This is a genomic window from Streptomyces sp. 378, assembly GCF_030124145.1.
Taxonomy (GTDB): Bacteria; Actinomycetota; Actinomycetes; order Streptomycetales; family Streptomycetaceae; genus Streptomyces.
Window position 1 is genome coordinate 284,543 of record NZ_JASKMS010000001.1, and the last position, 55,824, is coordinate 340,366.

55 protein-coding genes, 1 tRNA gene and 3 pseudogenes (2 of these 59 only partly in view) are annotated in these 55,824 nt (G+C 70.1%); 25 read left to right on the forward strand and 34 right to left on the reverse strand.

Annotation, left to right across the window (positions count from 1 at the left end; translation table 11 throughout):
- The 9 genes from QNO09_RS01305 to QNO09_RS01345 form a co-directional block, all read right to left on the reverse strand.
- Positions 1-217, reverse strand: partial view of a tryptophan 2,3-dioxygenase family protein gene (locus QNO09_RS01305; protein WP_283968123.1) — the beginning only. The gene continues 614 nt to the left of window position 1, outside the view; only the first 217 of its 831 coding nucleotides appear in the window; its start codon is at positions 215-217; its stop codon lies off the left edge, out of view.
- A 151-nt stretch (positions 218-368) separates the two neighbouring features.
- Positions 369-782 carry a DUF3151 domain-containing protein gene (locus QNO09_RS01310; protein ID WP_283968124.1) on the reverse strand — a complete coding sequence of 138 codons (414 nt, stop codon included), beginning with the start codon at positions 780-782 and terminating at the stop codon, positions 369-371.
- 303 nt (positions 783-1,085) lie between these two features.
- Complete coding sequence (fbaA, locus tag QNO09_RS01315) at positions 1,086-2,108, reverse strand: class II fructose-bisphosphate aldolase (RefSeq protein ID WP_283968125.1); 1,023 nt, start codon at positions 2,106-2,108, stop codon at positions 1,086-1,088.
- A gap of 148 nt (positions 2,109-2,256) precedes the next feature.
- Positions 2,257-2,805 (reverse strand): orotate phosphoribosyltransferase, encoded by a 549-nt coding sequence (gene pyrE / locus QNO09_RS01320; protein ID WP_031142415.1) that lies wholly within the window; start codon positions 2,803-2,805, stop codon positions 2,257-2,259.
- Between the two features lie 10 nt (positions 2,806-2,815).
- Positions 2,816-3,604, reverse strand: coding sequence for an aldose epimerase family protein (locus tag QNO09_RS01325; RefSeq protein WP_283968126.1), 789 nt, complete (start codon positions 3,602-3,604; stop codon positions 2,816-2,818).
- Between the two features lie 98 nt (positions 3,605-3,702).
- Positions 3,703-4,536, reverse strand: coding sequence for an SRPBCC domain-containing protein (locus tag QNO09_RS01330; protein WP_283968127.1), 834 nt, complete (start codon positions 4,534-4,536; stop codon positions 3,703-3,705).
- Positions 4,537-4,646: 110 nt separating this feature from the next.
- Positions 4,647-6,554, reverse strand: a complete 1,908-nt coding sequence (locus QNO09_RS01335; RefSeq protein WP_283968128.1) for a polyamine aminopropyltransferase — start codon at positions 6,552-6,554, stop codon at positions 4,647-4,649.
- Positions 6,555-6,563: 9 nt separating this feature from the next.
- Complete coding sequence (locus tag QNO09_RS01340; protein ID WP_502962226.1) at positions 6,564-7,217, reverse strand: DUF2617 family protein; 654 nt, start codon at positions 7,215-7,217, stop codon at positions 6,564-6,566.
- Between the two features lie 580 nt (positions 7,218-7,797).
- Positions 7,798-8,061 carry a hypothetical protein gene (locus QNO09_RS01345; RefSeq protein ID WP_283968129.1) on the reverse strand — a complete coding sequence of 88 codons (264 nt, stop codon included), beginning with the start codon at positions 8,059-8,061 and terminating at the stop codon, positions 7,798-7,800.
- Between the two features lie 127 nt (positions 8,062-8,188).
- Between QNO09_RS01345 and QNO09_RS01350 the strand changes: the two genes are divergently transcribed.
- The gene (locus tag QNO09_RS01350) at positions 8,189-9,382 is read left to right on the forward strand and encodes a pyridoxal phosphate-dependent aminotransferase (RefSeq protein WP_283968130.1); all 1,194 of its coding nucleotides are present in this window, start codon (positions 8,189-8,191) and stop codon (positions 9,380-9,382) included.
- 33 nt (positions 9,383-9,415) lie between these two features.
- On the opposite strand, the gene QNO09_RS01355 is transcribed toward QNO09_RS01350, so the two are convergent.
- From QNO09_RS01355 to QNO09_RS01375, 5 genes are all read right to left on the reverse strand, one after another.
- Positions 9,416-9,805: a PIN-like domain-containing protein gene (locus QNO09_RS01355; protein WP_283968131.1), complete on the reverse strand. Its 390-nt coding sequence runs from the start codon at positions 9,803-9,805 to the stop codon at positions 9,416-9,418.
- On the reverse strand, positions 9,795-10,451 hold the full coding sequence (locus tag QNO09_RS01360) for a DUF433 domain-containing protein (protein WP_283968132.1): 657 nt from the start codon (positions 10,449-10,451) through the stop codon (positions 9,795-9,797). The genes QNO09_RS01355 and QNO09_RS01360 overlap by 11 nt, the downstream gene beginning before the upstream one ends.
- A 97-nt stretch (positions 10,452-10,548) precedes the next feature.
- Positions 10,549-11,427, reverse strand: coding sequence for a hypothetical protein (locus QNO09_RS01365; RefSeq protein WP_283968133.1), 879 nt, complete (start codon positions 11,425-11,427; stop codon positions 10,549-10,551).
- Positions 11,428-11,688: 261 nt separating this feature from the next.
- A complete protein-coding gene (locus QNO09_RS01370; RefSeq protein ID WP_349636941.1) occupies positions 11,689-11,826 on the reverse strand; it encodes a DUF397 domain-containing protein in 138 nt (45 codons plus the stop codon).
- Positions 11,783-12,697: a helix-turn-helix domain-containing protein gene (locus QNO09_RS01375; RefSeq protein ID WP_283968135.1), complete on the reverse strand. Its 915-nt coding sequence runs from the start codon at positions 12,695-12,697 to the stop codon at positions 11,783-11,785. The genes QNO09_RS01370 and QNO09_RS01375 overlap by 44 nt, the downstream gene beginning before the upstream one ends.
- A 169-nt stretch (positions 12,698-12,866) precedes the next feature.
- Between QNO09_RS01375 and QNO09_RS01380 the strand changes: the two genes are divergently transcribed.
- Entirely contained in the window at positions 12,867-13,313 is a 447-nt protein-coding gene (locus tag QNO09_RS01380; protein ID WP_283968136.1) for an ATP-binding protein, read from the forward strand.
- Between the two features lie 82 nt (positions 13,314-13,395).
- Here the strand turns inward: QNO09_RS01380 and QNO09_RS01385 are convergent, their stop codons facing one another.
- Positions 13,396-13,926, reverse strand: coding sequence for a YbjN domain-containing protein (locus QNO09_RS01385; RefSeq protein WP_283968137.1), 531 nt, complete (start codon positions 13,924-13,926; stop codon positions 13,396-13,398).
- Positions 13,927-14,091: 165 nt separating this feature from the next.
- Here QNO09_RS01385 and QNO09_RS01390 point away from each other — a divergent pair, with 165 nt between their 5' ends.
- Positions 14,092-14,571, forward strand: coding sequence for a hypothetical protein (locus QNO09_RS01390; RefSeq protein WP_283968138.1), 480 nt, complete (start codon positions 14,092-14,094; stop codon positions 14,569-14,571).
- A 4-nt stretch (positions 14,572-14,575) separates the two neighbouring features.
- Here the strand turns inward: QNO09_RS01390 and clpB are convergent, their stop codons facing one another.
- On the reverse strand, positions 14,576-17,173 hold the full coding sequence (gene clpB / locus QNO09_RS01395) for an ATP-dependent chaperone ClpB (protein WP_283968139.1): 2,598 nt from the start codon (positions 17,171-17,173) through the stop codon (positions 14,576-14,578).
- Between the two features lie 104 nt (positions 17,174-17,277).
- Here clpB and QNO09_RS01400 point away from each other — a divergent pair, with 104 nt between their 5' ends.
- A complete protein-coding gene (locus tag QNO09_RS01400) occupies positions 17,278-17,694 on the forward strand; it encodes a pyridoxamine 5'-phosphate oxidase family protein (protein WP_030846382.1) in 417 nt (138 codons plus the stop codon).
- Between the two features lie 167 nt (positions 17,695-17,861).
- Here QNO09_RS01400 and QNO09_RS01405 read toward each other — a convergent pair whose 3' ends face one another.
- Positions 17,862-18,197: a hypothetical protein gene (locus tag QNO09_RS01405; RefSeq protein ID WP_283968140.1), complete on the reverse strand. Its 336-nt coding sequence runs from the start codon at positions 18,195-18,197 to the stop codon at positions 17,862-17,864.
- A 370-nt stretch (positions 18,198-18,567) separates the two neighbouring features.
- On the opposite strand from QNO09_RS01405, the gene QNO09_RS01410 reads away from it, so the two are divergent.
- Positions 18,568-19,527, forward strand: coding sequence for a helix-turn-helix transcriptional regulator (locus tag QNO09_RS01410; RefSeq protein ID WP_283968141.1), 960 nt, complete (start codon positions 18,568-18,570; stop codon positions 19,525-19,527).
- Between the two features lie 97 nt (positions 19,528-19,624).
- On the opposite strand, the gene QNO09_RS01415 is transcribed toward QNO09_RS01410, so the two are convergent.
- The 7 genes from QNO09_RS01415 to QNO09_RS01445 all read right to left on the reverse strand — a co-directional run bounded on the left by QNO09_RS01415 (position 19,625) and on the right by QNO09_RS01445 (position 28,167).
- Positions 19,625-20,662, reverse strand: a complete 1,038-nt coding sequence (locus tag QNO09_RS01415) for a helix-turn-helix transcriptional regulator (RefSeq protein WP_283968142.1) — start codon at positions 20,660-20,662, stop codon at positions 19,625-19,627.
- Between the two features lie 955 nt (positions 20,663-21,617).
- The gene (locus QNO09_RS01420; protein ID WP_283968143.1) at positions 21,618-22,724 is read right to left on the reverse strand and encodes a sugar ABC transporter substrate-binding protein; all 1,107 of its coding nucleotides are present in this window, start codon (positions 22,722-22,724) and stop codon (positions 21,618-21,620) included.
- Between the two features lie 266 nt (positions 22,725-22,990).
- Complete coding sequence (locus QNO09_RS01425; RefSeq protein ID WP_031142455.1) at positions 22,991-23,443, reverse strand: heat shock protein transcriptional repressor HspR; 453 nt, start codon at positions 23,441-23,443, stop codon at positions 22,991-22,993.
- Positions 23,444-23,448: 5 nt separating this feature from the next.
- Positions 23,449-24,636, reverse strand: a complete 1,188-nt coding sequence (gene dnaJ, locus QNO09_RS01430) for a molecular chaperone DnaJ (RefSeq protein ID WP_283968144.1) — start codon at positions 24,634-24,636, stop codon at positions 23,449-23,451.
- Between the two features lie 33 nt (positions 24,637-24,669).
- On the reverse strand, positions 24,670-25,335 hold the full coding sequence (gene grpE, locus QNO09_RS01435; protein ID WP_283968145.1) for a nucleotide exchange factor GrpE: 666 nt from the start codon (positions 25,333-25,335) through the stop codon (positions 24,670-24,672).
- Positions 25,332-27,188 (reverse strand): molecular chaperone DnaK, encoded by a 1,857-nt coding sequence (gene dnaK, locus QNO09_RS01440; RefSeq protein ID WP_283968146.1) that lies wholly within the window; start codon positions 27,186-27,188, stop codon positions 25,332-25,334. The genes grpE and dnaK overlap by 4 nt, the downstream gene beginning before the upstream one ends.
- A 94-nt stretch (positions 27,189-27,282) precedes the next feature.
- Positions 27,283-28,167: an MraY family glycosyltransferase gene (locus QNO09_RS01445; protein WP_349636942.1), complete on the reverse strand. Its 885-nt coding sequence runs from the start codon at positions 28,165-28,167 to the stop codon at positions 27,283-27,285.
- Positions 28,168-28,576: 409 nt separating this feature from the next.
- Between QNO09_RS01445 and QNO09_RS01450 the strand changes: the two genes are divergently transcribed.
- The 6 genes from QNO09_RS01450 (at position 28,577) to QNO09_RS01475 (ending at position 37,093) form a co-directional block, all read left to right on the forward strand.
- Positions 28,577-30,895: a (Fe-S)-binding protein gene (locus tag QNO09_RS01450; protein WP_283968147.1), complete on the forward strand. Its 2,319-nt coding sequence runs from the start codon at positions 28,577-28,579 to the stop codon at positions 30,893-30,895.
- Between the two features lie 736 nt (positions 30,896-31,631).
- Entirely contained in the window at positions 31,632-31,985 is a 354-nt protein-coding gene (locus QNO09_RS01455; RefSeq protein ID WP_283968148.1) for a cupin domain-containing protein, read from the forward strand.
- A gap of 297 nt (positions 31,986-32,282) precedes the next feature.
- Positions 32,283-32,753, forward strand: a complete 471-nt coding sequence (locus QNO09_RS01460) for a hypothetical protein (protein ID WP_283968149.1) — start codon at positions 32,283-32,285, stop codon at positions 32,751-32,753.
- Between the two features lie 307 nt (positions 32,754-33,060).
- Positions 33,061-34,464, forward strand: a complete 1,404-nt coding sequence (locus tag QNO09_RS01465; protein WP_283968150.1) for an FG-GAP repeat protein — start codon at positions 33,061-33,063, stop codon at positions 34,462-34,464.
- Entirely contained in the window at positions 34,461-35,924 is a 1,464-nt protein-coding gene (locus QNO09_RS01470; RefSeq protein WP_283968151.1) for an FG-GAP-like repeat-containing protein, read from the forward strand. The genes QNO09_RS01465 and QNO09_RS01470 overlap by 4 nt, the downstream gene beginning before the upstream one ends.
- Positions 35,925-36,079: 155 nt before the next feature.
- A complete protein-coding gene (locus QNO09_RS01475; protein WP_283968152.1) occupies positions 36,080-37,093 on the forward strand; it encodes a Yip1 family protein in 1,014 nt (337 codons plus the stop codon).
- Positions 37,094-37,153: 60 nt separating this feature from the next.
- Here the strand turns inward: QNO09_RS01475 and QNO09_RS01480 are convergent, their stop codons facing one another.
- Positions 37,154-37,651, reverse strand: a complete 498-nt coding sequence (locus tag QNO09_RS01480; RefSeq protein ID WP_283968153.1) for a phosphoribosyltransferase — start codon at positions 37,649-37,651, stop codon at positions 37,154-37,156.
- Positions 37,652-37,662: 11 nt separating this feature from the next.
- On the reverse strand, positions 37,663-38,238 hold the full coding sequence (dcd, locus tag QNO09_RS01485) for a dCTP deaminase (RefSeq protein ID WP_283968154.1): 576 nt from the start codon (positions 38,236-38,238) through the stop codon (positions 37,663-37,665).
- 519 nt (positions 38,239-38,757) lie between these two features.
- Here dcd and QNO09_RS01490 point away from each other — a divergent pair.
- A tRNA-Gly gene (locus QNO09_RS01490) sits at positions 38,758-38,831 on the forward strand.
- A gap of 274 nt (positions 38,832-39,105) precedes the next feature.
- Here QNO09_RS01490 and QNO09_RS01495 read toward each other — a convergent pair.
- The 6 genes and pseudogenes from QNO09_RS01495 to QNO09_RS01520 form a co-directional block, all read right to left on the reverse strand.
- The gene (locus QNO09_RS01495; protein ID WP_283968155.1) at positions 39,106-39,555 is read right to left on the reverse strand and encodes a hypothetical protein; all 450 of its coding nucleotides are present in this window, start codon (positions 39,553-39,555) and stop codon (positions 39,106-39,108) included.
- Between the two features lie 544 nt (positions 39,556-40,099).
- On the reverse strand, positions 40,100-40,540 hold the full coding sequence (locus QNO09_RS01500) for a DUF5615 family PIN-like protein (RefSeq protein ID WP_283968156.1): 441 nt from the start codon (positions 40,538-40,540) through the stop codon (positions 40,100-40,102).
- Positions 40,540-41,181 (reverse strand): DUF433 domain-containing protein, encoded by a 642-nt coding sequence (locus QNO09_RS01505; protein WP_283968157.1) that lies wholly within the window; start codon positions 41,179-41,181, stop codon positions 40,540-40,542. Before QNO09_RS01505 ends, QNO09_RS01500 begins: the two co-directional genes overlap by 1 nt.
- A gap of 269 nt (positions 41,182-41,450) precedes the next feature.
- Positions 41,451-42,605 (reverse strand): tyrosine-type recombinase/integrase, encoded by a 1,155-nt coding sequence (locus QNO09_RS01510; protein ID WP_283968158.1) that lies wholly within the window; start codon positions 42,603-42,605, stop codon positions 41,451-41,453.
- Positions 42,605-42,817, reverse strand: a complete 213-nt coding sequence (locus QNO09_RS01515) for a helix-turn-helix domain-containing protein (RefSeq protein WP_283968159.1) — start codon at positions 42,815-42,817, stop codon at positions 42,605-42,607. Before QNO09_RS01515 ends, QNO09_RS01510 begins: the two co-directional genes overlap by 1 nt.
- Before the next feature lie 136 nt (positions 42,818-42,953).
- Positions 42,954-43,209: pseudogene (locus QNO09_RS01520) on the reverse strand (helix-turn-helix domain-containing protein).
- A 482-nt stretch (positions 43,210-43,691) separates the two neighbouring features.
- Between QNO09_RS01520 and QNO09_RS01525 the strand changes: the two are divergent.
- The 4 genes and pseudogenes from QNO09_RS01525 (at position 43,692) to QNO09_RS01540 (ending at position 48,048) form a co-directional block, all read left to right on the forward strand.
- Positions 43,692-44,513: a helix-turn-helix domain-containing protein gene (locus QNO09_RS01525; RefSeq protein ID WP_283968160.1), complete on the forward strand. Its 822-nt coding sequence runs from the start codon at positions 43,692-43,694 to the stop codon at positions 44,511-44,513.
- 7 nt (positions 44,514-44,520) lie between these two features.
- Positions 44,521-45,208, forward strand: a pseudogene (locus QNO09_RS01530) (zinc finger domain-containing protein).
- 630 nt (positions 45,209-45,838) lie between these two features.
- Positions 45,839-46,330, forward strand: a complete 492-nt coding sequence (mobC, locus tag QNO09_RS01535; RefSeq protein WP_283968400.1) for a plasmid mobilization relaxosome protein MobC — start codon at positions 45,839-45,841, stop codon at positions 46,328-46,330.
- Positions 46,327-48,048: a relaxase/mobilization nuclease domain-containing protein gene (locus QNO09_RS01540; RefSeq protein ID WP_283968161.1), complete on the forward strand. Its 1,722-nt coding sequence runs from the start codon at positions 46,327-46,329 to the stop codon at positions 48,046-48,048. Before mobC ends, QNO09_RS01540 begins: the two co-directional genes overlap by 4 nt.
- Before the next feature lie 199 nt (positions 48,049-48,247).
- On the opposite strand, the gene QNO09_RS01545 is transcribed toward QNO09_RS01540, so the two are convergent.
- On the reverse strand, positions 48,248-48,934 hold the full coding sequence (locus QNO09_RS01545; RefSeq protein ID WP_283968401.1) for an SPDY domain-containing protein: 687 nt from the start codon (positions 48,932-48,934) through the stop codon (positions 48,248-48,250).
- A gap of 357 nt (positions 48,935-49,291) precedes the next feature.
- Between QNO09_RS01545 and QNO09_RS01550 the strand changes: the two genes are divergently transcribed.
- The 9 genes from QNO09_RS01550 to QNO09_RS01590 all read left to right on the forward strand — a co-directional run bounded on the left by QNO09_RS01550 (position 49,292) and on the right by QNO09_RS01590 (position 55,057).
- A complete protein-coding gene (locus QNO09_RS01550; protein ID WP_283968162.1) occupies positions 49,292-49,522 on the forward strand; it encodes a hypothetical protein in 231 nt (76 codons plus the stop codon).
- A complete protein-coding gene (locus QNO09_RS01555; protein ID WP_283968163.1) occupies positions 49,500-50,012 on the forward strand; it encodes a DUF6879 family protein in 513 nt (170 codons plus the stop codon). The genes QNO09_RS01550 and QNO09_RS01555 overlap by 23 nt, the downstream gene beginning before the upstream one ends.
- 24 nt (positions 50,013-50,036) lie before the next feature.
- Positions 50,037-50,882 carry a helix-turn-helix domain-containing protein gene (locus QNO09_RS01560; RefSeq protein ID WP_283968164.1) on the forward strand — a complete coding sequence of 282 codons (846 nt, stop codon included), beginning with the start codon at positions 50,037-50,039 and terminating at the stop codon, positions 50,880-50,882.
- Positions 50,883-50,978: 96 nt separating this feature from the next.
- On the forward strand, positions 50,979-51,362 hold the full coding sequence (locus tag QNO09_RS01565; protein WP_283968165.1) for a hypothetical protein: 384 nt from the start codon (positions 50,979-50,981) through the stop codon (positions 51,360-51,362).
- Complete coding sequence (locus QNO09_RS01570) at positions 51,359-51,901, forward strand: NUDIX hydrolase (RefSeq protein ID WP_283968166.1); 543 nt, start codon at positions 51,359-51,361, stop codon at positions 51,899-51,901. Before QNO09_RS01565 ends, QNO09_RS01570 begins: the two co-directional genes overlap by 4 nt.
- A 342-nt stretch (positions 51,902-52,243) precedes the next feature.
- Entirely contained in the window at positions 52,244-53,044 is an 801-nt protein-coding gene (dapF, locus tag QNO09_RS01575) for a diaminopimelate epimerase (protein WP_283968167.1), read from the forward strand.
- On the forward strand, positions 53,041-54,132 hold the full coding sequence (locus QNO09_RS01580; RefSeq protein ID WP_283968168.1) for a D-alanine--D-alanine ligase family protein: 1,092 nt from the start codon (positions 53,041-53,043) through the stop codon (positions 54,130-54,132). The genes dapF and QNO09_RS01580 overlap by 4 nt, the downstream gene beginning before the upstream one ends.
- 12 nt (positions 54,133-54,144) lie before the next feature.
- Positions 54,145-54,705 carry a C39 family peptidase gene (locus QNO09_RS01585; RefSeq protein WP_283968169.1) on the forward strand — a complete coding sequence of 187 codons (561 nt, stop codon included), beginning with the start codon at positions 54,145-54,147 and terminating at the stop codon, positions 54,703-54,705.
- Positions 54,692-55,057 (forward strand): glutamate ligase domain-containing protein, encoded by a 366-nt coding sequence (locus QNO09_RS01590; protein WP_283968170.1) that lies wholly within the window; start codon positions 54,692-54,694, stop codon positions 55,055-55,057. The genes QNO09_RS01585 and QNO09_RS01590 overlap by 14 nt, the downstream gene beginning before the upstream one ends.
- Positions 55,058-55,112: 55 nt before the next feature.
- Here the strand turns inward: QNO09_RS01590 and QNO09_RS01595 are convergent.
- Positions 55,113-55,824 (reverse strand): annotated as a pseudogene (locus QNO09_RS01595) (MFS transporter); it runs 498 nt beyond the window's last position.

A 55,824-nucleotide genomic window follows, 5' to 3' on the forward strand; every position in this document is an offset into this window, starting at 1 on the left:
CCCTGAGCGCGCGTGCCGCCGTCTCCCACTCGTGGACGATGACGGTGAACCACAGCTCCATCACCTGGGTCGTCACCAGGAAGACCATCTCTCCGGGATCATCGGAGAGGGTGTGCTGGAGGTGCGTGAGCACGTCCGCCTTGACGTAGTCCTCGTACGGCGTCGTGCCGTGGAAGTCGAGATGCGGGGTCTCGGGCTCGTGAGCCTCGTGGGACATCGCTGTCTCCTGCGTATAACTCCGGGTAGCGGTCCGCCCCTGCCGAATCCGACACGGGGGCCCCGGTCCCCAGGGGCATCTTCCGCAATGGTCCCCCGAAACCGCAAGGCCCGCCTTTCGCGGACGGGCCTCGCGTGCACGGACCGTGTTCTCAGCCCAGGACCTGCGCCGCCGTCGGCGAGGAGTCCTTCAGGAACTGGGAGCAGCGCTCGTACTCCTCCTGCTCGCCGATCGCCTGCGCGGCGCGGGCGAGGGCGTGCAGGGCGCGCAGGAAGCCGCGGTTCGGCTCGTGCTCCCACGGCACGGGGCCGTGGCCCTTCCAGCCGTTGCGGCGCAGCGCGTCCAGACCGCGGTGGTAGCCCGTGCGGGCGTACGCGTAGGACTCCACGGCGGCGCCCCGCTCGAACGCCTCGTCGGCGAGCTGCGCCCAGGCGAGCGAGGAGGTGGGGTGCGCACCGGCGACCTCGGCGGACGCGGCACCCGACGCGAGCATTTCCCGCGGCCCGGGGTCGTCGGGGAGATGGGTCGGGGGCGGGCCCCCGAGAAGGTTCTCGTGAATGGACATGGGGTCAAGTCTGCGCCATGCCGCCCACTGCGGCGCAGCGGGCGGCAGAATATGCCCTTGGCCGCGACGACCGGACCGCCGTCCGCGGCGCGACCGGACCGGACGGCTACCGAGGCCAAGGCGCATGACATCGGGCATGCAGGTTGGACGGCTACCGAGGCCAGGGCGCATGACATCGGGCATGTAGGGAGCACAGGGAAGAGCCCGGCACCTGAGCAGGTGCCGGGCTCGACGCGGGCGAACCGGCGTGGACCGGTACCGACCGGCGCGAACCGATGCAGACCGATGCAGACCGATGCGGGCTTACTTGATCTTCGTGCCGGTCGAGCGCAGGTGGCCGCAGGCCTGGGCGACGCGCGCCGACATGGAGGCCTCGGCCAGCTTGCCCCAGGTGCGCGGGTCGTAGGTCTTCTTGTTGCCGACCTCGCCGTCGACCTTCAGGACACCGTCGTAGTTGCGGAACATGTGGTCCGCGACCGGGCGGGTGAACGCGTACTGGGTGTCGGTGTCGATGTTCATCTTGACGACGCCGTTCTCCAGCGCGGTGCGGATCTCCTCCTCGGAGGAGCCGGAGCCGCCGTGGAAGACGAAGTCGAACGGGGAGCCCTTGCCGAACTTGGCGGCGACGCCCTCGTTCAGCTCCTTCAGCAGCTCGGGACGCAGGACGACGTTGCCCGGCTTGTACACGCCGTGCACGTTGCCGAAGGACGCGGCGAGCAGGTAGCGGCCCTTCTCGCCCAGGCCCAGGGCCTCGGCCGTCCGGATCGCGTCGTCGACCGTCGTGTAGAGGGAGTCGTTGATCTCGTGGGAGACGCCGTCCTCCTCGCCACCGGTCGGGGTGATCTCCACCTCGAGGATGATCTTCGCGGCGCGGGCCTGCTCCAGCAGCTCCTGAGCGATGGAGAGGTTGTCGGCGAGGGTCTCGGCCGAGCCGTCCCACATGTGCGACTGGAACAGCGGGTTCAGACCGGCCTCGACGCGCTTCTGGGACAGGGCCAGCAGCGGACGTACGTACCCGTCGAGCTTGTCCTTGGGGCAGTGGTCGGTGTGCAGCGCGATGTTCACCGGGTACTTCTCACCGACGATGTGCGCGAACTCGGCCAGGGCGACCGCGCCGGTCACCATGTCCTTGCTGTACTGACCGCCCAGGAACTCGGCGCCACCCGTGGAGATCTGGACGATGCCGTCGCTCTCCGCCTCAGCGAATCCGCGCAGGGCCGCGTGCAGGGTCTGGGTGGAGGTCACGTTGATGGCCGGGTAGGCGAACTTTCCTGCCTTCGCCCGGTCCAGCATCTCGTTGTAGACCTCGGGAGTTGCGATGGGCATGCGTCCGCTCCTTGTATCTGCGGGTTGACGTACTGCTGTGTCTAACGGCCCTGACCTAGACCTTGGGGTGCGACGTCATCGTCGGCCCCATCTTTCCAGACTTGGCCGGAAGGTCCAGGCCACCGTCCACGCCCTGGTCAGTCCCTGGTCAGTCGAGGCCCAGCTCGTCCTTCGAGAAGGCGAAGAGGTACGGCACCCCGGCCCCCTCCTGGATCTTCTCGGCGGCACCGGTCGCCCGGTCGACGATGGTCGCGACGGCGACGACCTCGGCCCCGGCCTCACGCACGGCCTCGACGGCGGTGAGCGGGGAGCCGCCCGTGGTGGAGGTGTCCTCGACGACCAGCACGCGGCGGCCCGCGATGTCCGGGCCCTCGACGCGCCGCTGCAGGCCGTGCGCCTTGGCGGCCTTGCGCACGACGAAGGCGTCCAGGCGCTTCCCGCGCGCGGCGGCCGCGTGCAGCATGGCGGCGGCGACCGGGTCGGCGCCCATGGTGAGGCCGCCGACGGCGTCGAACTCCAGCTCGCCGGTCAGGTCCAGCAGCACCTGCCCGACGAGCGGGGCGGCCTCGCCGTCGAGGGTGATGCGGCGCAGGTCGACGTAGTAGTCGGCTTCGAGGCCCGACGACAGGGTCACCTTGCCGTGCACCACGGCCTTGTCCTTGATCTGCTGCAGCAGCGCGCCACGCGTGTCCGTCATGGCGCCCAGCTTAGAGGCGGCGCCAGCTCCAGGTCGTGGCGGCCTCCAGCGGCTCCAGGGGTGTGACCAGGTGGGGTGACGTGTTGAGCCCGTTGGGCGGGCCGGTCTGCGGCTCCACGCACACGGCCGCCTCCTGCTCGTCGTAGACGACGGCCCACTCCTGGCGGCTGGTCACCCTCAGCTCCAGCTGGCCCGGCCAGGTCAGGGTCGCCTCGACGCCGCCGGGCATCCCGAAGCAGTCGTCCCAGGGGCCGGGCTCGGGGTCGATGCGGTTGCCGGTGGGCAGGTGGTCGGCGCCGCGCTCCTCCTGCCAGGCGGGGTCGAAGTCGAGGGTCACGTCCTCGCCGCCGAGGTTCCGGTTGAACCAGGGGTGCCAGCCGATCTGCGCCGGGAAGGACGACTGGTACGTCTCGACGGACATGGTCAGCGTCAGCGCGTCCTCGGTGAGGGAGACGATCTGGGTGACGAGACCCGGATGGGGCCAGGGGTCGGCGAGCTCGCAGGTGAGAACGGCCTCGTCGGCGCTGGTGCGGGCGGTGCGCCAGGCGCCGTCGCGGACGGTGCCGTGGATGGCGTGGGGCGGGGCGTTGAGGGGCATCTGGCGCACTTCGGCGCCGTCCAGGAACCGTCCGTCCCGGATCCGTCCGCACCACGGCACCATCGGGAAGCACCCGAACCGCTCACCCTGGCGGAGCAGTTCGACGCCGCCGATCCGCAGCCCTCCCACCCGGCCGCCGTTGCCCGGCTGCACGGTCACCTCCGCGTCACCCGCGGTCAGCGTGATGTCTTCGTCGCTCACGGGACGACCCTACTGCGGTGATCAAGAGGGCCTCACGCGTTGCGGGGTGCTTCGGCCATGTCCCGCTGGCACGCGGGCCCGTCCGGCTGCCGAACGGCTCAGCGGCGTCTGCGCAGGGCCCGGACGGCCACGACGGCCGACGCCAGCGCCAGTGCCGCGGCCGGGGCCGCCCAGCGCAGGGGGGCCGCGGGCGTCACGGTCTGCGGCGCCGGCACGGGGGCGTACCGGCCGCGCGGCGGCGCGTGGTCCACCTCCTCGGCGCTGCGCCCGATCATGGTCCGCCGCGCATGAGCCGCCTCGGCGATGTCCTCCTCGTCGTCCTCGCCGGCCCCGTTGCCCTGCTTGTCCTCGCCCGCGGGTCCGAGCGGGGAGGGCGGGACATCGGCGCCGAAGACGGAGGGGCGCTCGGGGGCCGGGGCCTCCTCGGTGAGACCGGCATCGGCAGGGGCCTGCGCCCCTTCCCCCGCGTCGGCCCCGGCCGGGGGCTTCGGCGCCTCGTCGTCCCCGTTCACGGCCGTGGCGGCCAGTTGCTCCGCGAAACGGTTCAGCAGCCGGGTGACGGCCCCTTCCACCGCGTCCGCGGGGAGGTCCGTGATCCGGCCGTCCGCGGAGGCGGTGCCGTCGTACACGAGGGTGCAGCCGTCCGTCGTCTCGCGCAGGGCGATCCGCAGGGCGAATCGGACCGAGCCGCTGCCGCGCGCCTCCTGCACCTCACCTTCGACCGCGTACGCGTCGTCGTCGCGCCGGAGCACCCGAACGGCACCCCGGTAGGTGACGGAGTGGCTGCCGACCCGGATCTTCAGCCGCCCCGCGACGGGCTCGGCGCCGGCGTCCTGCTGGAGCCCGGGAACAGCCCGGGCGACCCGCGCGGGGTCGTCCAGCACCTCCCTGAGCCGCTCCGCCGGAACCGGAACGAACACCTCGTGCTCCATGTCGACGGACTCTACCCAGCGAAGCCCGAAACGCACCCCCGCCTGAGGGAATCGCCCCCGATCCACCCCCGCCAGGCGTATCCTCCCGGCCCCTTGCAGGCGCGGCTTCCTCAGTACCGCGGATGCACCAGCGTCGACGCCGGCAACCCCTCGATCCGTGTGGCCCGCGCCGCCCGCTCCCCCGCCGCCAGCAGCTCCTCCGTGAGGACGCTCGGCCGCGGACCGTCCGGGTCGAGCCGCGGCCGCGGATCCGTGCGGGCGGCCAGGACGAAACCCCAGTCCCGGGGCGCCCGGGAGCGGTCGGCGGAGGTGCGGTCGGGGCCGGTGGCGAAACCGGTGTGACGGCCGCCGGTGCTGTAGGTGGCGATACCGAAACCCGCGTGGCGGCCACCGGTGCCAGAGAGGCCGATGCCGACACCCGTGTGCTGACCACCGGCGCCATCGAGGCCGATACCGACACCCGTGTGCTGACCACCGGCGCCATCGAGGCCGATACCGACACCCGCGTGGTGACCACCGGCGCCATCGAGGCCGATACCGACACCCGCCTGACGACCACCGGTGCCAGAGAGGCCAGCGCCGACACCCGCCTGACGACCACCGGCGGCGTAGGGGGCGGTGTCGAAACCGGCCGCGCGCAGCGTCGCCTCGACCGTCCAGTACACCCGGGAGTCGGCCGCGACCGGCCCGGCGTGCACCACCAGCCGCCCGCCGGGGGCCAGCACGCGCCGGGCGAGGCCGTAGAACTCCTGCGAGTACAGCTTCGTGCTCGCCGTGATGCCCGGGTCCGGCAGATCCGAGACGACGACGTCGTACGTCGCCGGGTCCGCTCCGCGCAGCCAGCCGAAGGCGTCCTCGGTCGTCACCCGCACCCGCGGGTCGCCGAACGCGTGCTGGTTGAGTGCGGACAGGCCCGGGTCGGTGCGGGCCAGCCGGACCACCTCCGCGTCCAGTTCGACGACGTCGACCGATTCCACTCCGGAGTGGCGCAGCACCTCGCGCGCGGCCAGGCCGTCGCCGCCGCCGAGGATCAGCACGCGCGCGTGCGGCCCGCTCATCGCGGGGTGGACGAGAGCCTCGTGGTAGCGCCGTTCATCGCCTGCGCTGACCCGCAACCGGCCGTCGAGGAACAGGTCGAGGGTCCTGCCGTCCGTGCCGCCGGTGAGGACGACCTCCTGCACCCCGCTCTGGAGCGCCACGCGGACGTCCCCGCCGTACATAGCCTGCCGCGCCGCCCGTTCGAAGTCGTCGACGAGGACGGCCGCCGAGGCGAGGATCGCGAGGACGAGGGCGTTGCCGAGCAGCAGCAGCCACCGGGCGCGCCGGGTCAGGTCCCGGCGGAACAGGCCGAGGACCAGCGCACCGCCGACGACCGCGTTGACCGCGCCGGTGAGCAGCGCGCCGGTCAACTGGCCGAAGAAGGGCAGCAGAAGGAAGGGAAAGGCGAGGCCGCCGACGAGGGCCCCGACGTAGTCGGCGGCGGACAGGTCGGCGACGGCGCCGCCCGCGTCCTGACGGCGGATCCGCTGGATCAGCTCCATCAGCAGCGGGACCTCGGCGCCGATGAGCAGCCCGGTGGCCAGGGAAACCGCGACGAGCAGGCAGCGCGGCCCGCTGGCCCACATCCCGCCCCAGTCACCGGTCCAGGCGAACACGGCGTACAGGGCCATCGCGCTGCACCCGCCGACGAGCGCGAGGGTGGCCTCGACGGCACCGAAACCGGCCGCGGCGAGCCGGCGCAGCCGCTTCGCGGCGAGGGAGCCGATGCCCATCGCGAAGACCATGACGGAGAGCACGACGGACGCCTGCGTGACGGAGTCGCCCATCAAGTACGCGGCGAGCGCGAGAAGTTCCAGTTCGTACACGAGTCCGCAGGCCGCGCAGACGAACACTCCCGCGAGGACCAGGAACCGTCCGGTGCCGGGCCGGACGGGCAGTCGTGCCGGGCCGTCGGGGCCGCCCGGGGCGCTCCGGGGCGCCGGGGAGCGGGGCGGGGCGGGCGCGTGCGGCTCGATCACGCTGCGACGTTACGTCACGCCTCGACCGCGGTTCGTCACCCACACGTGTGGTGCTGGTTTACAGACGCCGGACATCGGTACGAGATCTGGTTCGCCGCCCGGCGGTTCGCCCGGGCGGGCAGCGGTCGGCCTGGGGCAGTCGGCGGAGACGGTCGCGGGAACCCGCATGCCCACCTTGGTACGGGTCGCCACCAACTGCCCGTCCTGCGGGTAGGCGTGCCAGGTCCGCCAGTGCACCTGCCCTTCGTGGTGCTGGGCGAGCAGGGCCGTGAAGGCGTACGGGCTGCCGGGGAAAACGCCGACGAGGCCGTGCGGGTGGTCGGAGACGAGGGCCAGCAACTCCTGGGCGCGGCCCGCGAAGGAGCCGGGTGAGAGGACCTCGACCCGGGCCGCGAACTCGTACTCCCAGTCGTCCACCCGCTTGGCGACGCCGAGCGGCAGCGGAGTGCTGCTGCCGGCGATGCACGCCACCGTCTCCGAGCAGACGCCCCGCTCCTCCTCCAGCAGGACCTGATGGGACGCACCGAGGAGTCGCAACTGCAGTTTACTGTCCGCCAGTTCGAGGTCGAGCGCGGCCAGCGCGGGAAGCGGCTCGCGCCCCAGGGCCCAGGCGAGATCGGCCGCGCGCGTATCGGTGTAGGAGGTGTTCAGGGTCGTGAGCATGGATCGGCTCCGCAAGCACACAAAAGGAGAGGGAGATGGGTCCGCTGCGCCCCGGTAAAACCGGGGGATGTCGGCCCGGTCAGCCCAGTCGGCCGGGTGGAGAAGGTGTCCGCAGGACGTCCGAGGGGCTGCGTCGGTGACTTAGAGGGAATCATGAACGGTGGCGCCGCCACAGCGTTTTTACCCAAGTTCGTAGGCTTTCCATCCCTCAGAGGGCTCCACAGCTCAACTGTTCAACTACGGCGTGCGCCCGCGCCGGGGAGGCGTGCGCCGGTGCGCCGTGGTTCAAGCTCGGCACCGCGACGAACGCGAGCCCGGGATTCCGGCCGCCCCTCGAAGGGACCGCGCGCCGCGCGCAGTTGCCGGAGCAACCCCCGAACCGGTGGAGAGGCCGGACAAGTTGTCCTACAGGCATGGAATTATGCCGATATCCACCGAAAGTCACTCGACAGACATTCGAGCGATCACCCGTCCGGGGCGGCACCGATCCGCATCGATCCGCACACGACAACGCGGGGCCCGGGTGCGGACCCCGCGTTCGATGGATGCGGCGTGCCCGTCGCGAGAGGGCCGACGTGGGTCAGCTGCCTCCTCCGCCGCAGCCACCACCGCCGCCCCCGCAGGACGATCCGCCGCCGCAGGAGTGCCCCCCGTGGTGCCCGCCGTCGGAGGAGCCGGAGTCTCCCCCGCCGGCCCACCAGCTGTTGTGGCTGCTGCTGCTCGAACCGGTGGACGCCCACGCCCCGCGCCGCGCCGTCCCTCCGGAAGACCCCCTGCGGGCCTTGGAGACCAGCGCCCCGACCAGGACGACTCCGACCACCGCCAGGATGATGCCGACGATCATGGCGTCACCCTCCTTTCGTTCCCCCGAAGCGGCCCCCCGTGGGCGCCTCGCTCTTGCGTGAAGCGGTGATGCCCTCCCCGCTCCCGGCCCAAAGCGGAGTTGAGGAACTCCAGAGCTTCGGCGCAGGATGACCGGCATGACCTCCAGCGCGCGCCCCCTCCTGAACCGCCGGCTCGCCGAGTTCGGGACGACGATCTTCGCCGAGATGTCCGCCCTGGCCCTGAGCACCGGTGCCATCAACCTCGGTCAGGGCTTCCCCGACACCGACGGCCCCGAGGAGATCCGGGAGGCGGCCGTACGGGCCCTGCGGGACGGCCGCGGCAACCAGTACCCGCCGGGCCCCGGCGTCCCCGAGCTGCGCACCGCGATCACCGCCCACCAGCGGCGCCGCTACGGCCTGTCCTACGACCCCGACACGGAGGTCCTGGTCACCGCGGGCGCCACGGAGGCCATCGCCGCCACCCTCCTCGCCCTGGTGGAGCCGGGGGACGAGGTGATCGCCTTCGAGCCGTACTACGACTCCTACGCGGCGTGCATCGCCATGGCCGGCGGGCGCCGGGTGCCGGTCACCCTGCGGGCGCACGAGGAGGACAGCCGGTTCCGTCTCGACCTCGACGAGCTGCGCGACGCCGTCACCGACCGCACCCGACTGCTGCTGATCAACACCCCGCACAACCCGACCGGCACCGTCCTCACCCGCGAGGAACTGACCGCGATCGCCGAGCTGGCCGTTGAGCGCGACCTGCTGGTGGTGACGGACGAGGTGTACGAGCACCTGGTCTTCGACGACGCCGAGCACGTGCCGCTGGCGACGTTCCCCGGGATGCGCGAGCGCACCGTCACCATCTCGAGCAGCGGGAAGACCTTTTCGTTCACCGGCTGGAAGGTCGGCTGGGTGACGGCGGCGCCGGAGCTGGTCACGGCGGTGCGCTCGGCGAAGCAGTACCTGACGTACGTCTCGGCGGGCCCGTTCCAGTACGCGGTCGCCGAGGCGCTCTCCCTGCCCGAGTCGTACTTCGCCCACTTCCGCGCCGACATGCTGACCAAGCGGGACCTGCTGGCGACGGGCCTGACGGAGGCCGGGTTCCGGGTCTTCCGCCCCGCGGGCACCTACTTCATCACCACCGACATCCGCCCCCTCGGGGAAAGCGACGGCATCGCCTTCTGCCGCGCCCTGCCGGAGCGCGCCGGCGTCGTCGCCATCCCGAACGCCGTCTTCTACGACCACCGCGAACAGGGCGCGCCGTTCGTTCGGTTCGCCTTCTGCAAGCGGACGGGGGTGCTGGAGGAGGCGGCGAAGCGGCTCAGGGCGGCGCTCTAGGGGCACCTGGCCAGCCCGAACGGCGACGGACGGTCAGGCCGGCCAAGTGCGCTCGATGCGGTCTTGTCGTACCGCGTAGGCGGCAGGACCGCCCCTGCTCACTGCACGGTGGATCGCCTCACGGTGGGCCTCGAGCCGTTCGACCATCTCGACACTGCGCAACTGCTGGTTGTCGAGGTAGAACAGCACAGCCTCACGCCCAAGGACCGGTCGGATCTCCAGATCCCGGCTCTTGATCCGGCCGTCCTTCGAAAGCGGCACCCATGACTGGTCGAGACCGTGCGCAATCCACTCCTCATCGGCGACGTCCTGTCCGTCGTCGGGGAAGACGTCACCGATGCGGTGAACGATCCAGCCGCACGCCCTCAACCCCTCCGCGACACGACGTCCGAGATTGCGGTCGAGGAAGAACTCAGGCGGCAAGGCGCACCACTGCCCGGCACAGCTCGTCGACCTGCTCGGGCGTCATGTCGAAGTCGTACGCGATGTTCTCGACGCTCTCCCCGGCCTCCCAGAGGTCGGTGATGGCCTTGACCGCGACACGGTTCGCGGCCACGACGGGCGTCCCGTGTCCGAACCTCGGGTCGATCACGACGGGTACGGAGTCCGGGTACTGCCTCAGCCGCAGGCTGGAGGGGAAGTCGTCGTCGGGTTCCCAGTTCAGGTAGCGGAGGTAGTCGGAGACCACCTCGTGGATGGGCGCCTGACCGTCTCGGGCCCTGCGGAGATCGCCGAGGCCATGCTCGACGAAGATGTCCACGCCGTCCGTCGCGATCCGCTTCGACACGAGACCGTACGGAGTCGCGAAGGCGTCCCGTACGGCGCCGGCGGCTTCCCTGATCTCACTCATCCGGAGCCCGAGGGAGCGCAGCGAACGGAGGACGTGAGCCTCGGCGACCGCGATGAACGGCACCGAGGGCTGCCCCTTGCGCAGCGGCTCGACCTGATGGACCAAGGGCGCCCCGGCAGCCCTGCCCTTCAGCCAGAATTGGAGCGTCGACTGCGGAATCTCCAGGTAGGAGGCGGTTTCGGTGGGAGTCAGAAGTCCGTCCCTGAACCTGTCGACCATGCCCCACCTCCTCCTGCCGTATTGCCCGGTCCCGCGTTTCGCATCGTCGCACATCAAGCCTGCCACCCAGGGGCGAACGGCACACCCGCCCATCGGCTCAGCCCGCCGCACGCAGACATTCCCCGGCGAGACGGTCCCGGCAGCTCCGGCAGTGTCCGGGCCCCGGGGCACGGAAGGCACGCTCGCAGCCGTCGCAGGTCTGGAAGGGCAGTACGGCCGGGCGCTGGACGCTCGGGGGCAGCGGGGGCGGGGGCGGCACGGGCAGTGGGGTTTCCCGGAGGCGGAAGGCCAGGACGCTCGCCGGGCGGGCCCGGAAACGGTCGGGGAGCCGTACGGTCAGCAGATCGGTGATCTCGCGTGGCCCGACACCGGCCGCCAGCCACTCGGCGACGGCCGGAGCCAGGCGGGCCGCCTCCCGCACGGACAGGACCAGGCGGGGGTCGACCCGGCGCAGGGCCGTCAGTACCGCGACCGCCTCCGGGTCGGCGTCGGTGAGTGCGGGCGCGGGGCTGTCGGGCTCCTCAGGAGCGGGAGCGGGCGCCGCCGCCTCCCGTCGGGTTTCCGGGACGGTGGGCCGCTTCCGTGGCCGGGGCTTCGGCGGCTTGGGCGGGTCGTCCGGGCCTACGCCGCGCGGCACGTCGTAGAAGTACGTCCGGGTACGCACCTGCCCGGTGGGCGTGCGTTCGCGGCGGCGTTCCAGGTATCCGGCCGATTCGAGCTCCCTGAGTGCCCGTGAGATCAGGATCTCGCCCTCGCTGAAGTGTTCGCACAGGGCGGTGATGGTCACGGGGCAGCCGTCCGGCAGGGAGGCGATGTACGCCGCGACGCCGACCGTGACCGCGCTGCCGCGCCGCTGGGCGAGGGCGTTGGAGATCACCGTGAAGTCGGCGGTGAGGCGGGTGCGTACGTGGATCACGCCGGTAGTCGGAGCTCCGGCGTCGGCGCGCAGGGGCGCGTTAGACTGCGGGTCAGCCATCGGGAAGGCGTTCACTTCCTGATCGGTCAGGCCCTCGATCGGGATTGCCGTCCCGGCCGGGGGCCGTATCTGTTTGCGGTTGTCGCGGCGAACGTAACGGCCCGTTACCCGCCCCCGCAAGCCGGTCACTCGGACGGGTGACGCCCGCCTTCCGGCGCGGGGAGGGTGGGTGGGCGGGTAGTTCTTTCCCCGGTTCTTTCAGGAGGTCAGTGGCCTACCGGACCCTCGCGGACAAGGGCCCGGTGCGTCCGGAAGACCGCCTCAGGGGCGCTGGTGCCCGGCCTTCAACTCGGCTATGAAGGCGGCCCAGGCAGCGGCTTCGAAGCACAGCGCCGGACCCTGCGGGGCTTTGCTGTCACGGACCGGGACGACGGCCCGGAACTCGTCGGCCACCTCCACGCAGTTGCCGCCTTCCTGATTGCTGTAGCTGCTCCTGCGCCAGGCGGCGCCGTTCAGATCGGGACGGGACCTTCGCTCCACGGTGGTTGTCCTCCCTCACGGATCGGATCATGTCCAGGGACATGAGCGGGGGCAGAGCTGCCGCCCGCAGCCGATCGTAGGTCAGCGCAAAACTCCTGACCTCGTCCGGATCCTCGATGAGCTGGCCGTAGTGCGCGCCTTCCGTGTAGGCGACCTCCGAGCCGTCCGGCATGGTGAGCAGGGTGAGCGAGCCGCCCATGACATCGTGCTCACCCTGGTCGAACGGCAGTACCTGCAAGGTGATGTGAGCTTCCCTCGCTGTCGCGAGCAATCGCCCCAACTGCTCACGCATCACCGTCTGGCCGCCGACCGGTCGCCTGAGTACCGCCTCGTCGAGGACCACCCACAGTTCCGGTCGATCGGGCATAGCGAGGCGCTTCTGTCGGCCCATGCGAAGCGTGACTCGTTCCTTCAACTGCTCCTCGTCGTCGAGCGTTCGACCGACCCGCAGTACCGCTCGCGCATAGTCCTCGGTCTGCAGCAAGCCAGGCACCACATGAGCTGCGTACTCACGGACGGCCACCGCCCGCTCCGCGTACTCCATGAACTTCCGCGACCAGTCCGGAAACGCCTCCCGGTACACATACGGCCACAGCTCCACCAGCAGGTCCTCCGCACCGAGCGCCGTGTCCAGCGCACGCGCCAGCTCCAGCGTCGGCTTCGCTCCGGACGCGCGCTCGATCTGCGTGATCCGCGTGCTCACCACATGCGTCCGGTCGCCCAGCTCGGCCTGTGTCAGCCCCGCCGCCGTCCGGAGCCTGCGCACCCGCGCACCGAACAGCGCGGCCATCGACGCGCTGGGGTCAATTCCGTTGGCCAAGGCATCACTTCCGTTCCTTACGGCCTCACGAGTAAGGCTGTGACACCTGTCGAGCGTAGGACGATCGGCCCACCCTTGAGTACGGAACGTGACGACTCCTGTGCGTCGCGGAATGCCTCACCGCAACAGAGAGACGAAGATGACCGTGCCGACAGAATCCGCCACCCAGTCCCTCACCGAGCAGTTCCCCTCCTCCCCGCGAGGTGCGCAGGCCGCCCGGCGGCACGCCGTTCGCTGGATGGAGGTGCGGGGCTACCCGCCGGCGTCGGACGTGTCCTGCGCGGTCGCCCTCATCGTCGGCGAACTCGCGGCGAACGCGGTGCAGCACGGCCGGGTCCGCGGCCGGGACTTCGGTCTCCGGCTCGCCCTCGACCAGGCTGCGGGCGTGCTGCGTATCGAGGTCGCGGACGCCGCCTGTGCGAAGCGGCTGTCCACGGCCGCGCCCTCGTCGTACCCCGAAGGCGAGTCCGGCCGGGGGCTGCTCCTGGTGGACGCCCTGGCCGAGCGCTGGGGATCGGCGCCCCGCCGCCCGGTGGGCAAGACGGTCTGGGCGGAGCTGAGTGTTGAAACTTCAACACTCAACTGAGGGGGGCCGCGAAAAGGCAAACGGCGCGTGCAGCGCGTACCTGCCGTACGCGCCGACGCGCCGTGAGAGCCCCGCGCGGGGGCTACTCCTCGTCGCCCTCGGGCTTCTCCGCCTCGTTGATCTCCTCTTCGAGACCGAGCTGCTCGACGAGCCACTTGTCGAACTCGATCGCGGCGCGCACCCAGCTGACCGTCGAGGAGACGAAGTGCTCCAGGCTGACGCCCATGCCGATCAGCATCTGGGCCTCGCCGATCAGGCGGACCGTGCCGTCGTCGTGGGTGTGGCTGTAGACCTTGGGCCACAGCGTGCGGCGGTTCCAGTCGTCGATCGACTCCAGGATCTGCGGCTTGGCCTCGATCTCGTGAGGCCGGTCGTAGAACGTCCGCACGGAGAAGACCTGCTGGTCTCCCTCACCCCGGAACATGAAGTAGGTGCGGAACTGCTCCCACGGCGCCGCGAGGTCTCCCTCGTCGTCGACGACGTACTTGAGCTCCATCTGGTCGAGGAGCTGCTTCACGAGGTCCTGATCCGGGACGACGGGGCCGGCCGGGCCGCCGGGCTGCGGCTCGGGCTGGCCCCCGAAGTTCGGAATCGAGGACGGGTCGATGGTCACCGTGAATTTCCCTTCGTACGGATTCCGCCATCCTCCCCCATGCGGGGAGGGGGGTGGCAAGCCCCGACAGACCCTGTCAGCCGACGGCTGACACGATCCGGTCAACCGCAACCTCCGGGTACCCCGAACCGTCCTCCTGAGCAGCCGACAAAAGGGGACGCGGTCATGCGCGCAGCCGACAGAGGTCATACCCGGTGGGGCATCGTCCTGCCGTTCCTGGCACTGCCGGTGGTGGTGCTCGGCGTCCTGATCGTCGGCCTGTTCGTGTGGGCCCACTCGGACGACGACGACGGCACCCGTGCGGGAGCGGCGGCCGCGGTCCCCTGCACCGAGGCCCTGGCCTTCGGCGCCGCCGAACCCCCCGCGCACGCCCGCGTCCGGGACTGCACCGTGCAGCGGGGCATCGACACGGCGTACGCGGCGGTGCTGCGGATGCCGCGGGAGGAGGTGAGCGGCTGGTTGCGCGAGACGTACCCGGACGGCCCGAAGCCGCGCACGGGCGGCGGTCCCTGCGGGGCGCTGTGCCTCGACGTGACCCACGAGAACGGCCTGCCCGGCACGGCGGAGGCGCATGTGGTGCAGGTGCGGGTGGAGTACGAGAACGCCGAGACGGCGCTGGTGCGCTTCTCGGCGTTCACGATGTGACGTCCTACAGCGTCTTGCCCGTGGCCGGGCCCACCAGGAGCCCGTCCTCGCCGCGGTCCACCCGGACCGTGTCGCCGTCCTTGATCTCCCCGGACAGGATCTCCTTGGCGAGCCGGTCGCCGATGGCCGACTGGACGAGCCGCCGCAGCGGCCGGGCGCCGTACGCCGGGTCCAGACCCTCCTCGGCGAGCCAGGCCAGGGCCTCGGGCGTGATGTCCAGGGCGAGGCGCCGCTCGGCGAGCCGCTTGGCCAGGCGCTCCAGCTGGAGCTTCGCGATGCGCTCCAGCTCGGGCTTGGTCAGCGCGGAGAAGACGACCAGGTCGTCCAGGCGGTTGAGGAACTCCGGCTTGAAGGAGCTGCGCACCACCTCCAGGACCTGTTCCTTCTTCTCCTGCTCGCTGGTCACCGGGTCGACCAGGTACTGGCTGCCCAGGTTCGACGTCAGCACCAGGATGGTGTTGCGGAAGTCGACCGTGCGGCCCTGCCCGTCGGTCAGGCGCCCGTCGTCCAGCACCTGGAGGAGGATGTCGAAGACCTCGGGGTGCGCCTTCTCCACCTCGTCCAGCAGGACGACGGAGTACGGCCGCCTGCGCACGGCCTCCGTGAGCTGGCCGCCCTCCTCGTAGCCGACGTATCCGGGCGGGGCGCCGACCAGCCGGGCCACGCTGTGCTTCTCGCTGTACTCCGACATGTCGATGCGGACCATCGCCCGCTCGTCGTCGAAGAGGAAGTCGGCGAGGGCCTTGGCCAGCTCGGTCTTGCCGACGCCGGTCGGGCCGAGGAAGAGGAAGGATCCGGTGGGCCGGTCGGGGTCGGCGATCCCGGCGCGGCTGCGGCGTACGGCGTCGGACACCGCGCGCACGGCCTCGGTCTGGCCGATGAGCCGCTTGCCCAGCTCGTCCTCCATGCGCAGCAGCTTCTGCGTCTCGCCCTCCAGCAGCCGCCCGGCGGGGATGCCGGTCCAGGCGGCGACGACGTCGGCGATGTCGTCGGCGCCGACCTCCTCCTTGACCATGGTGTCCCTGGCCACCTCCTCCTCGGCCTCGGAGGCGGCCTCCAGTTCCTTCTCCAGGGCGGGGATCTCGCCGTAGAGGAGCTTGGAGGCGGTGTCGAAGTCGCCGTCGCGCTGGGCGCGGTCGGCCTGGCCGCGGATCTCGTCGAGGCGTTCCTTCAGTTCACCGACGCGGTTGAGGGACTGCTTCTCCTTCTCCCAGCGGGCGGTGAGGCCGCGCAGCTCCTCCTCCTTGTCGGCGAGGTCGCGGCGCAGTTTCTCCAGGCGCTCGCGGGAGGCGGCGTCGGTCTCCTTGCCGATCGCCAGCTCCTCCATCTTGAGCCGGTCGACGGCGCGCTGGAGTTCGTCGATCTCGACGGGCGAGGAGTCGATCTCCATGCGCAGCCGGGAGGCGGCCTCGTCGACGAGGTCGATGGCCTTGTCGGGCAGGAAGCGGGAGGTGATGTACCGGTCGGACAGGGTTGCCGCCGCGACCAGGGCGCTGTCGGCGATCTGCACCTTGTGGTGGGCCTCGTAGCGGCCCTTGAGCCCGCGCAGGATCGCGATGGAGTCCTCGACGGTCGGCTCGGCGACCAGCACCTGCTGGAAGCGCCGCTCCAGGGCCGGGTCCTTCTCGATCCGCTCGCGGTACTCGTCGAGCGTGGTCGCGCCCACCATGCGCAGTTCGCCGCGGGCCAGCATCGGCTTCAGCATGTTCCCGGCGTCCATGGCGGAGTCGCCGCCGGCGCCGGCCCCGACGACGGTGTGCAGCTCGTCGATGAAGGTGATGATCTGCCCGTCGGAGTCCTTGATCTCGGCGAGGACGGTCTTGAGCCGCTCCTCGAACTCGCCCCGGTACTTGGCGCCGGCGACCATGGCTCCCAGGTCGAGCGCGACGAGCCGCTTGTCCTTCAGCGACTCGGGCACGTCTCCCTTGACGATCCGCTGGGCGAGCCCCTCGACGACGGCGGTCTTGCCCACGCCGGGCTCGCCGATCAGCACGGGGTTGTTCTTGGTGCGCCGGGACAGCACCTGCACCACGCGCCGGATCTCCTGGTCCCGGCCGATGACCGGGTCGAGCTTCCCTTCGCGCGCGGCGGCGGTGAAGTCGGTTCCGAACTTCTCCAGGGCCTTGTACTGGCCCTCGGGGTCGGCTGTGGTCACGCGGCGTTGTCCTCGCGTCTTCTGGAAGGCGGCCTGGAGCTTCTTGGCGTCGGCCCCCTGCTGCGCGAGCACCTCGCCGGCCGCGCCGCCCTTCGCGGCCAGGGCGATGAGGAGGTGCTCGGTGGAGAGGTACTCGTCCCCCAGCTCCTTGGCGCGGGCCTGCGCGTCGGCGACGACGGCGAGCATCTCGCGGTTGGGCTGGGGCGGCGCGACGGTCGACCCGGTCACGCTCGGCAGCCCGGCGAGCACGCGCTCGGCTCCGGCGCGTACGGCCGCCTGGTCGGCGTCGACCGCGGCGAGCAGGTCGGTGATGTTCTCGTTGTCCTGTCCCTGGAGCAGCGCGAGCAGCAGATGGGCCGGGGTGAGGTCGGGGTGCCCCTCGGTCACGGCCCGGTTGCTGGCAGCGTTGATCGCGTCCCGGCTCCGGTTGGTCAGCTCGGCGTCCACGTTCGCGTTCTCCTCCTTGCACTGACCCGAACGGCTTGCACAAAGTTGAGTCTAGTGCACTCAAGGACGGTTCCGGGAGGGCCGGAGGGTCTAAGTTCCGGGGCATGGCGACCAAGTACTCCGTGGACCCGGGCGCTCCGGACCCGTCGTATCTCGGCTTCTGGCGGGAGCGGCACCTGTGCACCCTGACGACTCCCCGCCCGGACGGCACTCCGCATCTGGTACCCGTCGGGGTCACATACGATCCCGAGGCCCGTCTGGCTCGGGTGATCACCAACCGGGCGAGCGCGAAGGTGCGGTATGTGCGGGCCGCCGGGGAGCAGGGGGCGGCCGTGGCCGTCTGTCAGCTGGAGGGCCGCCGCTGGGCGACGCTGGAGGGCCGTGCCTTCGTGAGCGAGGAACCGGACCGGGTCGCCGAGGCGGTGCGGCGCTACGCGGAGCGCTACGGCAGGACCCCGTCGCCGAACCCGGCGCGCGTGGTGATCGAGATCCACCTGACGCGGGCCATGGGAAGAGGTTGAGCGAAGTGAACATCCACACCGGTGATCGATTGGATTCGGCCACCTCCGGACTTGGCCGATACCCGGAAATATCCCGCAAAACTGCAGCGGCGTCACCGTGTTCAGGTCACGGTGACGCCGCTGCGGGGGGAAGCACCTGAGCGATCTGTTACGACGGGGGAATCGCGTCAGGCACTGCGGGGGGTGGCAGAGATGGTCCGCGGGACAGGGGAGTCGGCCTCCACCTGCTGGTGATCCCGTTGGTCCAGGTTCACAAAGATCATTCCGTACCGTACGGCACATCGCACGGGCTGCGGCGCCCCCCGAGGCCGCCGCAGACACCGGTACGCCCGTACGTCCTCGTCGTCGTCCCGTGTGACGACCACCGGCTCGCCGAAAACAGTCACCATCAACGAGTCACCGCTGTGGGGGATGGCGGTGACCAGGTCGATGAAGTGCCAGCCCGATCGGTAGGCGGTGGCCATTTCACGACGGAAGGAGCGGTCGTCGGGTGGAGTGGTCACGGTCAGCTCCCGGATCCGGCTGCCCCGGAGCTCGGCCAGCTGCTGTTCTCCGCTCCGTGAGCACTGTTCACGGCGACGGACGGCCAGCTGCTGTTCGCCCGAACATCGTCCTTCACATCGGAGAAGCCACTCAGTACACCGAGGGCCACAACGGCGGAGAAGGCGGCGACAAGCACCGAGCGAAGCATTCTGTTACGCATAGTCGGCTTCGTCCTCACTTGAAGGTCCCCTTTTCCCCCGTCGAGTACGACGATGGCTCATTCGGGCACGTCATGGCCACACAATCGATGCATCATGTTCCTGCATGTTCAGGACCCTGGGGGGTGGAGATTTGGCATCGAATCGGACTAAGGAGACACATCCCCATGCGATGACCGAGTGGTGCGATGAGGGCGGCCGTCTGTATGCCGCCGCACTCCGCGCCGGGCGCATCGCACGCGAGGACGTGGAGCCCGCTCCGTGCCTGATGGAGTTCGCACTCCTCCACCCCGACCCGGACGACCCGAACTGGCTGCGGCCGGTGCCCCCCGCGGTCGCCCTGTCCCGGCAGCTCAACCCGCTGGAGCAGGAGATAGCCGACCGCCGGCGCGCGGCGACCGGCCTCGCCGAGACCTTTCAGCCGTTCATGGCCCTGGGTACCCAGCTGGCCGCGAACAGTGATGCCATCACTGTGCTGGAAGGCGGCGAACGAATCAACGCCGCGCTCAACATGGCCACTTTGCAGTGCCAGGCGGAGATGCTCACCGTCCAGCCCACCGACCGGATGTCAGAGCGCAGCCTCCTGCGCGGCCTGGAGCGCGACCGGCCGCTGATCGAACGCGGTGTGCGCATCCGCACGCTGTACCAGCACACCGCCCGCTACAACCCCGAACAACTGGCCTACGCCGCCCAGCTCTCCAACGGCAAGGCGGAGTACCGCACCATCGACGAACTCGTCGAGCGCCTCATCATCTGCGACGAGTCCGTCGCCTTCATCCCCGCCCGCGACGACCAGCAAGTCGCCCTGGAACTGCGCCACCCCGGCCTGGTCCGCTACCTCATCAAGCTCTTCGAGTACTTGTGGGACCGGTCGGTTCCGCTCAGCAACGGCACGCCGTACGAGACCGCCCGCGACGGCATCACGGAGATCCAGTACTCCATAGCCAAGCTCCTGGTCGAAGGACACGTCGACGAAGCCATTGCCAGGCGCCTCGGCATGAACGTGCGCACCTGCCGGGCCCACATAGCCAAGCTCGCGTCCGCTCTGGGCAGCGGCAGCCGTGCCCAACTGGGTTACCTCATCGCCCAGTCCGGCATCCTGAACCAGGACCGGGAAGGAGCCGCCGGTTGACCACGCGACCGCACCGGGAGCATGACGTCGACGACCTGTGCCCCTCGCCAACCCGCCGCGACGCCGGGCAGTCGGAGCAGGGCCCGGCTCGGGTTCCTCATCGGACGCTCGGGGATTCCTGACCAGGAAGACTGAGGGGAGTGGTGGAGTGCTGTGAACCGTCCAGTCCGGCCTGGGCGATGCGTACGCCGAGTTGCGTACGGCTCGCCGCCCCCAGTGTCTCCGACAGCCGGGCGATGTGCGCCCGGCACGTCCGCACACTGATGCCCAGCCGCTCCGCGATGACGGCGTCCTGGTGTCCCTCCGCCAGCAGCGCCGCGATGGACTGCTCGCGGTGGGAGATGCCCTCGATGCCCGTGTCGGGGAGCGGGGCGGTCAACGGGATGGCGAGGCGCCACAGCCGTTCGAAGACCGTGACGAGGTAGGCGACGATCGCGGGGTGCCGCAGCTCCAGGGCCATCGTGCGGTCGGTGTTGGCGGGGATGAAGGCGACCGTACGGTCGAAGAGGATCAGCCGGTCGATCACCTCGTCCAGCGTGCGCGCCTCCACCGCGTCGCCCATCAGCTCCAGGTACGTCAGCAGCCCCTGCCCGTGCCGGGCGACATGCGTGTACAGGTCCCGCATCCGCACGCCCCGGCCGCGCAGCGCCAGCGCCCGGTGCAGGCCCTCGGAGAGTTCCGCCTCTCGTCGGATGCCGCCGGGCTGGACCGTGAGCACCTCGGTCGTGCACGCCTGGGTCGCCTCGTCCATCGCGGCCTGGATGCGGGCGAGTCCGTCCAGGACCCGGATCGCCGAGCCCTCGCCCGCCGACGGGGTCGGCCGCACCTGGCGGCCCAGACCGGCGTACCACTCGACGGCCGCCACGGCCGAGCCCACCCGCCGCTGATTGGCGCTGACCTCGTCGTACATCCCGCGCAGCAGCCGGGTCATGACCTCCTGCGGGGAGGTCGGCACGAGCCAGTCCATGTCGTCGGGGTCCGGGTGCAGCAGGGCGAGTTCCAGCAGGCAGGGCACCGGATCCGCGTCCCGGCGCGGCACCCGGCCGCGCCGTACGGCCCGGGAGTACACGCGGTCCCCGGCCTCGCACAGCCGGTCGGCACCATGGGGATGCTCATCCGCCCCGTGCCCGGCCATCGCCCATCCCACCCCCCGGTTTCGCCGTCTTTCCGCAGCGCAACTATGCGCGGACCGGACGTGCTCCGCAACACGGCTCGACCACAACCGAACTGCTTTTCAGCCCCCTTGGTACCGGTATGCCCGGGGCGCCGCGTGGCCGGTGCCCGCACGCCGGGGGGTGGGCGCGCGGGTGGTGCTACCGGCCGCTCAGTCCTGGGCCGTCGTGGGGACCGTCGTGGGACCGTCGTGGCGTCGTAGGAGGTGCCGACAAGGTGGGCGTCCGCCTTCGCGCCGGTCAGGGGCGGACGGTCGCTCCGGAGGGTCGCTCCGGCCGGTGCGCCGGTCCGGACACCGCCGCCGGCTCGCCGGGCACGCTCCGGCGGGTCCCGGCCTCACGACCTGGCGGGTCCCGGCCTCACGACCGGCGGGTCCCGGCCTCGACCTGGCGGGTCCCGGCCTCACGACCTGGCGGGTCCCGGCCTCACGACCTGGCGGGTCCCGGCCTCACTTATCGCCCGGGTCCGGGACGGGACGGCGAGGGCTTGTCGCGCGCCGCGGCGTCGGCTCGGCGGCTGTCGTGTCGCGTCGCAGGCCCGGTACACAGCCGCGCGCCGGGGCTCCGGTTCACGACGGGGAGAGACGGTGCCCGGCCGGCCCTCGACACGGCCGACGAGCACGAGGCCGCCGAGCCGCGTGCCTCGCCCGGGCCGGGCGGCCGGTCGTGGCCGGGCGGCGTCGTCCTCGCGTGCGAGCCGGGGCTCGACCCGCATCACCCCCGCCGGGGGACAACTCCCACCCGACGGAGCGCTTCTCGCGGCCGGAGATGGACTGGGCGGCGGCCGAGCCGTCCGCGGTGAGACGGCCACCTGCGCTCGGACACCGGTGCCGCGGACGCGGCGGGCGCCCGTCGGGCACCGATCGCAGGCGAGTGGCGCGAACGACAGGGCAGTCCCGCGTCAGTCCCCGCCGGCGGCTACTTCAGGCCGATGGCCCGGCACGCCGCCTTGTACTCGGCCGTGCAGATGTCCGACAGCTTGTAGACCTCGTCCGCGACCACCGTGTCCTTGATGTTCTCCTTGGTGAGCGCGACCACGGGCACGAGCTGCGCCGGGATGCCCTTGTCCGTGGGGCTGTCGACCCTGTCGCGGGCCAGGGCGGCGAACTGGATGTCGCGGCCCTGGACCTTGGCGACGGCCATCTCCGCGGCGTTCTCCGCCTCCTGCGGGTACGACTTGTACACGCTCATGTACTGGTCGCCGCTGATGATCCGCTGCACGGCCGCCAGCTCCGCGTCCTGGCCGGTGATCGGCGGCAGCTCCGTCACGCCCGCCGCCTCCAGCGCCTTGACGATGCCGCCCGCCATGCCGTCGTTGGCGGAGTACACCGCCGCGATGTTGCCCTTGCCGATCTCCGCGATCGCCTCGGCCATGTTCGCCTGGGCGTTCTCCGGCTTCCAGTCCTTGGTGTCGAAGGACTTCGCGATCGTCACGTTGCCGTTCAGCTCGGACAGCGCCCCGGCCTTGAACTGCTTGGCGTTCGGGTCCGTCGGAGAGCCGTTCATCATGACGATCTTGTCGGAGAGGCTCGCGTCCTCGCCGATGGCCTCCAGCAGGGTGCGGCCCTGGACCTCGCCGACCAGCTCGTTGTCGAAGGAGATGTAGGCGTCGATCGGGCCCTCGGCCAGCCGGTCGTAGGCGATGACCGGAATGCCGGCCTCCTTCGCCTTCTTCACGCCGCTCGCGATGGCCTTCGAGTCGACGGCGTCCAGCAGGATCACGTCGACCCGGTCGTCGATCATCTGCTGCATCTGGCTGGCCTGCTTGTCCGCGCTCGCCTCGGCGTTGGCGTAGGTGACGCGGCCCTTGTCGTTGGTGAGCGACTCGACCTTCGTCTTGATGATGGGGTAGTCGAAGTTCTCGTACCGCGTGTTCGCCTTCTCCGGCAGCAGCAGCCCGACGGTGATGTCGTTGCCCTTCGCCGGGCTCGCGTCGTCACTGCTCCCGGTCGCGTTGAGCGCGCCGCAGCCGGCGAGCGTGACGGACATCGTGGCGGCTGCCACGGATATGGCGATACGACGCATGCGGAGCTCACTTCGCGTGTGATTCGGACGTGGGCGCAGCTTTCCGCCCATGTGACTGAAAAGCCAACGCGGACGCGACCCCCAGCGTCAAGCGGAACCACTTAACGAGATGACAACACCACGCTCCGCAGCAGTTGTGAAGACTCTGCGGAATCACCTTCAAGTGGCGTGCACCACCGGGTCACCCACAGGAGACCCGGAGAAATCGCCCCAAAGCACACGAAAGGGCCGGGAGTGAACTCCCGGCCCTTTCCCGTGCGTACGCGTCAGTCGGACTGCTGCTGCCGCTTCGGCCGCCACACCACCAGCGCGCTGGTCTGCTGCACCTCCTGGTACGGCACCAGATCACGGCGGTACGACGCGTGCACCGCCGCCTCGCGCTGGCGCATCGCCGCCGCCGCGCCGTCGAGCGCGTCCTCCAGCTCGGCGACCCGGGCCTGGAGCGCGGCGACCTGGTTCTCCAGTTCGATGATGCGCTTGATTCCGGCCAGGTTGATGCCCTCGTCCTGCGACAACTGCTGGACCGTGCGTAGCAGTTCGATGTCACGCGCCGAGTAGCGGCGGCCCCGGCCCGCGGTGCGGTCGGGGGACACCAAACCCAGCCGGTCGTACTGGCGCAGGGTCTGGGGATGCAGGCCGGACAGCTGGGCCGCCACCGAGATGACGTAGACCGGGGTTTCCTCGGTCAGTTCATACGGGTTGCGCCGACGACCGTCCATCTGACTCATGCTCCCTTCGCGGCCTGGAACAGATCCGCCCGCGGATCCTCGTCCGCGGTCACCTCGCGATACGCCTCGAGCGCGTCACGAGCCTTCCCCGTCAGGCCCTTGGGGACACTCACCTCGACGGTGACCAGGAGGTCCCCGCGGGTGCCGTCCTTGCGGACCGCGCCCTTGCCCCGGGCCCGCATGGTGCGCCCGTTGGGCGTGCCCGGAGGCAGCTTCAGGGTGACGGGCGGGCCGCCCAGGGTGGGCACCCGCACCTCGCCGCCGAGGGCCGCCTCGGCGAAGGTCACCGGGACGGTGACCGTGAGGTTGTCGTCCTTGCGGCCGAACACCGGGTGGGAGTCGACGTGCACCACCACGTACAGGTCGCCCGCCGGGCCACCGCGCTCGCCCGGCGCCCCCTTGCCGCGCAGCCGGATCCGCTGGCCGTCGCTGACGCCTGCGGGGATGCGCACCTGCATGGTCCGCGAGGACTTGGCCCGGCCGCTGCCCTTGCAGACGTCGCAGGCGTTCTCCGCGATCAGTCCGCGGCCCTTGCAGTCCGGGCAGGGGTCGGTGAGGGAGAAGCCACCGCCGCTGCCCCGGGCGACCTGCCCGGTGCCGACGCAGGTCGGGCACACACGGGGTGTGCCGTTCTTGTCGCCGGTGCCCGAACAGGCCTTGCAGGGGGACTGCGACGACATCCGCAGCGGGACCGTCGCGCCCTCGATCGCCTCGGTGAAGCTGAGCGTGACCTCGGACTCGATGTCCTGGCCGCGCCGGGGGTGCGTGCGCGTCCCCGGTCCGCCCGCGCCGCCGCGGTTGAACAGGCCCCCGAAGACGTCACCGAGGCCGCCGCCGAAGCCGCCGGCTCCCTGACCGCCGCCCTGGGCGCCGCCTCCGAAGAGGTCGCCCAGGTCGAAGTTGAAGGAGCCGCCCGCGCCGCCCGGCCCCGGGCGGAAGCCGCCGTTGCCGAAGAGGGCGCGCGCGTCGTCGTACTCCTTGCGCTTCTTGGGGTCGCCGAGGATGTCGTTGGCCTCGGAGATCTCCTTGAAGCGCTCCTCCGCCCTGACGTTGCCCTTGTTGGCGTCCGGGTGGAACTCGCGGGCGAGCTTCCGGTACGCCTTCTTGATCTCGGCCTCGGTGGCGTCCTTGGGGACGCCGAGGACCTTGTAGTAGTCCTTCTCGATGAAGTCCTTGGTGCTCATCCCCGACGCCCCTCCTTCCCTTGGTTGATGACGTCAGCCCTCGTCCGGGCCACCGCTCTCCTTGTCGTCGGCGTCGGCGGACTCGTCCGCCTTGACCGTCTGCGCCCCCGGCTGGGGCTCGGCCACCGCCACCCGCGCGGGGCGGATGGTGCGCTCGCCGATCCGGTACCCGGGCTGCAGGATCGCGACGCACGTCGTCTCGGTGACGTCCGGTGCGTAGCTGTGCATCAGGGCTTCGTGGATCGTCGGGTCGAAGGGCTCGCCCTCCTTGCCGAACTGCTGCAGGCCCATCTTCGCCGCGGTGCTCTCCAGCGACTCCGCGACGGACTTGAAGCCGCCGACCAGTTCGCCGTGTTCGCGCGCGCGGCCGATGTCGTCGAGCACGGGCAGGAGCTCGGTCAGGAGGTTCGCGATGGCGATCTCCTTGACCGCGATCCGGTCACGCTCGACCCGGCGGCGGTAGTTCTGGAACTCGGCCTGGAGGCGCTGGAGGTCCGCCGTGCGCTCGCTGAGCGCGGTGCGGGCCTGGTCCAGCTGGGCCACCAGAGCCACGTCCTGGCCCGTGTCCCCGGCCGGGGCCGCCCCCTCCTCCGGGGAGGGGGCGGCGGCCTTCGGCTCGGCGTCGTCGGAGGTGGCGCCGGAAGGGACGTCGGGCTGCTGCGACTGCTGCTCGTCGAAGCCCGGGGTCTCCTCCGTCACGCGGCACCGCCCTTCCGGTCCTCGTCGACGATCTCGGCGTCGACGACGTCGTCATCGGCGGGCTTGGCACCACCGGCGGCGCCCGCGTCACCGGCGGGACCACCGGCGGCCTGGGCCGCGCCCGCGTCGGCGTACATGGCCTGGCCGAGCTTCTGGGAGACGGCCGCGACCTTCTCCGTGGCCGTGCGGATCTCGGCGCTGTCCTCGCCCTTGAGCTTCTCCTTCAGCTCGGCGACGGCTTCCTCGACCTCGGTCTTGATGTCGCCCGGGACCTTGTCCTCGTTGTCCTTGAGGAACTTCTCGGTCTGGTAGACGAGCTGCTCGCCCTGGTTGCGGGACTCGGCGGCCTCGCGGCGCTTGTGGTCCTCCTCCGCGTACTGCTCCGCCTCCTGGCGCATGCGGTCGACCTCGTCCTTCGGCAGCGAGGAGCCGCCGGTGACGGTCATCTTCTGCTCCTTGCCCGTGCCCAGGTCCTTGGCGGTCACGTGCATGATGCCGTTGGCGTCGATGTCGAAGGAGACCTCGATCTGCGGGACGCCGCGGGGCGCCGGCGGCAGACCGGTCAGCTCGAACATCCCGAGCTTCTTGTTGTACGCCGCGATCTCGCGCTCGCCCTGGTAGACCTGGATCTGCACGGACGGCTGGTTGTCCTCGGCGGTGGTGAAGATCTCGGACCGCTTGGTCGGGATCGTCGTGTTCCGCTCGATGAGCTTGGTCATGATGCCGCCCTTGGTCTCGATGCCGAGGGACAGCGGGGTGACGTCGAGGAGCAGGACGTCCTTGACCTCGCCCTTGAGGACACCGGCCTGGAGGGCAGCGCCGATGGCGACGACCTCGTCCGGGTTGACGCCCTTGTTGGCGTCCTTGCCGCCGGTCAGCTCCTTGACGAGCTCGGCGACGGCGGGCATGCGGGTCGAGCCGCCGACGAGGACGACGTGGTCGATCTCGCTGATGGAGATGCCGGCGTCCTTGATGACGTTGTGGAACGGCGTCTTGCAGCGCTCCAGCAGGTCCGCGGTCAGCTGCTGGAACTGGGCGCGGGTGAGCTTCTCGTCGAGGTGCAGGGGGCCCTCGGCGGAGGCGGTGATGTAGGGCAGGTTGATCGAGGTCTCGGTGGACGAGGACAGCTCGATCTTCGCCTTCTCGGCGGCCTCGCGCAGACGCTGCAGGGCCATCTTGTCCTTGCCCAGGTCCACGCCGTGGCCGGACTGGAACTGCTGGACCAGGTAGTCGACGACGCGCTGGTCCCAGTCGTCACCACCGAGGTGGTTGTCACCGTTGGTGGCCTTCACCTCGACGACGCCGTCGCCGATCTCCAGCAGCGAGACGTCGAACGTGCCGCCACCGAGGTCGAAGACCAGGATGGTCTGGTCGTCCTTGTCGAGGCCGTACGCCAGGGCGGCCGCGGTCGGCTCGTTGACGATGCGCAGCACGTTCAGACCGGCGATCTCGCCGGCCTCCTTCGTGGCCTGACGCTCGGAGTCGTTGAAGTACGCCGGGACGGTGATGACCGCGTCGGTCACCTTCTCGCCCAGGTAGGCCTCGGCGTCGCGCTTGAGCTTCTGGAGCACGAAGGCGCTGATCTGCTGCGGGTTGAAGGGCTTCCCGTCCAGCTCGATCTTCCAGTCGGTGCCCATGTGACGCTTGACCGACCGAATGGTCCGGTCCACGTTGGTGACCGCCTGACGCTTGGCCACCTCTCCGACGAGCACCTCACCGTTCTTGGCGAAGGCGACGACGGACGGCGTGGTCCTGGCGCCCTCGGCGTTGGTGATGACGGTGGGCTCGCCGCCCTCCAGAACGCTGACGACGGAGTTAGTCGTGCCCAGGTCGATGCCGACCGCACGTGCCATGGTTGATTCCTCCAGCTGACTTGAGTGGAACGGACTCAAGTGTGCACGACGGCTCCCGACCGGTCAACAGAGCTGAGTCGGGCAGGCTCAACTCTTATCCGCTCCTTACACGCAATGGCGCTCTGACCTGCGCTGATACACTGTGTCGAGGTCCGTACACAGGGACACGCGCGAGGGCGAACACCATGACGAGCCCCCCTCCCACCACCCGCCACAGGGCGCCGGACCCGATCCGGCCGGCATGCGCGAGTACCCCGACGAGCATCGCCGACAACGCTCCGGTCCCCAGCAGCAGAACCGCCCCCGGCGCGGTCAGCCCGAGCCGCCGCAGCCGGTGCGCGAGATGATCGGGCCCGCCGCGGAACACCGCCCGGCCGGCCAGCCGTCGCGTCCCCAGCACGAGGACGGCATCGGCGGCGGCCACGGCGGTCAGCGCGAACAGCACCCCCGCGCTCTCCCCGACCCCGGACCCGGCCCGGGCGTACACGGCCCCCACGGCGATCACGAACCCCGCGGACATCGACCCGCAAGCACCCAGCGCCACGCGCGCGGGATGCCAGTTGTGCAGCAGGAACCCGGTCAGGGCGGCGGCCAGCACGCTCAGCAGCCCCGCGATGCCGTCCATCACCTCGACGGCCCCGCAGGCCGCCACCCCGAAGGCGGCCACGACCCCGGCCGCTCCCGCCAGCCCGTCGACGTGATCGAGCCCCCGCAACCCGAACACCACCGCCACCACCCAGGCGACGGCCAGCAGCCCGGTCCCCACCCCCGTCTCCCCGTACGGCACGACACACGCGGCCGCCACGGCCGTGCCGGCGGCCAGCACCCGCCGCCGCAGTCGCCACACGTCGTCGACGAGCCCGAGCAGGGCGACCGCACCCGCGGCGACGAGGACCCCCCGCGCCTCACCGGCGGGCGGCGCGACCCCCGACCACTCCCCGGCCCCCACGACCAGCCCCGTGACGAGCACGACGGCCACGCCCCCGGACAACGGCACGTCACGCCGGCGCCGCCGCTCGATCAGCCGCAGCCGCAGCGGGGGCCCGCAGGACGGCCGCGAGCAGGGCGGTGAGGAGGAGGGCGGTGGCGGCGGCGGTGATCCCGTAGAGCACGGATATAAGGTAGGCGGGATTATGACAATTCGGTATGAATAACACGAGGGGGGCGCGGCCGGAGCATGCCGCGACGCGCGACAGGATCCCTGCCGAAACCGGCCCGTTCCTGAGGCAACCCTCAGCGATTCAGATCACTGCCCACCCGGCTACAGTGCGGCGGAGGATGAGGGTAGTCTCAGACGGACTGCATAAGTTACCGCTTAGTAATTTCGGGTAAGCCTGAAGAACGACAGGTCACCCCGACGAAACCCCTCGCAGGCCCGAGGAGCCCCCATGCAACTCGCCGCGATCATCGTGTCGCTGGTTCTGACCGTGGTCGGCGTCGCGCTGCTCGCACGCGCGATCGGCCAGTTCGTCCGGTACTTCAAGCTGGGCCAGCCGGTCCCGGCCGGTGCGCGGACCGACAACCCCTACCAGCGCAGCGTGACCCTGGTGAAGGAATTCCTCGGGCACACGCGCATGAACCGGTGGGGCATCGTCGGTGTCGCCCACTGGTTCGTCGCCGTGGGCTTCCTGACCCTCCCGCCGACCCTCGCCCAAGCCTTCGGCCAGCTGTTCCAGGCCGACTGGGTACTGCCGGTCATCGGTGGGTTCCTGCCGTTCGAGCTGTACATCGAGTTCATCGGCGTGATGACGATCCTGGGCATCGCGGTGCTCATCGCGATCCGCCTGCTGAACCTGCCGAACCGGCCCGGCCGCAAGTCCCGCTTCGCGGGCTCCAAGGCCGGCCAGGCTTACTTCGTCGAGTCCGTCATCCTCACCATCGGCCTGGCCATCTACGTGCTGCGGGGCCTGGAGGGCGCGCTCCACGACGTCGACCACTACGAGGCCTCGTACTTCGCCTCGTACCCCCTGGTCCTCGCCTTCAAGGGCCTGTCGGTCACGGCGCTGCAGAACCTGGTCTACCTGGTCGCGATGATCAAGATCGGCACCTCGTTCATCTGGATGATCGTGGTGTCCCTCAACACCAACATGGGTGTCGCCTGGCACCGGTTCCTCGCCTTCCCGAACATCTGGTTCAAGCGCGAGGCGTCGGGCGGGACGGCTCTCGGGGCGCTGCAGCCCATGACGTCGGGCGGCAAGCCGATCGACTTCACCGACCCGGGCGACGACGACGTCTTCGGCGTCTCCCAGGTCGAGCAGTTCTCCTGGAAGGGCCTGCTGGACTTCTCCACCTGCACCGAGTGCGGCCGCTGCCAGTCGCAGTGCCCCGCCTGGAACACGGGCAAGCCCCTCTCCCCCAAGCTGCTGATCATGTCCCTGCGGGACCACGCGCACGCCAAGGCGCCGTACCTGCTGGCCGGCGGCGGCAAGACGATGGAGGGCGAGGAGAAGGCCTCCGAGGAACAGCTGAAGGACGTGCCCGCGACGGCGCTGGCCGAGGCCGAACGCCCCCTGGTCGGCACGCTGGAGGACAACGGCGTCATCGACCCGGACGTCCTGTGGTCCTGCACCACCTGCGGCGCCTGCGTCGAGCAGTGCCCGGTGGACATCGAGCACGTCGACCACATCCTCGACATGCGCCGCTACCAGGTGATGATCGAGTCCTCGTTCCCGTCCGAGGCGGGCACGATGCTCAAGAACCTGGAGAAGAAGGGCAACCCCTGGGGCCTGGCGAAGAAGCAGCGCCTGGAGTGGCTCAAGGAGGTCGACTTCGAGGTCCCGGTCGTCGGCAAGGACATCGAGGACCTGTCCGAGGTCGAGTACCTCTACTGGGTCGGCTGCGCCGGCGCCCTGGAGGACCGCGCGAAGAAGACCACGAAGGCCTTCGCGGAGCTGCTCCACATCGCGGGCGTGAAGTTCGCGATCATGGGCGGCGACGAGAAGTGCACCGGTGACTCCGCCCGCCGCCTGGGCAACGAGCCCCTGTTCCAGGAGCTCGGCATGGAGAACGTCATGGCGCTGAACATGGCGTTCGGCGAGGAGACGGACGACGAGGGCAAGGTCGTCCCCGAGTCGGCCAAGCCGAAGTCGGCCAAGAAGATCGTCGCGACCTGCCCGCACTGCCTGAACACCATCGGCAACGAGTATCCGCAGCTCGGCGGCGACTACGAGGTCATCCACCACACGCAGCTGCTCCAGCACCTCGTCGACGAGGGCAAGCTCATCCCGGTCACGCCGGTCGAGGGCATCATCACCTACCACGACCCGTGCTACCTGGGCCGTCACAACAAGATCTACACGCCCCCGCGCGAGATCATCGCCAGCGTCCCGGGCATCCGCAACGAGGAGATGCACCGCCACAAGGAGCGCGGCTTCTGCTGCGGCGCGGGCGGTGCCCGGATGTGGATGGAAGAGCGCATCGGCAAGCGCATCAACAACGAGCGCGTCGACGAGGCGCTGTCGCTCAACCCCGACATCGTGTCGACGGCCTGCCCGTTCTGCCTGGTCATGCTCACGGACTCGGTCAACGGCAAGAAGAACGACGGCAAGGCCAAGGAGTCCATCCAGGTCGTGGACGTCGCCCAGCTGCTGCTGGACTCGGTCAAGACGCCGGTCCAGGCGGAGGCCGACGACGACGGTGACGACGGCGAGCCGCCGGCCGGTACGTCGGACTCGGAGAACGCCCCGGAGCCGGAGCCGGTGAAGTAGGCGGTTCCCACCGGTCGTCCCGACGCCCCCTGCCCCGAGTCATCGGGCGGGGGGCGTCGGCGTTCCCCCGCTGTTTGCCGTACGGGTGCACGGTTGGCGCGGTCGGCAGCAGCGAGGCTGGGGTCGGCGGGTGGCACGGCTTGCCCCTCTGTGGTCCCGGTGGTCCGGTGTGCCGGGGGGTCACGCCCGTGGGCGGCGTGCCGGGGGTCACGCCCGTGGGCGGCGTGCCGGGGGTCACGCCCGTGGGCGGCGTGCCGGGGGTCACGCCCGTGGGCGGCGTGCCGGGGGTCACGCCCGTGGGCGGCGTGCCGGGGGTCACGCCCGTGGGCGGCGTGCCGGGGGTCACGCCCGTGGGCGGCGTGCCGGCGCCCCGGCCCGGAGGCCGTGGGCGCCGGGGCGGTGGGGCGGTGGGGTGGTGGGGCGGTGGGGCGGTGGGGCGGTGGGGCGGTGGGGCGGTGGGGCGGTGGGGCGGTGGGGCGGTGGACACTACGTCCGGGTACCGCACTCCGGCCGGACAGATCACGTATTGGCGCCGTACGGAGCCACGGGGATGCTCAGGAGACCGCGGCGGACAGCGGAGACCGTGGCGGGCCGACGTCGTAGGCCAGGAGACGACCGCGATCCCGCTGTCGCCGTGCCTCGCCGGCCACCCCGGGGCGGCCGTGGACCGGGACCGAGACCGGGCCTGACATGCCGGGCGCACCCGGCTGCTCAAGCACCCAGGAAAGGCAAGACCATGTCGCTTCTGAAGACCATCGACACCGACCCCTCCTTCGCTCCGACCGAGTCCGTGCCACTCCCGGAACGCCTGATCTCGGGCAACCCGGCCTGCAAGACCTGGCCCCAGGACGTCGCCTGCGGGGAGACGATCAAAACGGGCATCTGGGAAGCGACGCCCGGCGAGACCCGCTCCATCAAGGGCGACACCTTCGAGTTCTGCCACATCCTCTCCGGCATCGTCGAACTCACGCCGGAAGGTGGCGAGCCGGTGATCTACAAGGCAGGCGACAGCTTCGTCATGAAGCCCGGCTACGTCGGTGTCTGGAAGACCATCGAAACGGTGCGCAAGATCTACGTGACCGTGAACTGATGCCGACTCCGCGCGACTCCGCAGCCGCGGAGACTTCGCGCGGGACTGCCTGCGCGGTCAGCCGACTCCGGCGTGCCGCGGGGACGGCCGACGGCTCGCCGAGGACGCAGAGCAGCGCACCCCCGCACAACCCGGAACTCACCGAACTCACGTACAACCCTTACGTCCCTCCAAGGGTCTCTTGATCGCCGAACACCCGTGAACGCCCGGACAACTCCCGGCGAACACGGGCAGTTCGGTCCTTCATCGACTGTGGATGTCCGCCAGACATCCCCCGCGTGCAGCAGGAGACCCCGCATGCAGCAGCACGAGCGTCCCTCGGGGCGCCGGCACATGTCCGCCCGCCCGTCCCGGCGCCCCCGCCTGCGGCTCGCCCCGGCGACCGCCGCGAGGACCGCGCCGATCGGCACGCTGCTCTCGGCCACGGCCGACCCTGCGACGGCCGCGGACGGCACGCACACCCCGCTGGCCGACTTCAACGGCGACGGCTGCGACGGCCTCGCCGTCTCCTCCCCGCTTGAGGACCTCGGCAGCGACAAGGACGGCGGCGCCGTCGCGGTCCTGTGGGGTTCGGCCCAGGGCATCACCGTCTCGCGCACCGTCTCCCCCGGCGTCTCGGACGTCTCGGACGTCTCGGCGGTCTCGGACGTCTCGTGCGTCTCAGGTGTCTCGGGCGCCTCAGCGGTCTCGGGCGCCTCAGCGGTCTCGGGCGCCTCGGGCGCCTCGACGACGGGCTACCCGCACCTCGGCGCCGACTTCGCCGACTGAGCCCCCGGCACCGACTGAGCCCTTGGCACCGAAGGAACCGCCGGGCTCCGACCGCGGCACCCGGCACCGACCGCGCCACCAGACTCCGGCCGAGGCACCGAACTCCGACTGACCGACCGACGCCCGGCGGAGCCACCCGCGCCCACCGGACCACCGCGCCCGCCCCCAAGCCACCCGCACCACCCAGCCCCAGGCCTGCCCCAGCCACCCGCGCCCGGCGGAGCCACCCGCACCGCCCCAACCACCCCGCAACCCGCTGCGGAGCCAGGCCTCCCAGGTCCGGCCCCTTCCCACCCGGAGCCCCACCTTGCGCAAGCGCACCCTCCTGCTGGCCGCCACGCTCACCACCGGCCTGCTCACCACCACCCCCGCCACCGCCGCCCCCTCCGGCCTCGCCGGGGACTTCAACGGTGACGGATACCGGGACGTCGCGGCCAGCGCCGCGTGCGCCGACGTCGGTTCCGCCTCCTGCGCCGGTGCCGTCGTCGTGCTGTACGGCTCGGCGTCCGGTGTGTCGGCCGCCCGCAGGGCCGTCATCACCCAGAACTCCGCGGGCGTGCCCGGCACCGCCGAGTCCGGCGACCTGTTCGGCTCCGCCCTGGCCACCGGCGACCTGGACCGGGACGGCTACTCCGACCTCGTCGTGGGCGCCAGCAACGAGAGCATCGGCGACCGGGACGGCGTCGGCTCCGGCACCGTCCTGTGGGGCGGCAAGTCGGGTCTGACCGGCGGCAAGGGCCTGCCGCAGCCATCGACGCTCTCCGAGTACGGCAACTTCTCCCGGGGTATCGCGACCGGCGACTTCGACGGGGACGGCGACACCGACGTCACGCTCACCGGGCAGAGCCACACCCGCGTCTACCACGGCCCCTTCACCCGCACCGGCGGTCCGCTGAACAACCTCCGCGTCGGCGAGGTCGGCACCACGTTCGAGGTGTTCGCGGGCGACCTCACCGGCGACGGCGCGGCCGAGCGCGTGTACCCGTTCAACGTGGACGGCGACACCGGCGGCCAGATCGACTACTTCCGGTGGACCGGCACGACGTACAAGATGGCCGATCTGCCGGCCGCGGACGGCTACCCCGGTTCCATCGGCGACATCAACCGCGACGGCTACGGCGACCTCGTCCTCGGTGACTACACGGACCCGTACGCCCTCAAGCCCGGCGGTCACAAGGGGGGCCAGATCACCGTCTGGTACGGCGGCCCGAACGGCCCCGACCCGGCGCAGCGGCCGACCGTCGTCCACCAGGACACCGCGGGCGTGCCCGGCGCGGGCGAGGCCGAGGACGGTTTCGGCGGCGCGGTGAGCACCGGTGACATCAACGGCGACGGGTACGCCGACGTCGTGGTCTCCGCCCCGGGCGAGGACATCGGCTCGGCGAGGGACGCGGGCTCGGTGACCGTGCTGTACGGCTCCGCCTCCGGCCTGAAGACCACCGGCGTGAAGTCGTACACCCAGAACACCGCCGGGGTGCCCGGATCCGCCGAGACCTCGGACCGTTTCGGTTCCTCGGTCGGCCTGAGCGATGTGACCAAGGACGGCAAGGCGGACCTGGTCGTCGGCGTCTACGGCGAGAACTCCACGGGCGGCCTGTGGACCCTGCGCGGCTCCGCCTCCGGCCTGACCACGAGCGGCGCACAGGGCATCACCGCGAAGGCCGTCTCGCTCAAGGGCAGCGTCAGCCTCGGTTCGGCGGTGGCCCAGTGACGATCCGACGCCTCCCCCGTGAGGCGGGTACGCCCCGGCGCACCCGCCTCACCACCGCCGTCCTCGCCGCGGCCCTGACCCCGCTCGCCCTCACCCTGTCCGTCCCCGCCGCGCACGCCGCGACGGCCGCCGCCCCCTACGACTTCAACGGCGACGGTCGCACCGACCTCGCCATCGGCGCGCCGGGCGCCACGGTGTCGGGGCAGGCGAAGGCGGGCGCCGTGACCGTCGTCTACGGCAGCACGAGCGGCCCGAAGAGCTCCACGCGCACGCTCCTGACGCAGAACACCGCCGGCCTGCCGGGCGCCGCCGAGGCCGACGACGCCTTCGGCTCCGCGCTCGCCTCCGCCGATCTGAACACCGACGGCTACGCCGACCTGCTGATCGGCACGCCCGGCGAGGACGGCAGCGACACCAACGACGGCACCGTCACCATCGTCTGGGGCTCGGCGTCCGGTCTGTCCGGGGCCCGTTCGCTGTTCAGCTTCTTCAGCACCGACTACGACCGGTACGGACGGGCGCTGGCCGTCGGCGACTTCGACGGCGACGGGGACATCGACATCGCGGTCGGCTCCACCGGCCCGATCACCCTCTCCCTCGTGAACGGCCCGATCACCAGGACCGGTGGGTCCAACGGCGGTTCGGGCTCGGGCAACGACTGGTGGTTGTCCTCCGACGGCGTCACCCACCTCTCCTCCGGCGACGTCACCGGCGACGGCCGCCCCCGTGTGGTCCTGCACGGCCGCGCCGCGCACAACCGCGCCGCGACCACCTCCCTCGCCGACGTGCGGATCGGCAACTACGTCGACTGGCTGCAGAAGCTGCCCGCCGGGTTCGTCTCCGCCGTGGGCGACATCGACGGTGACGGCCACGACGACATCGTCGTAGGAAACGACCGAGAGGCCTCCGCCGACCCGGCGGGCGCGCTCGGCGGCAAGGTCTCCGTCGTCTACGGCGGCCCCGAGGGCCCGGACCCGGACCGGGCCCCGCTCGTCCTCACCCAGGCCACCGCCGGTGTGCCCGGCGCCGCCGAGAAGGACGACCGCTTCGGCAGCGGCGTCTCGCTCGGCGACGCCAACGGCGATGGGTACGCCGACCTGGCGATCGGCACCGCGGGCGAGAACGGCTCCGCCGGGGCGGTCACCGTGCTGTACGGCTCGGCGTCCGGCCTGACGACCAGGGGCGCGACGTCGTACACCCAGAACACCGCCGGTGTGCCCGGCACCTCCGAGAAGGGCGACCGGTTCGGCGAGCGCGTCGCCCTCACCGACCACACCGGCGACCGCCGCGCCGACCTGTCCGTCTCCGCGCCCGGCGAGAACGCCGGCGACGGCGCGGTCTGGTCCCTGCGCTCCACGGCGACCGGCCCGTCGGCCTCGGGCTCGACGAGCTTCGGCCCGGGCACGACGGGCATCTCGACGGCCGGCAGCCCGGGCTACGGCACCGCCCTCACCCCCTGATCACCACCATCCGACCCGACGACCCGACGACGCCCCGGGCGATGGATCCGGGCGGGCCCGGGGCAAGGCCCCCCTGCGCTCGGCGGGCCCGGGCAAGGCCCGTACGGCCGAACCCTGAGGGCCCCCGGACGCTCAAGGGCCCTCCCCCTTAAGGGATGTCACAGCTCGGCCGCAAAGCCGGGCCCGGAAGCCCGGGCCCGGCACGCCACCGCCGGGGACCAGGTACGTTCGAAGACGTGGCTGGATTCAGGATCGGACGCGGCCGGAACAACGGCGCTCCTCAGACGCGACCGCACAACCCTCCGAACGGGCAGCAGACGCCGCAGGGGCCGTCGTACGGCTACCCGCAGGCGCCGCAGCCGTACCCGCAGGCGCCGCAGCCCTACGGCAACGGCGGCGGCCCCGCCTGGCCGCAGCCGAACGCCGGGCACGGCGGGGGCTACGGCGGCCAGGGCGAGCCGGAGTACTTCGGCGACGGCGCGTACCCGCCCGGCCCGCAGGGCCCGCCCGACCCGTACGCGGCGAACAACCCGGGCCACACCCAGGCCTTCTCGGTCGGCGAGGACCCCTACACCCAGGGCGACACCTACCGGGCCGGCTCGGCCGCCCCGCCGCCCGGCCCCATCGGCCCGCGCCTGCACTGGAAGGCCCTGCTCCGGGGGATCGTCCTCGCCCCCAACCAGACGTTCCTCCAGATGCGGGACTACTCGATGTGGGGCCCGGCCCTGATCGTCACGTTCCTCTACGGCCTGCTCGCCGTCTTCGGCTTCGACGGCGCCCGCGCCGACGCCATAAACGCCACACTGTCGAACGCGGTGCCGATCGTCCTGACGACGGCCGTCGCGATGGTGCTGAGCGCATTCGTCCTGGGCGTGGTCACCCACACCCTGGCCCGCCAGCTCGGCGGCGACGGCGCCTGGCAGCCCACGGTGGGCCTGTCGATGCTGATCATGTCCCTCTCGGACGCGCCCCGCCTGGTCTTCGCCATGTTCGCGGGCGGCGACGCGATGTTCGTCCAGCTGCTGGGCTGGGCCACCTGGGTCGCCGGCGGTGTGCTGCTGACCCTCATGGTCAGCCGCTCCCACGACCTGCCCTGGCCGAAGGCGCTCGGCGCGTCGGCGATCCAGCTGATCGCCCTGCTGTCGATCGTGAAGCTGGGCACGGTCTGAGGTCCCGCACGCACGAGAGAGGGGCTCCCCACCGGGGAGCCCCTCTTCTGCTCACGCCGGTCAGGCGTCGAGCACCTGGCCGGCCCGCCGCACCACGGGCGGTTCCACACTCCACGGGAAGTTGATCCAGTCGTCGGTCCGCTTCCACACGTACTCGCACTTCACCAGCGACTGCGACTTCTCGTAGACGACGGCGCTGCGCACCTCGGCGACGGTGTCGAGGCAGAAGTCGCGCACCAGCTTGAGCGTCTTGCCGGTGTCGGCGACGTCGTCGGTGATCAGCACCTTCTTCTGCGAGAAGTCGATCACGTTCGGCACGGGCGCGAGCATGACCGGCATCTCGAGCGTCGTCCCCACCCCGGTGTAGAACTCGACGTTCACCAGGTGGATGTTCTTGCAGTCGAGGGCGTAGGCGAGCCCGCCGGCCACGAAGACGCCGCCGCGGGCGATGCTGAGGACTATGTCGGGCTCGTAGCCGTCGTCGGCGACGGCCTGCGCGAGCTCGCGCACGGCGACGCCGAACTTCTCGTAGGTCAGGTTCTCCCGTACGTCACTCACGCTCGTGCCGCTCACACCCGGGTCCGGTGGAAGTTGAGGAAGGACCGCGAGGCGGTCGGCCCGCGCTGACCCTGGTACCGGGACCCGTACCGCTCGCTCCCGTACGGGAAGTCGGCGGGCGAGCTCAGCCTGAACATGCACAGCTGCCCGATCTTCATCCCCGGCCACAGCTTGATCGGCAGCGTGGCGAGGTTGGACAGCTCCAGGGTCACGTGCCCGCTGAACCCGGGATCGATGAACCCGGCGGTCGAGTGCGTGACCAGCCCCAGCCGCCCCAGCGAACTCTTCCCCTCCAGCCGGGAGGCGAGATCGTCGGGCAGCGTGATGACCTCGTAGGTGCTCGCCAGGACGAACTCGCCGGGGTGCAGGATGAACGGCTCGTCCCCCTCCGGCTCCACCAGCCGGGTCAGGTCGGACTGCTCGACGGCCGGGTCGATGTGGGGGTACCGGTGATTCTCGAACACCCGGAAGTAGCGGTCGAGGCGCACGTCGATGCTCGACGGCTGCACCATCGATTCGTCATACGGATCGATGCGTACGCGTCCGGCGTCGATCTCGGCCCGGATGTCCTTGTCTGAGAGAAGCACGCCCCGAGGATACGCAAGGCGCGCGGAGCGACCACAACCGGACGTCTCCGCGCGCCTTATGCCTGTTGTCTCTAGCTTTGTCCGTTGCCGCTACCGCTTCTGATAGCTGACGGGCACCACGCTCCGGAGCCGCGCACATCGCGGACACCGAAGCAGCCGCCCGGGGCCGAGCCGCTCGGCCTGCTGCATCGGGAACGAAGCGGTGCTGAACACGTGCCCATCGGCACAACGGACGACGGTGCGCTCCATCAAGTCCAAGAGTCCCTTCCCCAAGAGCCGCGTCTGGCTGCTGCTTGCCTGACGACAAAAGCCACAGTACGGGATCAAAGGAACGCCCCTCCAGGCGGCACTCCGGTCCCGCCCGGCCCCTCTCAGGCCCTCCACCGTACGCCCCAACTCCGTTCCCCCGCAGCCGCATCCCACCCCTGAAAAACCCTCAGGCCCCGCGGCGCGAGCACCGGGAGCCTGGCATGAGGTAAAGTGGCGAGCGTCCGGACACCGACTCCGTCGGCGTCTTACGCGGGTGTAGTTTAATGGTAGAACATCAGCTTCCCAAGCTGAGAGCGCGAGTTCGATTCTCGTCACCCGCTCCAAATCGAAACCCCAGGTCAGCGACCTGGGGTTTGCTTGTTGTCTAGTCCAATTTGATGGTGGCGTGCCCTCTGCGTGCCCTAAGTGCAGGTCGAGCCCCCTTCCCGCGATCCTCCGGGCGCCATTTCGAGGGTCGCGGCCGCGAGGCGTCCCGAATCGTGAGACGCATTTCACGTGACCTGGGTCACTGTCACCGTCAACGGCTGCGAAGTCACATAAGCAAAGCTGGAGTTGCTACAGGGTCCGCTCAGCTGAACCGAGCTGGGTTGCCCCGCGTCAGGCAGGAAACAGTTCGAGGATGCGGGTGACCCGCCCCCAGCCGGCCACCAGGGTCGCGGCGAGAGCCGCCGCCCCCAGGATCAGCCACGGACGCACGTCTTCTCCCACCCCCATCGACGGCAGGGCGGGCGCGGCGCCGGCTGCCGCAGCCATGGCCGCGAGGATCGCCATGGCGACGTGGACCGACTCGCGCCAGGTGTTCCGCAGACGCGACACGGGCCCGACATCTTGAAGCAGCTCAGCGGGCAGGAGCGCTGCCTGTCGACCATACAAATGGCTCTCGGCGATAACGAGCTGCAGCCGTGCCAACTCTGTCAGCGCGTGCTCCGGCTCGACGTCCACCTGATCCAGCGCCACACGCTGGGCCCCGGCGACCAGCGCGGCATGCCGCTTGATCAGCCGTAGCCTGGAGGAGCGGCGCGGAACCGAACCAGCAATGCTGTGCACCTTGAACAGGCGCTTCTCGATGTGTCGACAGCTCTGATCCAGCCGCCGCAGTGCCCTGGACCGACCCCCTGCCACTAGGCGCAGCACGTACCTTAGCTCCGACCACGACCGCGTCGATCACTCCCAGGACGAGACGGTAGCGAGCGGTCGAGCTCCATTCGACACCGAGCGCACAGGCCACCCAATTCGGATGCCACGAGCTGAGAACGCCGCGGACTCTTGCAGCCTCCTCCAACGGGATACCCAGCTTCCCCAGGGCCGCGTCCAGTTCCCTCTTACGTAGTCCTGCCCAGCCGCTCCGTTGGGCAGATCTCCTGAGCCAGAGCCGGTGGCGAGCCCATAGCCGCATGGCCCAGCGCTGCAGACGTAAGTCGTACGACGCCACCCGAAAGCCCCCCGCTTCAACCGTGCCTCATGTGGTGCGGAGTCGCAGTATCTACCATCTGATGCCGCCGTCGCAGAGCAAGTGACTAGCGCAATTGGGGCAGTTGATGCGCGGTAGAACTTGCAGCCAAGATCGTTCGAGCAGCGTCGCCGGACGCGACTATCGCGGCCAGTAGCGAGGCGGTTCCTTGACAGGGTCAACCAGATCGAACCGCTGCTTGCTGCCGGGGTTCAGACCTTTGATGTGGACGAGCTGCTGGCTTTCCGCCGCGTCGAGTTCACGGATGATCAGAGGCATGGCGGCGATCACAGCACCCATGGCCAGCCCCAGGCCGGCCATGCCTTTGTGACCGTGACTGAACCGGATGTGATGCATGCCGGATTTCTTGATGGCGGTTGTCTCCGACGGGTCTTCCAGTTGGCGCCCGTCCTTGGTGAGGAAGGCTTCGAAGCCTCTCTTCGCGGCGTCGGGGAGGAGGGCAAGATCCTTCTTCCCCGTCCACTTGATCTCGCTGACGTGCTGCACCTCGTGCCCGGGGAGCAACCGTCTGAGCATCTCCAGCATCTGCACCGGGACGTTCTCGTCAATGAGGATTCGCATCAGGCAGCGCGCGGTCCCGGGCTGTAGCTGTCCACATACAGGGCGAAGGACACCGCGTCGCGGGCGGCCTCCGCTGTCACGCCGGGGTAGTAGTCGGCGATCTTCTCAGGTGGGATGCCGTCCTCCACCAGTTCCGCGACGGCATCGAACGGGACACGAGTGCCTGTGATGACCGGCTGCCCCCCCTGCGTCTCCGGATCCACACTGACGTGTTGCTTCGGCCGCAGGAGGTGCGGAACCACGACGCCGGCGCGGGGTGCGAACTCCTGGAGGATGTCCTCCATCGTCGCGATGACTCGCTGCCCTGGGTGCTTCACGAGGTCCGTTGCGTGGTCGTCGTTGTTGTAGCCCATAAGGACGATGGAGTCGCCCTCAGCCACCAGGGAGTAGCTGGACAGGTGCTCGAACTCACCGAATCGCTTCAGTGTGGCCAGCGCCTTGCGGATCTTCTGCAGCGATACGTCTTGCCGGAGGATCGCGAACGCGCGTAGCGCCAGGACGTCCCGGAAGGAGTACAGAGCAGGCTTGGCCGCCAGCTCAGGACAGAGAATCGGCCCGTTGCCTCGGTCCTGCCGCCATGAGCGCAGTTGCCCGGTGGTGGCCCCGGAGAGAGCCGCAGCCATACGAGTCGAGTACGCCATGGTCCACTCCCTCCAGTTCTCGCGGGATCTTCTACCCCCAGCATCCCAGTTGTGCGCTTCAGGACGCTACAGGAAGTACGGAGAGGCAGGAGCAAAGCGGCATAGGGCTGCTGCGACACTGCAATGATCCTTGAGCCGCCAGCAGGCGCACGACGCAGTCCTGGGCCAGGGCGCGAGACTAGGACAGGACGGTAGAGGCAGGTTTTGCTGCCTCCCGCGCAGGGAGGACCGACTGAAGAGCCGGTCCTCCATATGGGGGCAGGAGAGGCTCATGCCTCGCGAGCACCTCGCTGTGCTCTTGGCGAGGCTTCGCGGAGCCGCGCGCGCACCTCGACGTCGATCCCCTGCGCCAGCTTCTGCTGATGCTTCGCCGTCGAGTGCTGGTAGATCAGCTGGGCCCGCTCCGAGGACTGGCCGGCGCGGACCATGAGGTCCTTCAGCTTGGCGCCGGTGTCGGCGGCCAAGGTGTTGCCGGTGTGGCGGAGGTCGTAGAAGCGGAAGTGGCCCGGCATGCCGACCTTGGCCCTGGCCCTGCGCCACTTGCGGCCGAAGCTCGAGCGGCGGAAGGGGGCACCCTTCTCCCCGACGAAGATCAGGCCGTCCCGTTCCTTCTCGGCAAACCACTGCAGGTGGCGGCGGAGCTCCGGGAGCAGGAAATCGGGCAGGTACACGGTGCGCTTACCCGCGCGGGACTTGGGGTCGCCGGTGACCCGCCTGCCGTTCGTCAGCTCGGGGGACGCTTGCGTGACGCGCAGAGAGCATTCGTCGAGATCGACACTGTGCCGGCGCAGCTCGGCCAGTTCCTCCGGGCGGAGGGAGGCGAAGGCGCCCAGCAGGACCATCAGGCGCCAGCGTGGGCCCATGGCGTCAGCGAGGTCGAAGACCTGCTCGATGGTGGCGGTGGGGCGTTCGTCGGCCTCCTCCTTGCCCGCGCCCTTGATGCGGCACGGGTTGGTGCGCAGGAGGTCGTCGTCGACTGCCGTCTGAAGGATGGCCTTCAGCAGGCGGTACGACTTGGCGACCGTGGTGGCACCGGTCGCCTTCAGGCGTTCGGCCCGCCAGGTGCGAATGGAGGGCGGGGCGATCTCGTCCAGGTCCTTGCCGCCGAAGGTCGGCAGGATGTGGAGGCGCAGCAGGCCGTGGTAGCGGTCGAGCGTGGTCGGGGCCAGGCCCCGCTCTTCCATCCAACGCAAGGCGTACTTCTCGAAGTTGACCGCACCGGCGTCCGGGTCCCGCCAGTGGTTGCGCTCGATGTCTGCGCGTGTGAGATTGAGCCAGTCCTGGGCATCAGACCTGGTCTCGAAGGTTTCCGGTGCCTTGTGCCGCTGGCCGTCCGGGCCGAGGTAGCGGGCTTGCCAGCGGCCGGAGGCGAGTTTGCGCACCGTGCCGAATTCACGCCGCCGCTGGGGCTTGCGTCCTGCCATCAAGCTGCCCTTCCGTATCGGACACGGGTGCGGCGGACAGGCTCGACGGTGCGCGCCTCGACGTACTCGGTGAGCGCGCTCTCGGGGATGCGTACGGGGCGGCCGAGTTTGACGTAGCGGATGCGGCGCTCGGCGATGAGGCGGCGGACGAAGCGTTCGCCGGTGCCGAGCATGTCGCCGGCTTCGGCCACGGTCAGGAGGCGGTCAGGCATTCGCTATCCCCTCCTGGCCGGCCGTGCGGGCGGTGTGCTGGGAGCGGGAAAGGGCAAGGGGCGTTGCGGGTCGCTGCAAGGGCGGCGGGTCCTTACTCGGTGGCGAGATGGCGGGCCGGTCGGAGGGGGACTTGGGCTACTCGGCGCGGGTCTCTTGGAGGAGAGCCAGGGGCGAGATCCGAAGGGCCTGGGCGAGGGCGACGAGGTCGTCGATGTCGCAGCGGCGCTGGGCGCGTTCGATGCGGGACAGCATCGTGTTGGTCATCGGGCGACCGATGGCGGTGACGCGGGCAGCGAGTTCGCGCTGGGAGGCCGCGTTCGGTGCGGAGGATTTCGATGGTGCGGGCGGCCCGCATTCCGGCCGGTCCGATTTCCAGGGATCGTGCTGCCATGACTCCATTTGTAGCTTCCATTTGCCGGTTTGGTTAACCGGCGATCGTCGGCTATGTTCCGTCGCGCGGACGGCCGAAAGTACCTTCGGGGTGACTCCCGGAGCTCTGGTTGGCGTTGTCGCCGCCAGTCCACAGACGGCGCTCTGACGTGGCGTGTTGTGTTGTAGCTTGCGCCTCAGGAGGAGTCAACAGGCTTTCAACAGGCTCCTCATGTGATCCTTCTGACTCCGTCTGACGGTGCATTATTTCGGCAACCGGAGATTCGGGTTTATCGTTTTGGTGATGCCTCGCAGCACGCGTTCGCCGTCAGCTGTCTGAATTCCCGGCTGAGTGCTGGACTTGTGCGGCATTGACGTGGCTGTCTTGGCTATACGCCACCGGCTCCCCCGTGCCTTCAGCACCGAGCTGTGAGCCCCCCTTTTTTGTGCATCCGCCCGACAGGGGCCGACCACACCCCGTCCTGACCTAGGAGCCGCCGCCCGATGAGCTACGACGCCCGCGAATGGGTGTGGGACCACAGCCACAGCAAGGGCACCGCCCGCATGGTCCTCGCCCTGATCGCCGACCGGTGCCGCGACCGGCACTGCGTCGCGTACGCGTCCGTGCCCACCCTCATGAAACGCGCCAACGCCTCCCGCACCGCCGTGCGCGACGCGCTGGCCAAGTTGATCGCCAGCGGCGAGCTGGTGACGCTCACCGACCGCAAGGGACCGCGAGGAGAGACGTACTACTGCCTCCCGGTCGCCGCCCGATTTCTCGCCGAACGGGCAACGGAGGGAGGCCGGATTCCGGTCCTCGGGGTGTCGGAATCCGACCCTGCTGAGCCCTTCGAGGAGGGATCGGAATCCGACCCCGGGGAACGGAATCCGGCCCCCAGGGGGGTCACATTCCGACCCTCTGGGGGTGCGGATTCCGACCCCCAGAACAGTAGAGAACCGAAGGTGAACGGTAAGAGCAGCAGCTCTGCCCCGCTCCTCTCCGCCACCGAGTGGCAGATCGACGACGACGCCCGCGCATGGCTCCGGCACCACGGCCACCTCGACCGACTCGGCGAGCACGCCCTGCGCACCGCTGACGAGAAGTGGCGTACCTACCGGAGCTCGTGGGCGCCGCGCACCGCCGCCGCGTGGGCCGCTGACTGGCGCGCGTGGATCGCCCGGGAACACACCCCCTCCCCCGGCCGCCCCAACCTCTACGCCTTGCCCGGTGGGAACCCCACCGCCGCAGCCACCGGCATGACGCGCTCCGAGGCACACATGGCCGCCCTGCTCGCCGCCCTCGACGAACCGACCGGAACGGAGTAACCCGCCTTTGGACCGACGTGAAGCCGCCGCTGTCCTCGCCTACATCGGGCGCCTCGATCCCCGCACCGTCCGCACCGGCATGGGCGAAGCCCGTGACCAGATCGCCCAGTGGCAGGAGCTGCTCGACGACGTGCCCTTCGCCACCGGCCACGGCTGGGACGTCCGCGAGGCGATACGGTCCCATGTCCTCGACACGCCGTGCCCGATCCTGCCCGTGGACATAACCCGCAGATGGCGTGCCCACCGACGCGACCGCCTCGACCGACACACCGACCCCGCCCCAACCGCCGACCCCGACGATCCCGCCGCCTGGCGAGCCGAACTGCTCCCCTCCCGGGCGGCTGTAGCCGCCGGCGTGGTCGCCCCTGCGACGCACCGGCAGTTTTCCAACGGTGGCCGACCTCGGGACGTCGAAGAGCGCGTACGCGAGGCCGGGTCATGCATCCCGCCGGCCGTCCGCGCCGAGCTGGCCCGCTACCGTCCGACGCGCGCCGCGCACGAGGCCACCGTCGCCGAGGGCACCCCCGATGCGCTCGATGTCCGGTGCGACTGGTGCCACGCACCCGTGGGCTCCTCATGCCGTCGACGCAAAGCGAGCCTCGATGGAGCCACGCGGGGCAATGCTGTACGTGCGGCTCCCCCCGTCGCGCGTCGAACTCAGCGCTGCCCGGAGGGGGCGACGCCGAGCTGCGTGACGCGACACGGCTTCGCTCCTCGCGGCAGCTTCGGGGACCGCAGCCCTCGGTCCCGGACGGGTCGTAGACGGTCCCGACAAACCCTGCAGGGAGCGCGTCCCGGGGACCGTGCTGACCGCTTTCGGGGACCGGTCCCCGAAGATTGCAGCTCAGGGGGCCTTTCGTGCCGGTCCCCAGAGCGGCCCCACGACGGGACCGTCCCCCGTAGCGGCCCCTTCGGTCCCCTCGGGGACCAGGACCGTGCGGTGGCGCGGGGACGGTCCCCGTGACGGCGTGTCAGCGGGACCGTCCCCGATGGGCGTCGCATCCCGGTCCCCAAGCGTCTGGAGACCGTGCAGCGCAGCACTTAGAGGACCGGTCCCCTTGCTGTCCTCACAACGAAAGCCCCGGCCTGGTGGCGCCTGGCGCAGCTCCCACGACCGTCGATTCACCCGGCTACTGGCCTCATCTGCCATCGCTCGGGGCTCAGACCCCTACCGACCACACCCCGGAGAAGCACACGTGCACGACCGACACCACGAACACGGCAACCGGCAGGAGACACCCATCGCTCCAGACAACCGCGCAGCAAGTTGGAGGTTCGGACACTCCCCCGCAGGGGGAGTGTCCGAACCCGACCCCGCCCCGGGAGTGGCGGGGCCCGTCCGGCACCAGGGGGCGCCGGACGGGAAGGCTGCGACCGAGGGCGGACCGCAGCCAGACAAGGCCCGCCCGAAGGGCAAGGCCAGGAAGGGGAAGTCGCGCCCGCGCGACAAGAAGCAGCGCCCCGCGCACAGTGTCCGTCTCAACGAGCACGAGCTCGCCATCATCCAGGCCGGCGCTGACCACGTCGGCATGAGCGTGGCCGGGTTCCTGGCCTACTCTGGTCTGGCCGCCGCCCGCGACCAGTCCCGCACCGCCGCAGCCATCGCCACCGAGCGGGACGTCCTGACCGCACTGTTCGGTGTGCGCCGTCAGCTCGGCTGGGCCGGCAGTAACGTCAACCAGGTCGCCAAGGCCCTCAACTCTGGTGCCGACACGTCCGACTTCGCCGCCGTTCTCGCCGATCTGCAGCGCGCCGCACAGGCCGTCCAGCGGGCGGCCGACAGAGTCGCCAACCGGCAGGAGTACGAGGCGCCTTGATTCCCCGGATCCACCAGCAGGGCAGCAACACCCTCGGACTCCTGCACTACCTGTACGGCAAGGGCACCCACGAGGAGCACATCGACCCGCACCTGGTCGCGTCCTTCGACGGCATGGCCCCCGACCCCGGCCGCGACCCTTCGGTGACGAAGAAGGACCTCCAGCACCTCCTTGACCAGCCCCTGTCTCTCCTCAATGCGGACCAGCGTCCCGACCAGCACGTGTGGCACTGCTCCGTACGCGCCGCCCCGAATGACCGGACCCTGTCCGACGAGCAGTGGGGCAACATCGCCCGCCGCATGGTCGCCGCCACTGGCATCGATCCCGGCGACGGCGCCGGCTGTCGCTGGGCCGCTGTCCGTCACGCAGACGACCACATCCACATCATCGCCACGCTCGTGCGGGAGGACGGCCGCCGTCCTGACCACCACCGCTCCGGCAAGCGCGCCCAGGCCGAGTGCCGCCTGATCGAAAAGGAGCTCGGCCTGCACCAGGTCGCGCCCGGGGACGGCACCGCCGCCAAACGCACCACCAGCGCCGAGCGACACAAAGCCGAACGGCAGGGCAGGGAGCGCCCCGCGCGGGAGGAGCTGCGCGAGACCGTACGGCGCGCCGTGGCCGGCGCCACCAGCGAGGAGGAGTTCTTCGACCGCCTGGCCGCCGCCGGCGTGCTGATTCGGAAACGCGTCGCACCCTCCGGCGACCTGCTCGGATACAAGGTCGCACTTCCCGACGACCGCAACGACGCCCAGGAACCGGTCTTCTATGCGGGCTCCACGCTCTCCCCCGACCTGTCCCTGCCCCGCATCCGCGCACGCTGGTCCGGCGAAACCCCCGTTCAGAGCACCGACACGCCCTCGCACCAGACCACAGGCACCGCGCCGAGTGGCCCCGCAGCGGCGCGACGCCGGGCAGCCACGGCCGCGTGGCAGGCGGTGCTGGTCATCGATCACGGCGAGGACGTGGCAGTGGCCGCGCAGATCGCGGCGGCCGGAGAGGTCCTCGACGCACTCGCCAAGACCTCTGCCGCTCACACCCGCACGGAGCTGCGCGAGGCGGCCTTCGCGTTCGAACGAGCCACCCGCTCCCACGTGAAGGCCGAGCGCGGACACGACCGCGCCCTGCGCCAGGCCGCCCGAGACCTCGTCTACAGCGGCCCGGCGCTCGGCCGTGGAGAAGACGGGGCCACCACGGCGATGCTGATCGACATGGCCTTCTTCCTCGTCACCGCCGCCGCCCACTGGCACGCGAAGAAGGGGCACGCTCAACAGGCAGTCGCTGCCCGGCAGGCCGCCGAGCACCTGCGCACTGCCTATCGGGCCGCTGCCGACGTCCCGCTGGGGGTGCTGTACCAGCGGGGGCGGCGCCTGTCGCAGCCCCTGCGCCAGAGGAAGGCCGCCCACGTGCGTCAGGCGGTGCCGGAGCTGGCGGAACAGGTCCTTGCCGAACCGGGCTGGCACGCGCTGGCCGCCACCCTCACCGACGCTGAAACCGCCGGACACGATCCGGCTGCGCTCCTGGCCGAGGCGGCTGGGCGGCGGGAGCTTCAGTCCGCGGGCTCGGTCAGCGACGTGCTGGCGTGGCGGCTTCGCCGCATGGCCGACCTACCTGCCGACGCAACGACGATGCTTGAGCGCACCAACAATGCGGCCACGGGCAACAGTCGTGCCGCCCGGTCCTCACCGAGCCGAGACGCCCGATCCCGCAAGGCACGGTGATTCAGGGCGTACGCCGGTGCCCTCTGCCAAGGCCATAGCAGAGGGCGCCGATGGACGGGGCAGGGTGGTCAGAGGGCGGCCAGGGCCTTGTCGAGCGCCTTCGTCAGGGCAACTGGCTCCGCTGCCCCGTCGCCCCCACATTCGGGGCAGCCGTCATCAGCGACGACCAGCACCGCGGCCTCCTGCAGGACGTTGGTCGTCAGCTGCGGCGAACGACGGTGAGCCGGCCCTCGGCGCTCTGGGGCAGGGTGCGACGAGGCACCGGGACCGGTGAGGCGAGCGAGGAGGCGAACTCGGCCACCAGGTCATGGGGGACGCTGGCGCTGAAACTGGCGCACCACAGATACGGAGCGCCGAGGGCAGGTTCCGCCCACGCCTGCCATCCCACCAAGTCAAGGCGCGGGTCGGCGTCCTCGATGAGCGGCGGCAGCGTCTCGAGGGAGACCCAAGAGGAGAACCCGGGGTCCGTGGCTGTAGTGCGGGGGCGGTCCACGTCACGGTGCCAGCCCCGCGCAGTGAGCGCGGCAAGGACCGTCTCCGACCCTGCGATCCCGGCATCGGGTGTCTCATGGGCGTCAAGCGCAAAGAGGAGATCAGCGAGCGCCTCGTAGGGGACGCCGGTAGTGAAGTACGCGTTCCACTCCGCCACTACGGAGTCGGCATCCCGGCGAGCGCTCAACTGCCAGGCCACCGGCAGTCCGCCCAGCTCGAACGGGTGGGCCGCGAGGATCCACTCGGCGCCGCACAGCCCGTTCGGGCTCACATACAGCAGGGTGTGTCGGGTGGTCGGCCACATGCGCCAGCCGAGGTCGGCCAGGGTGTCACCGATCCGCTCGGCGAGCGCATCGTCATCTCCAGCCAGGTGGCGGGGGGTGACCCAGTACACCGAGGTCGGCAATTCGGGTCGGAAGGGCTCGTTGGGGTGGTGCGGTTGCAGGGGCGCCTCCGTGGGCTCGGGGACAGGTCACTGAACGTAGTCGACTTGGGGATTCGGAAGGTTGTCCACGTTGACATGCCCGTTCGCAGTGAACGAGTGGTTTCGGGATCTTCCCTGTCTGCCTCCGGCGAACTGGTGATCCATCGAGTGGACCGCATCCCTACGTCCGTGCGTCGTCAACCAGGCTTCCCCGCTTAGGGTCGCCGCCCGAGGCCGCTGGCAAGTTCCGGCAAGTTCCTCGCCCCATAGCCCAGTTGCAGGCAAGCTCTGGCACAGAGATCGTTACTGGCACCCGAGGAGGACATCATGCCCCTGCGTAAGCTCGGCAAGGACCCGGAGAGTCCCAGTGGCGGCTCCCCCACCATCTACCTCGACGAGGAGAAGGACACCTACGTCGTACAGGGGTGGACGGTGGACGACGTCGCCCGCCTCAGCCAGATGGACATCCCGGGCCACGAGTCGGCGGTGGAGATCCCCCGGCGCATGGTGCAGTTCTTCCTGGAGGTGAAGAAGGATGACGACGACCCCGACGTTTGAGGAGCTGTTCCGCGACTGCCAGAGGACGGCTGTCCATCTGGAGATGCGCGACGCCTACATGAAGTCGGACCCCGCCTTCGTCGACTGGAAGGCTGGACAGGCCCTCGACCCCGTCGAACGCTGGGCCGACTGGCACACCATTGTCACGTCCGCCACCTCCCGAGGCGTCGAAGTGCGCCGGGCCAGGATCGTTTCGACGCCCGTCAGCGAGTACATCCGCTTTGAGTACGACGTGACCGACGGGCTGAACATCGCCGCCGGCGAAGACGTGCGCTGGCTCTCGCGCCGCAGCGCGACGGACCTCGCGCTTCCGGGCAACGACTTCTGGCTGTTCGACTCCGGCCTCGTCCTCGTCAATCACTTCGACGGCGAGGGCGAGAACATGGAGGTCGAACTCACGGAAGACCCGGAGGTGGCGAAACTCTGCGAGTCAGCCTTCGAGGCCGTGTGGCAGCGGGCAACGCCACACGCAGAGTTCGAGTTGGCCTGACAGCCGAGCAGTACCGTCACAGACATGACCTCGCCATCTTCGAGCGTTCAGGAAGCCCGCAAGGCGCTCGGACAACGCCTGGCCGAAATCCGGCAAGCAGCCGGACTCACCAAGCGAGCACTGGCCCACAGTCTGGGCTGGCATGAGTCGAAGGCTTCGCGCTTCGAGAGCGGCACCCGCGCACCCTCGGAGCGCGACCTTCGTGAGTGGTGCTCCGCATGCGGCGCGGAGAATGAAACAGAGGATCTCATCTCGACAGCCCGCGGAATCGACGGCATGTATGTCGAGTGGCGCAAGATGGAGCGCAGCGGGCTCAAGTGGGCCCAGGAATCCGTCCTGCCTCTGTGGGAACGCACTCAGCGATTCCGCATCTACTCGCCGTGGCTCATCCCCGGCCCAGTACAAACGGCCTCGTACATCACCGCCCTGCTGAATTCCATCCGTAACCGCCGCGGGCTCATCGACGACGTGCCGGCGGCAGTCAGGGTGCGCGTGGAGAAGCAGCAGGTCGTGTACGGCAACCACACCTTCGCCATCCTCCTGGAAGAGAGCGCGCTCCGATACCGCATCGGGGGAACGGACGTGATGGCTGGGCAACTCGGCTATCTCCTCAGCGCTATGGCGCTCCCTTCGGTGAGCATCGGCATCATCCCCCAGGACGCGGACCGTTCAACTCTCTGGCCCGTCGAAGGATTCTTCCTGTACGACGAGGAGACCGTGAACGTCGAACTCGTTTCGGCACACCTCACCGTGGTTCAGCAGCACGAACTTGCCATGTATGCCCAGACGTTCAGCGAGCTGGCAGAACTTGCCGTCTACGGCCCGGCCGCACGAGAAATCATCACCGCAGCCATCGAATCCCTAGGGTGAACGTCGGGCAAGTTCCGGCACACTCGTGGAGCCTTTCCTGTCGCCCTTCCTAGCTTTATTGGCACGGAAATCGTGCTCCGGAAGGGCGAAGCGGTGATGACTGTGGCAAGTATCGGCAAGGCACTGGGGGCAGCCGAGAGCGCTGCGGCCGAGGATCCCATCGACGTAGAGACGATCTCCTCGCGCACCGCGTCCGTCCTCGCCATGAAGATGGGCACCTCGACCCGTGAGGACATGGACAGCGCCTTGCCGGCGATCGTCAGGCACCTGAACCTGCTCCTCTGCGAAGACTTGGGAGCGGACAGGGACCAGGAAGTACGAGCGCTCATCCGCAAGGGCTACACCCTCATCGACCCCAGCAAGCGGCCGGCTGAGGGAACTCCCTCCTTCGGCGCGTTTCTCTACCTCCGGGACGTTGCCCTCCTCACGCGGCGGCTGCTGTGGATCTACACCGAGCGCAACGGGCTGGGTGCGCCGTGAGCGTCAGGGACGACCAGATCATCAAGGAACTCGCCCACTACATCCATGAACACCCGTCCGAGCAGATGGCGTTGATGCCGGTGTACGACGCGGCCCGTGATCACGCGCAGCGGCGCTCCTGTACACACGGCCGACGCTGCCCGCTCGTGGTGACGGGAGCAGTCGTCGTAGATGAGAGCAACCGTGTCCTTTGCCTGCGGCACGAAGAGGGCTACGCCCTCGCAGAGGCGCGGCCCGAGGAGCAGGACAGCTCCCTCAGCGAGGCGGCGTTGCGCCTGCTGGCCGAGGAGGTCGGCGTCCGCGACGTGTGGGCACAGCCTGGCCTCGATGGTCCCTTCCTGGTCGACGTGACGCGGCCCGGCCACCACAGGTACGGGCCCCGCCTACGGGTCGGCATCCGGTACCTGTTCCGGGCTCACTCGGGCGCTGTCTGCCCTTCGGTGATCGAGGCGGGTGCAGCGGCCTGGGTGCCCCTCGGGGACATCGGCATCCCGTCAGTCCGTGACCGTCTTCAACATCATCTGACCGGAACCCGATGAGCCCCCAAAACCAGCAACTCACCTACATCCTGAGCCTCATCGCAGTCGGCGGCTCTGTCCTCCTTGGCATCTGGAGGCTGAATGTACGAGCGCAGGACCGTGGAGCAGCCCTCCAGACCTACCCCGCCAGTGGGAACGGTGGGGGCCACCAGGCCACCGACCGATGTCCGCGTTAACGACTTCATCCTCCTCGACGGCACGTATCAGCGGATACTTCGCCGGACGAACCCCGCTGAGCATGCGAGAGGCCCGCACCACCTACCGGCCCATCGAACCCCGCTGAACACATCCCGCTCGGGCACCGCACCACCCTTCTCACCTCACCACGCGAGGAGCTTTGTCATGCGCTTCCGCAAGATCCACGGCGCAGGGAACGACTTCGTCCTGCTCTCCGACCTCGAAACGGACGACGAAAAAGACTGGCCCAAGGAGGCGGAACGTCTGTGCGCCAGACGCACCGGCGTAGGCGCGGATGGCCTCGTCATCAGCAGATTGATCAGCGACAGCCCCACCGTCCTCGCAGTCGACTGCTTCAACGCGGACGGCTCTGTCGCAACCATGTGCGGCAACGCCCTGCGCTGCGCCGCCTGGGCCGCCCATCACGATCACGGCTTCGAGCGGATGAGCCTCCACATGGCTGGGGTAGTGCACGAGGCGATCGTGTGCGACAACGCCGTGTGGGTCACGGCCGAGGTAGGCGCGATCATGCCCCGGCGCTTACAAACCGTCATCAACGGCAGGCCCACCTGGTTCGACAGCGCCCACACAGGCACCGAACACGTCGTGGCCATCGTGGACGACGTGGACACCATCGACGCGGTCACGGTCGGGCGTCTCGTCCGCCACCACGCCGGCCTTGCACCGCTGGGGACGAACGTCAACTTCGTCCAGTCCGCCGGCCGCCAGGCGCTAAAGATCCGCACCTACGAACGCGGCGTCGAGGCCGAAACCCTGTCCTGCGGTAGCGGGGCAGTCGCAGCCGTCGTCATCGCCACCCTGCGTGGACTCGTGGCGCGACGTGCCGTCACCGTCCACAACCGCGCCGGAGAGCCGCTCACAGTCCGACCATATGACGACCGGCTGACCAGGACTCAGTGGGTCGGCGGCCCGGTCACCCACACCTTTGAAGGGGTACTCGCATGACTCTCTTCCTCGACAGCAGTTCCGACCTTGCCGTGCAGGAAGCCGCCCAGCAGCTTCGTGCCTGGCAGCGGGACCGCCAGGGCCTCAGCGTCGCCCTCGTCTACGGGCCGGTATCCGAGGAGGACCGGCTCTACCACTCGAAGTGCCCCGTCGACCAGCGATCCGTCACGGCTCTGGCCGGGGCGCTGGATGAGATCGGGGCCCGCTGGAAGGTGCTCAATCCCTGTGAGCCGGACTTCATCGTGGAGCTGGCCGGATACGAGGTGGCCCTCTCCAACCTGCACGGCCCCTACGGCGAGGACGGCCGGTTGCAGGGGCTCCTCGACTACCTGCGCGTGCCCTACTGCGGCAGCGGGGTCGCGGCGTCCGCGGTGGCCGCCGACAAGATCCTCTGCAAGCGGGTGATGCTGACCCTCGGCGTCCCCACGCCCGACTGGCACGTCTGGTACGGCGGCCCGGCGGACTGGAACGGACGCCCCGTGATGGTCAAGCCACCCTTCGGCGGTTCCAGCGTGGGCATGAGCCTCGTGCGCGACCCGGCGGACCTCCCCGGCGCCCTGGCGGACGCTGCCGGCGACGAGGGCGCGGCCGTACTCGTCGAGGACTACCTGCGCGGCACGCCGCTGACCGTGGGACTCCTGGAGCTGCCGGGCGGCTCGGTCATCGTCTTCCCACCGCTTGCCACCGAAGCCACCGGAGCCGAGTTCTACGACGCCGACACCAAGCTCGACATGGACTCCAGGGGCACCGTAACCGTGCGCGCCGCCGAGCTGGCGCCCGATGTGCTGGACGAGATCACCAGAAACGCTCGGACTCTATGGGACGGAATCGGGCTGCGCGGTTCAGCGCGTATCGACTTCCTCCTCACCAAGGACGACGAGCCGTACGTGCTGGAGGTCAACAGCACGCCTGGCATGTCCCGTGACAGCAACTTCGCGGTGGGAGCCGCGATGGTCGGCCTCACACACACGGACGTCGTTCTGGCGATGCTGCACGAGGCCCTGGCCCGCCCGCCATACGATGTTCCCCTGCCCACTCCCGCCTTCTCCAGCACCACACTGACGCGGGAGGCTGCCGTCTCGCCGTAGGAGCCTGCCGCTGTGCCGCGCGTCCACGATGTCCCCATGTGCCGACAGCTCATCGACCCCACCGAGTGGGATCTGCACGGCGGTTGGGCACTCGGAGACAGGATCGAATGGTCCAACCGGGCATGCGGCCTGGCATCACTGAGAATGATCCTGCTCGCCTACGGGCGCGAGGCGCCCACGGTGACGGAACTCCTGAAGCTCGCGGTCAAGCACGAGGTTCTCACCCCGCGTGGAGCGCTCCACGCGGGGATCGCGAACCTGGCGACCGACCTCGGAGTTCCCGCACTCGCAGAGCCTGTGCCCGTCGAAGACCTTCTCGGCCGCCTCGATGACGCCCCGCTCATCGTGTCTGTGACCGAGCAGTTCCCCGACGACGGCCGTTCAGGCGGCCACCTCGTCATCCTTCGCGGCTACGAGGACGGCCCCGACCCAGTGGTCCTCTCCCGAGACCCGTCCTCGTGGGGCCAGACGCACGATCGCGTCCCCCTCAGCCGCCTGTCCCATTCCTACACCGGCCGCGCGATCACCTTCGCGCCCCTGAACCCAACGGAGAGTGCTGATGACCGAGGCTGACGGCGACACGACCGAGGCCGCAGGCGGCGGCCGACGGATCGCCGTACTCGGAGAGATGCTTGAGCTGGGCGACGAGGCAGTCGAAGCACACCGCGAGATCGGCCGCTTCGCGGCCGAGAGCGGCGTCGATCTCGTCGTGGCAGTCGGCGGAGACCTCGCCAAGCAACTCGCCCTGGCCGCGGGCGCGGCAGGCGTGCCGGACATCGCGATGGTCAGCGACAACGCCACCGCTGCCGCCTACCTCGAATCAATCCTCCGTCCCGGTGACGCCGTGCTCGTGAAGGCGTCCCGTGGCGGTCAGCTCTGGCAGATCGCCCAAGCACTCACCGGACAGCCCGTCACCGGCCTGTGAGCTTCACGCCGTACGACCAAGAGCCGGCGGACAAAGGTAGCGCCCCCGGCTCCCGTCAGCGCTTGGCAGAGGCGACAGCCAGGACTCCGGCACCGACCGAGATACCGGCCAGCATCATGAAGAGTGATGGGTACCCCCCGAGTTCTCCCGCGATGGCTGCCCCGGCAAAGGGTGCGAGCGCGCTGGCGGTGGTGACAGGGGCGGAGAGAAGGCCGGAGAGACGGCCGTAGTGGGTGGTGCCCCAGCGGTCGGAGACAGCCGTGGCCTGGAGGAGGGTCAGGTTGCCGCGGACCATGCCGGCGACGATGGCCAGGAGGAGAAGCAGGAGGTACGGGCCCGGGGTGATGGCGAGAGCTGCGGTGGTCACGCCGCCCGCTGTGATCAGCGTGACCGTGCGGGTGGTGACGCCGGTGCGGCGGGCGAGGGTGGCGTAGAGGGTACGGCCCAGGGTCTGGCCCGCTCCGCCCAGACCGAGGGCCCAGGCGGCCGCGGTGGGACTGGCGCCGCGTTCGGTCAGCAGGGGGACCAGGGCGATGACGACGGCGTATATCGCGAAGCCGTTGAGGGTGAGGGCGGCGGCAAGCAGGAGGAAGGGGCGGCTGCGGGCAACGGTCGTACCCCCGCCGGCCTGTGGAGCGGTTTGTCGTGGTGCCGGCGGCCAGGGAGCTCGGAGTGCGAGCGCGTGGGCCGGAACGATGACAGCGGCGAGGATCACCGCGAGGACGGCGTACGTGACGCGCCAGGTGAAGTGCTCGGCGAGCGTTGCC

Excerpts from the sequence above, each read along its gene's own strand:
- QNO09_RS01580 (WP_283968168.1), top strand. The coding sequence starts at position 53,041 with ATGACTCTCTTCCTCGACAGCAGTTCCGACCTTGCCGTGCAGGAAGCC.
- QNO09_RS01565 (WP_283968165.1), top strand. The coding sequence starts at position 50,979 with ATGACTGTGGCAAGTATCGGCAAGGCACTGGGGGCAGCCGAGAGCGCT.
- QNO09_RS01420 (WP_283968143.1), bottom strand. The coding sequence starts at position 22,724 with ATGCGTCGTATCGCCATATCCGTGGCAGCCGCCACGATGTCCGTCACG.
- dnaJ (WP_283968144.1), bottom strand. The coding sequence starts at position 24,636 with ATGAGCACCAAGGACTTCATCGAGAAGGACTACTACAAGGTCCTCGGC.
- QNO09_RS01350 (WP_283968130.1), top strand. The coding sequence starts at position 8,189 with ATGACCGGCATGACCTCCAGCGCGCGCCCCCTCCTGAACCGCCGGCTC.
- QNO09_RS01515 (WP_283968159.1), bottom strand. The coding sequence starts at position 42,817 with ATGCCTGACCGCCTCCTGACCGTGGCCGAAGCCGGCGACATGCTCGGC.
- QNO09_RS01390 (WP_283968138.1), top strand. The coding sequence starts at position 14,092 with ATGCGCGCAGCCGACAGAGGTCATACCCGGTGGGGCATCGTCCTGCCG.
- QNO09_RS01380 (WP_283968136.1), top strand. The coding sequence starts at position 12,867 with ATGACCGTGCCGACAGAATCCGCCACCCAGTCCCTCACCGAGCAGTTC.
- QNO09_RS01560 (WP_283968164.1), top strand. The coding sequence starts at position 50,037 with ATGACCTCGCCATCTTCGAGCGTTCAGGAAGCCCGCAAGGCGCTCGGA.
- QNO09_RS01500 (WP_283968156.1), bottom strand. The coding sequence starts at position 40,540 with ATGCGAATCCTCATTGACGAGAACGTCCCGGTGCAGATGCTGGAGATG.
- QNO09_RS01505 (WP_283968157.1), bottom strand. The coding sequence starts at position 41,181 with ATGGCGTACTCGACTCGTATGGCTGCGGCTCTCTCCGGGGCCACCACC.
- QNO09_RS01310 (WP_283968124.1), bottom strand. The coding sequence starts at position 782 with ATGTCCATTCACGAGAACCTTCTCGGGGGCCCGCCCCCGACCCATCTC.
- dnaK (WP_283968146.1), bottom strand. The coding sequence starts at position 27,188 with ATGGCACGTGCGGTCGGCATCGACCTGGGCACGACTAACTCCGTCGTC.
- QNO09_RS01450 (WP_283968147.1), top strand. The coding sequence starts at position 28,577 with ATGCAACTCGCCGCGATCATCGTGTCGCTGGTTCTGACCGTGGTCGGC.
- QNO09_RS01590 (WP_283968170.1), top strand. The coding sequence starts at position 54,692 with ATGACCGAGGCTGACGGCGACACGACCGAGGCCGCAGGCGGCGGCCGA.
- QNO09_RS01345 (WP_283968129.1), bottom strand. The coding sequence starts at position 8,061 with ATGATCGTCGGCATCATCCTGGCGGTGGTCGGAGTCGTCCTGGTCGGG.
- QNO09_RS01550 (WP_283968162.1), top strand. The coding sequence starts at position 49,292 with ATGCCCCTGCGTAAGCTCGGCAAGGACCCGGAGAGTCCCAGTGGCGGC.
- QNO09_RS01340 (WP_502962226.1), bottom strand. The coding sequence starts at position 7,217 with ATGCTCACGACCCTGAACACCTCCTACACCGATACGCGCGCGGCCGAT.
- pyrE (WP_031142415.1), bottom strand. The coding sequence starts at position 2,805 with ATGACGGACACGCGTGGCGCGCTGCTGCAGCAGATCAAGGACAAGGCC.
- QNO09_RS01475 (WP_283968152.1), top strand. The coding sequence starts at position 36,080 with ATGTCACAGCTCGGCCGCAAAGCCGGGCCCGGAAGCCCGGGCCCGGCA.
- QNO09_RS01365 (WP_283968133.1), bottom strand. The coding sequence starts at position 11,427 with ATGGCTGACCCGCAGTCTAACGCGCCCCTGCGCGCCGACGCCGGAGCT.
- QNO09_RS01555 (WP_283968163.1), top strand. The coding sequence starts at position 49,500 with ATGACGACGACCCCGACGTTTGAGGAGCTGTTCCGCGACTGCCAGAGG.
- fbaA (WP_283968125.1), bottom strand. The coding sequence starts at position 2,108 with ATGCCCATCGCAACTCCCGAGGTCTACAACGAGATGCTGGACCGGGCG.
- QNO09_RS01460 (WP_283968149.1), top strand. The coding sequence starts at position 32,283 with ATGCAGCAGCACGAGCGTCCCTCGGGGCGCCGGCACATGTCCGCCCGC.
- QNO09_RS01375 (WP_283968135.1), bottom strand. The coding sequence starts at position 12,697 with ATGGCCGCGCTGTTCGGTGCGCGGGTGCGCAGGCTCCGGACGGCGGCG.
- QNO09_RS01510 (WP_283968158.1), bottom strand. The coding sequence starts at position 42,605 with ATGGCAGGACGCAAGCCCCAGCGGCGGCGTGAATTCGGCACGGTGCGC.
- QNO09_RS01425 (WP_031142455.1), bottom strand. The coding sequence starts at position 23,443 with ATGGACGGTCGTCGGCGCAACCCGTATGAACTGACCGAGGAAACCCCG.
- QNO09_RS01410 (WP_283968141.1), top strand. The coding sequence starts at position 18,568 with ATGACCGAGTGGTGCGATGAGGGCGGCCGTCTGTATGCCGCCGCACTC.
- QNO09_RS01400 (WP_030846382.1), top strand. The coding sequence starts at position 17,278 with ATGGCGACCAAGTACTCCGTGGACCCGGGCGCTCCGGACCCGTCGTAT.
- QNO09_RS01360 (WP_283968132.1), bottom strand. The coding sequence starts at position 10,451 with ATGGTCGACAGGTTCAGGGACGGACTTCTGACTCCCACCGAAACCGCC.
- QNO09_RS01330 (WP_283968127.1), bottom strand. The coding sequence starts at position 4,536 with ATGGAGCACGAGGTGTTCGTTCCGGTTCCGGCGGAGCGGCTCAGGGAG.
- dapF (WP_283968167.1), top strand. The coding sequence starts at position 52,244 with ATGCGCTTCCGCAAGATCCACGGCGCAGGGAACGACTTCGTCCTGCTC.
- QNO09_RS01415 (WP_283968142.1), bottom strand. The coding sequence starts at position 20,662 with ATGGCCGGGCACGGGGCGGATGAGCATCCCCATGGTGCCGACCGGCTG.
- QNO09_RS01455 (WP_283968148.1), top strand. The coding sequence starts at position 31,632 with ATGTCGCTTCTGAAGACCATCGACACCGACCCCTCCTTCGCTCCGACC.
- QNO09_RS01525 (WP_283968160.1), top strand. The coding sequence starts at position 43,692 with ATGAGCTACGACGCCCGCGAATGGGTGTGGGACCACAGCCACAGCAAG.